The organism is Echinicola salinicaeni, from assembly GCF_014280965.1.
Classification (GTDB): Bacteria; Bacteroidota; Bacteroidia; order Cytophagales; family Cyclobacteriaceae; genus Echinicola; species Echinicola salinicaeni.
On sequence record NZ_JACODZ010000002.1, the window covers coordinates 519043 to 576713 of the forward strand.

General features: G+C 38.7%; 51 protein-coding genes (2 of these 51 only partly in view). 21 read left to right on the forward strand and 30 right to left on the reverse strand.

Annotated elements, in window-relative coordinates; translation table 11 throughout:
• From H7U17_RS05350 to H7U17_RS05365, 4 genes are all read left to right on the forward strand, one after another.
• On the forward strand, window positions 1-128 hold the 3' end of the coding sequence (locus H7U17_RS05350) for an NAD(P)/FAD-dependent oxidoreductase (RefSeq protein ID WP_186755616.1). The gene continues 1093 nt to the left of window position 1, outside the view; only the last 128 of its 1221 coding nucleotides appear in the window; its start codon lies beyond the left edge, outside the window; its stop codon occupies window positions 126-128.
• 215 nt (window positions 129-343) lie between these two features.
• A complete protein-coding gene (locus tag H7U17_RS05355; RefSeq protein WP_186755617.1) occupies window positions 344-1828 on the forward strand; it encodes an MBOAT family O-acyltransferase in 1485 nt (494 codons plus the stop codon).
• A gap of 37 nt (window positions 1829-1865) precedes the next feature.
• A complete protein-coding gene (locus H7U17_RS05360; protein ID WP_186755618.1) occupies window positions 1866-2753 on the forward strand; it encodes a hypothetical protein in 888 nt (295 codons plus the stop codon).
• A 1-nt stretch (window position 2754) separates the two neighbouring features.
• Window positions 2755-3813 carry an alginate O-acetyltransferase AlgX-related protein gene (locus H7U17_RS05365; RefSeq protein ID WP_186755619.1) on the forward strand — a complete coding sequence of 353 codons (1059 nt, stop codon included), beginning with the start codon at window positions 2755-2757 and terminating at the stop codon, window positions 3811-3813.
• Between the two features lie 223 nt (window positions 3814-4036).
• Here H7U17_RS05365 and H7U17_RS05370 read toward each other — a convergent pair whose 3' ends face one another.
• Complete coding sequence (locus tag H7U17_RS05370) at window positions 4037-5560, reverse strand: sulfatase-like hydrolase/transferase (protein WP_222439140.1); 1524 nt, start codon at window positions 5558-5560, stop codon at window positions 4037-4039.
• Between the two features lie 1158 nt (window positions 5561-6718).
• Between H7U17_RS05370 and H7U17_RS05375 the strand changes: the two genes are divergently transcribed.
• Window positions 6719-8821, forward strand: a complete 2103-nt coding sequence (locus H7U17_RS05375) for an amino acid carrier protein (RefSeq protein ID WP_186755621.1) — start codon at window positions 6719-6721, stop codon at window positions 8819-8821.
• Between the two features lie 96 nt (window positions 8822-8917).
• Here the strand turns inward: H7U17_RS05375 and H7U17_RS05380 are convergent, their stop codons facing one another.
• Complete coding sequence (locus H7U17_RS05380) at window positions 8918-9955, reverse strand: NAD(P)-dependent alcohol dehydrogenase (protein WP_186755622.1); 1038 nt, start codon at window positions 9953-9955, stop codon at window positions 8918-8920.
• A gap of 367 nt (window positions 9956-10322) precedes the next feature.
• On the opposite strand from H7U17_RS05380, the gene H7U17_RS05385 reads away from it, so the two are divergent.
• The 4 genes from H7U17_RS05385 to H7U17_RS05400 are packed head-to-tail and all read left to right on the forward strand — an operon-like array spanning window position 10323 to window position 16667.
• The gene (locus tag H7U17_RS05385) at window positions 10323-11063 is read left to right on the forward strand and encodes a hypothetical protein (protein WP_186755623.1); all 741 of its coding nucleotides are present in this window, start codon (window positions 10323-10325) and stop codon (window positions 11061-11063) included.
• Window positions 11060-13819, forward strand: a complete 2760-nt coding sequence (locus H7U17_RS05390) for a TonB-dependent receptor (protein ID WP_186755624.1) — start codon at window positions 11060-11062, stop codon at window positions 13817-13819. The genes H7U17_RS05385 and H7U17_RS05390 overlap by 4 nt, the downstream gene beginning before the upstream one ends.
• A 7-nt stretch (window positions 13820-13826) precedes the next feature.
• The gene (locus H7U17_RS05395) at window positions 13827-15014 is read left to right on the forward strand and encodes a DUF4249 domain-containing protein (protein WP_186755625.1); all 1188 of its coding nucleotides are present in this window, start codon (window positions 13827-13829) and stop codon (window positions 15012-15014) included.
• A 48-nt stretch (window positions 15015-15062) separates the two neighbouring features.
• The gene (locus H7U17_RS05400) at window positions 15063-16667 is read left to right on the forward strand and encodes a hypothetical protein (protein ID WP_186755626.1); all 1605 of its coding nucleotides are present in this window, start codon (window positions 15063-15065) and stop codon (window positions 16665-16667) included.
• 230 nt (window positions 16668-16897) lie between these two features.
• On the opposite strand, the gene H7U17_RS05405 is transcribed toward H7U17_RS05400, so the two are convergent.
• On the reverse strand, window positions 16898-18964 hold the full coding sequence (locus H7U17_RS05405) for a glycoside hydrolase family 20 zincin-like fold domain-containing protein (protein WP_186755627.1): 2067 nt from the start codon (window positions 18962-18964) through the stop codon (window positions 16898-16900).
• Window positions 18965-19242: 278 nt separating this feature from the next.
• Between H7U17_RS05405 and H7U17_RS05410 the strand changes: the two genes are divergently transcribed.
• Entirely contained in the window at window positions 19243-20148 is a 906-nt protein-coding gene (locus H7U17_RS05410) for a pirin family protein (RefSeq protein WP_186755628.1), read from the forward strand.
• 119 nt (window positions 20149-20267) lie between these two features.
• Here the strand turns inward: H7U17_RS05410 and H7U17_RS05415 are convergent, their stop codons facing one another.
• On the reverse strand, window positions 20268-21461 hold the full coding sequence (locus H7U17_RS05415; protein ID WP_222439141.1) for a winged helix-turn-helix domain-containing protein: 1194 nt from the start codon (window positions 21459-21461) through the stop codon (window positions 20268-20270).
• A 441-nt stretch (window positions 21462-21902) separates the two neighbouring features.
• Here H7U17_RS05415 and H7U17_RS05420 point away from each other — a divergent pair, with 441 nt between their 5' ends.
• Window positions 21903-23453: an alpha-L-arabinofuranosidase C-terminal domain-containing protein gene (locus tag H7U17_RS05420; protein ID WP_186755629.1), complete on the forward strand. Its 1551-nt coding sequence runs from the start codon at window positions 21903-21905 to the stop codon at window positions 23451-23453.
• A gap of 349 nt (window positions 23454-23802) precedes the next feature.
• Here H7U17_RS05420 and H7U17_RS05425 read toward each other — a convergent pair whose 3' ends face one another.
• The 3 genes from H7U17_RS05425 to H7U17_RS05435 all read right to left on the reverse strand — a co-directional run bounded on the left by H7U17_RS05425 (window position 23803) and on the right by H7U17_RS05435 (window position 26444).
• Entirely contained in the window at window positions 23803-24510 is a 708-nt protein-coding gene (locus tag H7U17_RS05425) for a DoxX family protein (protein ID WP_317172690.1), read from the reverse strand.
• 118 nt (window positions 24511-24628) lie between these two features.
• Entirely contained in the window at window positions 24629-25225 is a 597-nt protein-coding gene (locus H7U17_RS05430; protein WP_186755631.1) for an MCP four helix bundle domain-containing protein, read from the reverse strand.
• 331 nt (window positions 25226-25556) lie between these two features.
• Entirely contained in the window at window positions 25557-26444 is an 888-nt protein-coding gene (locus H7U17_RS05435) for a hypothetical protein (protein ID WP_186755632.1), read from the reverse strand.
• Window positions 26445-26915: 471 nt separating this feature from the next.
• On the opposite strand from H7U17_RS05435, the gene H7U17_RS05440 reads away from it, so the two are divergent.
• The 4 genes from H7U17_RS05440 to H7U17_RS05455 all read left to right on the forward strand — a co-directional run bounded on the left by H7U17_RS05440 (window position 26916) and on the right by H7U17_RS05455 (window position 30561).
• Window positions 26916-27599 carry a hypothetical protein gene (locus H7U17_RS05440; protein WP_186755633.1) on the forward strand — a complete coding sequence of 228 codons (684 nt, stop codon included), beginning with the start codon at window positions 26916-26918 and terminating at the stop codon, window positions 27597-27599.
• On the forward strand, window positions 27583-28161 hold the full coding sequence (locus tag H7U17_RS05445) for an RNA polymerase sigma factor (RefSeq protein ID WP_317172691.1): 579 nt from the start codon (window positions 27583-27585) through the stop codon (window positions 28159-28161). Before H7U17_RS05440 ends, H7U17_RS05445 begins: the two co-directional genes overlap by 17 nt.
• On the forward strand, window positions 28158-29531 hold the full coding sequence (locus H7U17_RS05450) for an outer membrane beta-barrel protein (protein WP_186755634.1): 1374 nt from the start codon (window positions 28158-28160) through the stop codon (window positions 29529-29531). Before H7U17_RS05445 ends, H7U17_RS05450 begins: the two co-directional genes overlap by 4 nt.
• Window positions 29532-29652: 121 nt before the next feature.
• A complete protein-coding gene (locus tag H7U17_RS05455; protein ID WP_186755635.1) occupies window positions 29653-30561 on the forward strand; it encodes a DUF4382 domain-containing protein in 909 nt (302 codons plus the stop codon).
• Between the two features lie 655 nt (window positions 30562-31216).
• Here H7U17_RS05455 and H7U17_RS05460 read toward each other — a convergent pair.
• The 3 genes from H7U17_RS05460 to H7U17_RS05470 all read right to left on the reverse strand — a co-directional run bounded on the left by H7U17_RS05460 (window position 31217) and on the right by H7U17_RS05470 (window position 34482).
• A complete protein-coding gene (locus H7U17_RS05460; protein ID WP_186755636.1) occupies window positions 31217-31456 on the reverse strand; it encodes a hypothetical protein in 240 nt (79 codons plus the stop codon).
• A gap of 517 nt (window positions 31457-31973) precedes the next feature.
• Window positions 31974-33056 (reverse strand): hypothetical protein, encoded by a 1083-nt coding sequence (locus tag H7U17_RS05465; RefSeq protein WP_186755637.1) that lies wholly within the window; start codon window positions 33054-33056, stop codon window positions 31974-31976.
• A 637-nt stretch (window positions 33057-33693) separates the two neighbouring features.
• The gene (locus tag H7U17_RS05470) at window positions 33694-34482 is read right to left on the reverse strand and encodes an AraC family transcriptional regulator (protein ID WP_186755638.1); all 789 of its coding nucleotides are present in this window, start codon (window positions 34480-34482) and stop codon (window positions 33694-33696) included.
• 69 nt (window positions 34483-34551) lie between these two features.
• On the opposite strand from H7U17_RS05470, the gene H7U17_RS05475 reads away from it, so the two are divergent.
• Entirely contained in the window at window positions 34552-35307 is a 756-nt protein-coding gene (locus tag H7U17_RS05475; RefSeq protein ID WP_186755639.1) for a class I SAM-dependent methyltransferase, read from the forward strand.
• 202 nt (window positions 35308-35509) lie between these two features.
• Here H7U17_RS05475 and H7U17_RS05480 read toward each other — a convergent pair whose 3' ends face one another.
• The 14 genes from H7U17_RS05480 to H7U17_RS05545 form a co-directional block, all read right to left on the reverse strand.
• Complete coding sequence (locus H7U17_RS05480; RefSeq protein WP_186755640.1) at window positions 35510-35722, reverse strand: hypothetical protein; 213 nt, start codon at window positions 35720-35722, stop codon at window positions 35510-35512.
• 231 nt (window positions 35723-35953) lie between these two features.
• Entirely contained in the window at window positions 35954-36169 is a 216-nt protein-coding gene (locus tag H7U17_RS20610) for a DUF5615 family PIN-like protein (RefSeq protein ID WP_230981277.1), read from the reverse strand.
• On the reverse strand, window positions 36166-36390 hold the full coding sequence (locus H7U17_RS05490) for a DUF433 domain-containing protein (protein WP_317172696.1): 225 nt from the start codon (window positions 36388-36390) through the stop codon (window positions 36166-36168). The genes H7U17_RS20610 and H7U17_RS05490 overlap by 4 nt, the downstream gene beginning before the upstream one ends.
• 347 nt (window positions 36391-36737) lie before the next feature.
• A complete protein-coding gene (locus H7U17_RS05495) occupies window positions 36738-37118 on the reverse strand; it encodes a PH domain-containing protein (protein WP_186755641.1) in 381 nt (126 codons plus the stop codon).
• A gap of 358 nt (window positions 37119-37476) precedes the next feature.
• On the reverse strand, window positions 37477-39147 hold the full coding sequence (locus H7U17_RS05500) for a tetratricopeptide repeat protein (protein ID WP_186755642.1): 1671 nt from the start codon (window positions 39145-39147) through the stop codon (window positions 37477-37479).
• Between the two features lie 384 nt (window positions 39148-39531).
• Entirely contained in the window at window positions 39532-40518 is a 987-nt protein-coding gene (locus H7U17_RS05505) for a HupE/UreJ family protein (RefSeq protein WP_186755643.1), read from the reverse strand.
• The gene (locus H7U17_RS05510) at window positions 40515-41375 is read right to left on the reverse strand and encodes a peptidyl-prolyl cis-trans isomerase (RefSeq protein WP_186755644.1); all 861 of its coding nucleotides are present in this window, start codon (window positions 41373-41375) and stop codon (window positions 40515-40517) included. Before H7U17_RS05510 ends, H7U17_RS05505 begins: the two co-directional genes overlap by 4 nt.
• Before the next feature lie 9 nt (window positions 41376-41384).
• Window positions 41385-43250, reverse strand: coding sequence for a DUF3604 domain-containing protein (locus H7U17_RS05515; RefSeq protein WP_186755645.1), 1866 nt, complete (start codon window positions 43248-43250; stop codon window positions 41385-41387).
• A gap of 600 nt (window positions 43251-43850) precedes the next feature.
• A complete protein-coding gene (locus H7U17_RS05520) occupies window positions 43851-44471 on the reverse strand; it encodes a hypothetical protein (protein ID WP_186755646.1) in 621 nt (206 codons plus the stop codon).
• Between the two features lie 80 nt (window positions 44472-44551).
• Window positions 44552-45133, reverse strand: coding sequence for a Crp/Fnr family transcriptional regulator (locus H7U17_RS05525; protein WP_186755647.1), 582 nt, complete (start codon window positions 45131-45133; stop codon window positions 44552-44554).
• Between the two features lie 214 nt (window positions 45134-45347).
• A complete protein-coding gene (locus H7U17_RS05530; protein ID WP_186755648.1) occupies window positions 45348-45986 on the reverse strand; it encodes an outer membrane beta-barrel protein in 639 nt (212 codons plus the stop codon).
• 701 nt (window positions 45987-46687) lie between these two features.
• On the reverse strand, window positions 46688-47041 hold the full coding sequence (locus H7U17_RS05535; RefSeq protein ID WP_186755649.1) for a hypothetical protein: 354 nt from the start codon (window positions 47039-47041) through the stop codon (window positions 46688-46690).
• 118 nt (window positions 47042-47159) lie between these two features.
• A complete protein-coding gene (locus H7U17_RS05540) occupies window positions 47160-47351 on the reverse strand; it encodes a hypothetical protein (RefSeq protein ID WP_186755650.1) in 192 nt (63 codons plus the stop codon).
• On the reverse strand, window positions 47341-47916 hold the full coding sequence (locus tag H7U17_RS05545) for a zeta toxin family protein (protein ID WP_186755651.1): 576 nt from the start codon (window positions 47914-47916) through the stop codon (window positions 47341-47343). The genes H7U17_RS05540 and H7U17_RS05545 overlap by 11 nt, the downstream gene beginning before the upstream one ends.
• Before the next feature lie 924 nt (window positions 47917-48840).
• Here H7U17_RS05545 and H7U17_RS05550 point away from each other — a divergent pair.
• Together H7U17_RS05550 and H7U17_RS05555 are read left to right on the forward strand one after the other, a co-directional pair.
• Window positions 48841-49146 carry a nucleotidyltransferase family protein gene (locus H7U17_RS05550; RefSeq protein WP_186755652.1) on the forward strand — a complete coding sequence of 102 codons (306 nt, stop codon included), beginning with the start codon at window positions 48841-48843 and terminating at the stop codon, window positions 49144-49146.
• Window positions 49136-49459 (forward strand): HepT-like ribonuclease domain-containing protein, encoded by a 324-nt coding sequence (locus tag H7U17_RS05555; RefSeq protein WP_222439142.1) that lies wholly within the window; start codon window positions 49136-49138, stop codon window positions 49457-49459. Before H7U17_RS05550 ends, H7U17_RS05555 begins: the two co-directional genes overlap by 11 nt.
• Window positions 49460-49841: 382 nt before the next feature.
• Here the strand turns inward: H7U17_RS05555 and H7U17_RS20710 are convergent, their stop codons facing one another.
• The 5 genes from H7U17_RS20710 to H7U17_RS05575 form a co-directional block, all read right to left on the reverse strand.
• Window positions 49842-49970, reverse strand: coding sequence for a hypothetical protein (locus H7U17_RS20710; protein WP_262891697.1), 129 nt, complete (start codon window positions 49968-49970; stop codon window positions 49842-49844).
• Window positions 49971-50060: 90 nt separating this feature from the next.
• Window positions 50061-50474 carry a hypothetical protein gene (locus tag H7U17_RS05560; protein WP_186755653.1) on the reverse strand — a complete coding sequence of 138 codons (414 nt, stop codon included), beginning with the start codon at window positions 50472-50474 and terminating at the stop codon, window positions 50061-50063.
• 491 nt (window positions 50475-50965) lie between these two features.
• Window positions 50966-51538: an AAA family ATPase gene (locus H7U17_RS05565; protein ID WP_186755654.1), complete on the reverse strand. Its 573-nt coding sequence runs from the start codon at window positions 51536-51538 to the stop codon at window positions 50966-50968.
• Window positions 51539-51652: 114 nt separating this feature from the next.
• Entirely contained in the window at window positions 51653-52306 is a 654-nt protein-coding gene (locus tag H7U17_RS05570; protein ID WP_186755655.1) for a hypothetical protein, read from the reverse strand.
• Between the two features lie 312 nt (window positions 52307-52618).
• Window positions 52619-53059 carry a hypothetical protein gene (locus H7U17_RS05575; protein WP_186755656.1) on the reverse strand — a complete coding sequence of 147 codons (441 nt, stop codon included), beginning with the start codon at window positions 53057-53059 and terminating at the stop codon, window positions 52619-52621.
• 118 nt (window positions 53060-53177) lie between these two features.
• On the opposite strand from H7U17_RS05575, the gene H7U17_RS05580 reads away from it, so the two are divergent.
• Window positions 53178-53855, forward strand: a complete 678-nt coding sequence (locus H7U17_RS05580) for an SOS response-associated peptidase (protein WP_186755657.1) — start codon at window positions 53178-53180, stop codon at window positions 53853-53855.
• Between the two features lie 16 nt (window positions 53856-53871).
• Here H7U17_RS05580 and H7U17_RS05585 read toward each other — a convergent pair whose 3' ends face one another.
• Window positions 53872-54687, reverse strand: coding sequence for an XRE family transcriptional regulator (locus H7U17_RS05585; protein ID WP_186755658.1), 816 nt, complete (start codon window positions 54685-54687; stop codon window positions 53872-53874).
• A gap of 70 nt (window positions 54688-54757) precedes the next feature.
• Between H7U17_RS05585 and dinB the strand changes: the two genes are divergently transcribed.
• Together dinB and H7U17_RS05595 are read left to right on the forward strand one after the other, a co-directional pair.
• The gene (dinB, locus tag H7U17_RS05590; RefSeq protein WP_186755659.1) at window positions 54758-55912 is read left to right on the forward strand and encodes a DNA polymerase IV; all 1155 of its coding nucleotides are present in this window, start codon (window positions 54758-54760) and stop codon (window positions 55910-55912) included.
• Between the two features lie 2 nt (window positions 55913-55914).
• Window positions 55915-57671, forward strand: partial view of a DNA polymerase III subunit alpha gene (locus H7U17_RS05595; RefSeq protein WP_186755660.1) — the 5' portion only. It continues 1168 nt past the right edge of the window; only the first 1757 of its 2925 coding nucleotides appear in the window; the start codon lies at window positions 55915-55917; the stop codon falls past the right edge of the window.

The following is a 57671-nucleotide window of genomic DNA, read 5'->3' on the forward strand; positions in this document are numbered from 1 at the left end:
CCAACCACCTATTTAAACCCAGACAGTTTGCCATTATGATTCCAAATATATTCAATGACCTTGGTAAGGTGGCTTTAGAAAAATATTTTATTTGGAAAAATAAACATGGTTATGCACACCTGCCCTGAGTAGGGAGAAGATAAAGTTGTTAACTTTTTTGCTTAAGTCAGCCCAGGAAGTTCCCAAGCCCATACTTCCTGGGCTTTTTTGGGATAGATAGCAGGACTGCAACGGCAATTTTTTCATTAATGCTCAATCCCCTGAATTTTCTTCTTTTAATAATACGCCTATTTAATTAATTTAAATTTTCTTTCAATGTTTCAACAATAAGCGAGTTCCTAAGATGCTTTTTAATTCAATTGAATTTTTAATATTTCTTCCCGTTGTATTTGTACTTTATTGGTCGATTTTTAAGGAAAACTTAAGGGCTCAGAATGCTTTCTTACTTTTTGCCAGTTATCTTTTTTATGGTTGGTGGGATTGGCGCTTTTTGGGGCTTATAGCTGCCAGTTCCCTTGTGGATTATTATTGTGGATTAAAATTGGGCAAGGAATGGGGGGCAGAGGCTGACAAGGAAGGGAGGTCTTCTTTTGCATCTTGGTTTTCCGGAAGAAAAAAATACCTGAGTATCAGTCTTGCTTTTAACTTGGGCTTATTGGGATTTTTTAAGTATTTCAATTTCTTTATTGGTTCGGCAAGTGAGTTGATCACTAGTTTGGGATTTCAGTCCAATGATTATTCCCTTAAACTTATTTTACCTATTGGGATAAGCTTTTATACTTTTCAGACCATGAGTTATACCTTGGACATTTATAAGAGGAAGATAAAACCTACCAAAGACATGATTGCCTTTTTTGCCTATGTGAGCTTCTTCCCACAGTTAGTGGCCGGTCCAATAGAGCGCGCAAAGCACTTGTTACCTCAGTTTATGCAGAAAAGATCATTTGATTATAACAAGGCAATGGATGGGATGCGGCAGATCCTTTGGGGATTGTTTAAGAAAATGGTTATTGCGGATAATTGTGCTGTGTTTGTTGATCAGGTATATGCAAATCCAGGGGAGCAACCGGCAAGTAATTTAGCTTTGGCTGCGGTGTTTTTTAGTTTTCAGATTTATGGTGATTTTTCAGGATATTCAGATATTGCGATTGGGCTGGGAAGGCTTTTGGGATTTGACCTTATGAAGAACTTTGCCTACCCCTATTTTTCAAGGGATATTGCAGAGTTTTGGAGAAGATGGCATATATCCCTTTCCAGCTGGTTCAGGGACTATGTTTATATTCCCTTAGGTGGAAATCATGGCGGTAAGGCCAGTACTATGCGCAATGTGTTTATTGTATTTTTGGTTTCAGGCTTATGGCATGGGGCCAACTGGACTTTTGTGTTTTGGGGTGGTTTAAACGCCCTGCTATTTTTGCCTTTGATGCTCAATAATAAGCACCGACATCATATGGGAATTGTGGCCAAGGGTCAAACATTTCCAAAGCTGGTGGATTTGGGTTTGATGTTAACCAATTTTATTTTAGTAACCTTGACTTGGGTGATTTTTCGTTCTGATTCTGTATCAGAAGCTTGGGTATATATTAGTGGACTTTGGTCCCTTGATGTTTTTGCTTGGCCACTAATGGATATTAGGGTTTATTTGTTTTCCGTTTTGATTGTTTGCTTTATTTTATTGGAGTGGATAGGCAGGGAAGATGATTTTGCCATCCAAAAAATGGGTTTAAGATGGCCCTCTGTTTTACGTTATGGCTTTTATTATGGTATTGTGATGATGATATTTTTGTTTGCCACCAAGGAACAGGAGTTCATTTATTTCCAGTTTTGATATGCGGATTTTCTTAATGAAAACCTTTTTGTTTTCCATGACAATCTCATTAAGCTTTATATTCATATGGGCGATTGAGGATGGTAATGCAGACCCTTTTGCCATGCGCTTTACCACTGGAAAGAAAAGCGCATTGATTCTGGGGAATTCAAGGGCTGCGCAGGGATTGATTCCGGAATTCATAGAACAAGAAGTTAAAGGTTCAGGATCTTTTGATCTGTACAATTACAGCTTTGGTATAGGCTATTCGGCTTATGGTCCTGTTTATTTAAATAGCATCATGGATAAGTTGGATCAAGCCTCAAAAGAAGGACTTTTTATTGTGACGGTAGATCCATGGGCTTTGGTAGAAGGAGGGGAGCGTCCCAACGATCCCAGCTTTTTCCCTGAATTGGATTCACCATTGGCCAATTTGGAAAATCAAAACTTCAAACCCCATTTGTCATATATGATAAATTGGTTTTCGTCGTCCTATTATGAAATTATCCATCGGCATTTTAGACCTGCCAATGAACGCTTACATCGGGAAAATGGATGGTTGGAACTGGTATTGCCCATGGACTCAGCTACTGTAAATTATAGGATACAGCAAAAGGTAAGGGATTTTGAAAATGGCTATAAAAACCTCCAGCTTTCACAAACGCGCTTGGAGTACTTGGAAAAGACCATAAAGGTATTAAAGAGCCATGGGAAGGTGGTTTTAGTTTATCTGCCCGCTCATCCCGAAATAATGAAGTATGATCAGCTCGTTCTTCCTGACTTCCAAATAATGATGGAGCGCTTAAGTGAAAAATATACAATACCTTTTAAGGATTATAGTGAACAGGCTGGGAAATTCACCTATACTGACGGAATTCATCTTTACCAGGCTTCAGGGAGAAGGCTATCAAAAGACTTAGGCAAATGGATTGATAAGCAATTTTAATATGAAAATATTTTTTAAGAAAATAGGACTTTTTATGCTTCCTATCTTATTATTTGTAACTGTGGATGTATTCGTACTGCCCCATACATTTTGGACATATAGGTTTTGGGAAGGAATTTCCTACCACAAGGATTTATTGATCTATGGTAAGTTCTATCAAAATCAATCACTGGAAATGTGGGAGAGAGGGGATTTGAGTGATGGTGTAGACTCAGCGATATACTCAATGAATAGATGGGTAACAGATGAGTATGGGTTTAGAAATGATACATTTATAAAAACACCCGATGTTATTTTATTGGGAGATTCTTTTGTGGTCGGTACTGGTTTGGATCAAAGTCAAATACTGTCAAGTCAATTGTCAAGCTTATTTATGGATGAGCTCAATGTGTATAATATGGCACCGGCACCATTAAGAACCTTTGATATTATGTTAAAAAAGGGGTTGATAGAAAAACCTGATTTTTTGGTTTATGAGTTTGTTGAAGAAATGTTTCCGGAACCTTTTGTTCCTTATACTTCAGAAAAATATGATCATATTAAGGTGCCTGTAAGTACTTGGATTAATAGATCTAAACTAAATTTGGCTTGGGATAAGCTAAGTAGGATGCATTGGGCCTATTATTTAATGAACCAACTGTTAAATAAAAAAATCAAATATGAAAGGTTAGGGGATGTGTATTTTTATAAAGGATCCAATTACCAACCTTCTAATCGAAGAGGTAGAATGTATATCCTAAATAGTATAAAGGGATATCAGGATTATTGTGTTCAGAATGGGATTGAATTGATTGTTATGCCTTTGCCACTCAAAGAAACAATTTATTTTGAAGGTCTTGGCAGACCAGAATTGCTCCATAACCTTAAGACAATCCATGCCGGATTGGATTGTCTCGGAATTAATAATGTGAATGTTTTTGAAGAAATGTTAGTGAGAGGAGAGGAATATTATCTAAAACAAGATACTCACTGGAATGAAAAAGGGGTGGGCTTAGCGGCTCGTCTATTAAGAAATGAGCTGGAACATATAAATGGCCACGAATTTAATTCTGAACAGTGAAAGATGGTTCTATTAATCTTGAACCTCGGTATTAAAACTTTTATATCAAACGAAAACATTGAGCGAGGATTGATCATTTACTCAGTACTGATTTTGTAAATGTTTAAATATAAGCAACTTAGTAAAAAAAATAAAATGGAACCCTGAGATGGACCTCAAGATTCCATTTAATTCAAAACTTTTAGATTCAGTTAAGAAGGTATTATTTGCTAGTGTGAAAAAATTAAAAGCCCAAGCCTATATCTGTGTTGGGAAACTTTTTCATAGAAGCAAGATGCCTCTTATAAAAGGCCAAAGAAGCAGGCATGCCCCATTCAAAGTAGCGGTGGCCTTCACTGGCCATTTCTTTAGGGTCTACATTTAAGTTAAATACCCAAGGAGCGGTGCCGACCTTTGATAGTGTTGAAGCATCAATATTTCTTCTTGTTTCCGTGACGTCAAATACTTGGAAGTGTACCTTATAATCTTTCCATCTTAGCGCACAAAAGTCAGTGGAATTCCATAAAAATACAACTTGACGATGGGAACGGCCGTTTTCTGAAAGTAAATAGGATGTTTGATCAATACCATCAAAATATAAGTTTTCAGGTAATTTATCCATTACGCCACCTAAACGTAAAGAAACCATATATAGGTCAGAGAGGTCCATGAGTTCATTGGTCTCTTGTCCAGGTTCAATCATTCCTTTCCAATAGGCAATTCCAGGTACCCTTACACCACCTTCCCAAGTTGTTCCTTTTCCACCGCGCCAAGGGTGATACCCAGAGTCAGGGAATACATCTTCATTTGCGCCATTGTCAGAGGTGAAAAAGACCAAGGTGTTTTCTAACAGACCTTTGTCTTCAAGTACTTGCATGATTTCTCCCACAATATCATCCATTTCAACAATGGCATCTTTGACAGGCATGGCAGCGGGGCTTTTTCCTATATAATCCTCACCACAATAAGTGTCGTTATGAATGGCAGTAAATGAGTGAATCAGAAAAAAGGGATTTTCAGTATTTTCATTGATGAATTTGATCGACTCATCCTTTAATTTTTCGTCTATTTGACGAACATCACTAAGGTTGTTTATCTCAAAACCAACTTCTCTTGGTCCTCCTTTTTTTCCCATGATCAGACCTTCTGGTTGAAGTTGAAAGGCCATGTCATGAAGCTCTTGATTATTAATCATATCCGAATACTGTCTTTCCACTAAAAACTGCGTATAGTCAGACTGTACTGCAGGAAGTCCATAGAAATAATCAAAACCTACTTCGTGAGGCAACATGTTTTCTCCTTCACCTACATGCCATTTACCTATTAGTGCAGATTTATAACCCGCTGAAGCAAGTAATTCTGCCTGTGTGACTTCTATATCCCATGGGTTAGTGGTTACCTTATCTCCGCTCAGTAGTGGGCGGGTAAGCCCGCTTCTAATCGGTTGTCTTCCAGTTACCATCATGGCTCTAGATGAGGTACAGGTTGGTGTAGAATAGAAGGAGGTAAAACGCTTTCCCTCTCGTGCTAAGCGATCCACATTCGGGGTAGGTGCTCCTACGGCCACACCTCCGCCATTTACACCTATATCTCCCCAACCGAGATCATCCACTAAAAAGATGAGGATATTGGGCTTTTGATCCATTTTTGATTCCAGATCTTGTAGTTTTTGATTGGCGATTTTTTCCTGTTCGGGACGTGGGATGATAGGCTCCAGATTTTCTTTTATAACTACCGCTTCATCAAAGACACTTATTTTTTGTGCCATAAGTGAACTGCATATGGATAGCAGTAGGAGAATAATAATGAAATGCTTCATTGTAGTGGTATTTACAGGATTAAAAGTTTTTAGTATTGTTAAGTCAGTAAGTCATAAATAATCATATTGGTAAATTCATGACCATTGCTTGCTAAGCCGATAGCAAATGATTTAAATTGATATTTGAATGTTTATGTTTAATAATTGAAAAACATAAACTGTTTATTTTTATTTAGATAAATATCATAGTCTTTATCTAAATAAATTAATAAAAAGTTATGGTATATGCCTTAAAGCACTTTCTTTTTTTGACTAATTTTATTAAAAACATCCTGGTTTGTAGCGTAATCAATATCCAAATGTCCTTTAATCATATGTTACATTCTAATATATTGATATTATTATTTTCCTTTTACTATAATATTGATAAAATGATTGCCAAGGTGAAATGCTGATATTTAGAGTGTTTTTCGATTACCACTAATTTTAAATCAAAATCAATGGTTGTTTAGCAAAAATCACCTTGTTTAAATAAAATTTGGAACCCTTTTTGCTCCAAAACGCTTAATACAGTTGGAAAATATGTTTCATAAAATAGAGAACAAGTGATCAACCAAAAGACTTTCAATACAGGAAAATCTAAAAAGGCTGAACTAACAACTCAATATGGAGCGACTATGAAAGAAAAGTTGTTCCAATTTAAAGATGGATTTAGGATCCATCTTAGCCCTCATTATTTACATTTTAAAATGATTCCCCTTCCACCGCCTTATTTATATTTTTAAGTATCTAGGGGAAATCTCTTTATTTTATTCCCTACAGGGAACGAGTTAATATGCCAATTTTAAATTAAGATTGGTCATCAAAAATCTCCTCTCAGTAAATGGAAAGTTAGGCCATCTGTTAAAAACCATTGTAAGATTTTGTCCTTCACAAGGATGAATTTTAAATTATTGAAATTCTTTCCAAGGCAGTTTTTTTTAATTGTCTTTAATCTATTAAACTGATTAGATCATAAGGGCTACTTGAATCATTAACTAGTAAAGCTTTTGATGGTTTAAATGCCAAATCTTTAAAATTGCTGTTGCCCTATTTCTGATTGATTTATTGTATATCGATGGGTGATTAAAATAGTATCATCCTGAAAATAACTCAAAAATATATTCCATGTATAAATATTTATTGCTTTGTCTCTTAATTTTCAACCTGACGGATCTGTATTCCCAGGATCTTCAAGTCACAACAGAAACTGGAAATCCCTCATCTCTGATCAATGACGGTTATATCCAAGCAAAGGTAAATGGAGGACATCCCCCTTATACCTATCGATGGAGTAACCCCTCAAGTCCCCAAGATGCGTCCAAAGCCACCGGTTTGGTAGAGGGCATCCAATATACCTTAGAGGTAGAAGATAGTCAGGGGCAGATAGTGAAAACAAAAGCTAAAGTTCCTTCAAAATCCGTTACGGAACATTTTAATGGCGCTTTTACCCCATTGGTGGAAGGTTTGACCAATGTGCTCTTTTGGGATCCATTTGAAGCCATTGGTGTTTATGATCCCAAGTCTTATGCCGACAGTAAGTTTGTGGAAATTCCTGGTTGGAAAGCCGGAGTTAAAGATAAATTCTTGCTAGAAGAATGGTTGGTAGAAGACAATCTGCATGTTAATAAGGGAGATGAGATTGCAATTATAAAATCCGAGAAGTCTGGTAGTCAAAAGGTATTGGCTGCTGCCAATGGCCAACTTCGTCATGATGTGGCTGAAGGAGAGGTGATATATGATTCAGAAGATAAGGATGACCTGATAGAAAGAGGTGCTCATATCTTTGGATCAATCAAATATGACAATCCAGTAGTAATTACTCATCCAAATGGCACTCCGCAAGAACACCCTATTCCCTTTATTGTAATTTGGTTGGTGATAGGAGCTACCTTTTTTACCATTAAGATGGGCTTTGTCAATATCCGAGGGTTTCGTCATGCAATAGGATTGGCTACAGGGAAGTATGATGAGGCGGATGCTCCAGGAAAAATCACCCATTTTCAAGCCTTTGCCACAGCTACTTCTGCCACGGTAGGCTTGGGAAATATAGCCGGTGTAGCCATAGCGATTTCCCTAGGCGGGGCAGGAGCCACCTTTTGGATTATCCTTGCAGGTTTTTTGGGTATGTCTTCCAAATTTGTTGAATGTACCCTCGGCTTAAAATACCGTACCATTGCCAAGAATGGTAATATTTTTGGTGGGCCGATGAATTATTTGCGTTATGGTTTAGAGAAAAGGAACCTTAAAGGTTTAGGTAAATTTCTAGCAGCTTTCTTTGCTATCGTCTGTGTAGGCTTCTCCTTGGGAGGAGGCAATATGTTTCAGGCCAACCAATCCTTTGAAATATTATCCAGCCAATTTCCAGTGCTTGAGGGAACCGGGTTCTGGGTAGGCTTGGTACTGGCAGTATTAGTGGGTGTGGTGATCATTGGTGGAATAGACAGTATTGCCAAGGTCACGGAGAAGATAGTACCTTTCATGGCAGGGCTTTATATTTTTGGTGCTCTTGTGGTGATTGCAGTCAATATTGGAAATATTGGTCAGGCATTTTCTGCTATATGGGATGGGGCTTTGAATCCATCAGCCTTGAAAGGAGGCGTGATAGGTGTACTCGTTATTGGCTTTCAACGTGGTGTGTTTTCAAATGAAGCAGGAGTGGGCTCCGCAGCCATTGCCCATAGTGCTGTCAAAACCAATCATCCATCTTCAGAAGGCTTTGTTGGGCTACTTGAGCCATTTGTAGATACCATTGTGGTTTGTACATTGACCGCTTTGGTCATCATTTTTACTGGAAAACATGAGGTGGAAGGAATTGGAGGGGTAGCTTTGACTTCTCAGGCTTTTGGTAGTGTGATCTCTTGGTTCCCATATTTACTGTCTGTGGCGGTATTCTTATTTGCCTTTTCATCAATGGTATCTTGGTCCTATTATGGTTTGAGAGCTTGGACTTATTTGTTTGGAAAAGGCAAGAGGTCTGAACTGTCCTATAAATTGGTCTTTGTGATTTTTGTGGTAGTTGGTGCATCTGTTAGTTTGGGTGCTGTCTTGGACTTTTCGGATATGATGATCCTCTCCATGTCCTTCCCTAATATTATAGGACTATATATCATGAGTGGTGAGGTGAGAAAGGATATGCAGGACTACCTTAAAAAGCTTAAAAAAGGGGAATTGTTCTCCAATCAAAAAGCCGCTAAAGAAAAAGAAGAAAGTGTTGAAGAGTTAGCGTAAAGCAGGCTTTACAAGAAAGAATGTTTAATTAGGTTAAATTCTACTGAATAGTGGCAAAACCCATTTTTCAGTAGAATTTTACTTTTTCATTCAAGTTCAGAAGTCCTTCATATCGATTACAAAACGGTATTTCACATCCCCTTTTATTACCCTGTCCCAAGCTTGGTTGATATCTTCCATTTTTATCATTTCTATATCTGAAACAATATCATGCTCAGCACAAAAATCCAGCATTTCTTGGGTTTCCTTTAGTCCACCAATCAACGAACCAGCAATATTTTTCCTACCGAAAATAATTCCCATGGTATGTAAGTCCACAGGTGTAGCCCCCAATACCACCATTGTTTTTCCGACTTTAAGCAAGGGGATATAGGGGTTTAGATCATGCTTTACAGGAACAGTATTTAAGAGAAAGTCAAAACTTCCTGCATGTGCTTTCATTTGCTCCTCATCTTTGGATAGGAGAACTTCATTGGCACCTAAATGCATGGCATCTTTACCTTTTTCTGGTGAGGTGGTGATCATCACAACATGTGCTCCTAGTGCTGCGGCGAATTTAACGCCCATATGTCCAAGGCCTCCGAGTCCTATGATCCCTACTTTTTGGCCTTTGCCCACTTTCCAATGCATTAAAGGAGAATATGTTGTAATCCCAGCACATAATAGGGGAGCTACGGCTTTCGTATCTAGTTTTTCTGATACTTTAAGTACAAAAGCCTCTGTGACTACAATTTGTGTGGAATACCCTCCATGGGTAACGCCTCCCATAATAGGGTCTGGACTTCCATAGGTCATTACCATTCCATTCTCACAGAATTGCTCAAGGTGATCTTTACAGGAAGGACATTCACCGCAAGAATCGACCAAGCAGCCCACACCGACCAAATCACCCTGCTTGAATTTGGTGACCGATGGACCAACTTCTATTACATGACCGATGATCTCATGCCCAGGAACGATGGGGTATTGGCTCATTCCCCAGTCATTATGGGCTGTATGGATATCACTGTGGCATACTCCACAGTAGTCAATTTTTATTTTTACATCCATAGGACCAATTTCACGACGGTCAAAATCGTAGGGTTTTAAGTCCTCTGATGGGCTGTAGGCGGCATATCCTTTTGTATTGCTCATGATGCTGTTTTGTTATTGCGGGTGGAAAATTGAACCTATTCAATTTACAAAATACCCTGCGGAAAATTTGTAATTAATTGATAAATAAATGATTAAAAGTTTTTACTTGGCTTGGGATAGAAAAGGAAGTCCAATTAAAGACTCAAGAATAGACCATTTAGGCCTATCACCTAGCTATAGCTAATTGATATTTACCGTCTATATCAATCTGGCCAAGTGAATTTTTTATAATTTGAAGAGACTATCCACTACACTCTTTTAACTGCCCCGTAAACTGAAAAATTACCAACCATATATATAATTCATCTTTTTTATTAATAGATTCATTTTTATTTTGCTTTCTATTATTTAGTATCTCGGTTTACTTATGAAACGTTTTTACCTTTTCGCCTTTTTATTGTTTTGTTTGACATTATCCCGGTCCGTTTATTCTCAGCATAATGATACTATACCCCAAGAATTAATAGCTGCCTATAAAAAGGTGATTCCCTATCCACAGGAGGTGTTTTCGGGAGGGCAATATGATATTAGCAAGGCTTTCCATATAGAGGGAACTGCATTTTTGGCATCCTCAGAGTTTAAAGAAAGTTGTATTACCATTAATGGAATTTCCTTTGACGATATCCTATTAAATTATGATATACAAAAGGACCAATTGGTTACTTTTCACCCTAATAATTTTCAGCGTATAATCATAAATTCCCAAAAGGTAAATTCTTTTACCCTAGCTGACGGTAGACATTTTATCAAGACTTCTGAAAATAAGGACTATTATTTTGATCAAAATGGATATTATGAAGTGCTTTTGGAGGGAGATATATCCGTATTGGCCAAACACCTAAAGGTAGATGAATTAAAGAAAGAATTGAGCAGCGATGAAACCAAGAATTTCTATTTTATTCACATGAAGCATTTTTTTATCCAGTCCAATGGGGACTTCTTTCGTATCAACAAAAAAAGAGATTTGGCAAAGACACTGGGGATTCCTAAAAAACAGATTAATAAAACCCTGAAGAAAATGCAGATAAAATATAATAAGCAAACAGCGGAAAGCTTGGTAGCCATTGTCGAGGATTACTTGTCCCATGAACCTAAAACTAAGCAATGAGAATCAAACTGTTAATTTTTTGTTTTTCCATGTGCTGCTCCATTGCTGCTAGGGAGGTTTATGCTCAAGAAACAGATGAGGAGAAGATTTCTGGTTTGTTCCCTGGGATAAGCTTTAGCCGTTTTGTCAATGCCATAGAAAAGGAAAACCATTATCAGTTTTTCTTCAAAAACGAGGATATAGCTGATATTAAAGTGAACATCAGTGCCAATGAAAATGAACTCAAGGATATCTTGGATCTTATTTTTGAAAATACAGGTCTCCATTATACTATAGACAAGCAAAAAAGAGTGTTTATACACCGCTCAAAGGTGTTTTATACGGAAGTTTCAAAGGATTTTTTCGAAAAAAAAAGCCTTCAGGATGAAAATCAAATCCAAAATGACGAAAGCTACTTGGATAGGGCCTATATCAAAAATAAATTATGGCGGATAGGTGAGGAGAATTTCGTGGAAAATGACGAATTGGCCTTATTGAAGGGAACCGTTTATGGATTAAAATCCGGTGAACCTGTCAATGGAGCCGTTATTTATGAAAAGAACAACTATACCAAGTCAGTCACCGATAAAAATGGACATTTTAGTATTTTACTGCCCAGAGGCCACCATACCCTGTTTATTCAGCACTTGGGGCAGTTCCAGGAACAAAGGCAAATTGAACTTTTGGGAAATGGGAATCTTCATCTGCAAATCGATGAAAGTATTGTTTCCTTAGATGAGGTAATTGTAAGTTCCGACAGACTTTCTAATATCAACCGATCAGAAATGGGTGTGGAGGTGATGTCTGTGGAATCAATGAAAAAGCTCCCTTCTACAATGGGGGAAGTGGATGTTATCAAAAGTATTTTGACCTTACCTGGGGTGAAAACGGTGGGAGAGTCAAGTGTAGGTTTCAATGTAAGGGGAGGAGCTGCTGATCAAAACCTCATTTTGCTCAATCACAGTACCATTTATAATCCTTCACATTTCTTTGGCTTCTTTTCTTCTTTCAATGCGGATATGGTGGATAATGTTGAATTGCACAAGGCTGGCATGCCTGCCAATTTGGGAGGACGACTTTCCTCTGTACTGGATATTCAGAGCAAGTATGGTAATATGGAAAAGCTACAGGGAAAAGGTGGAATTGGGCTTTTGACCAGCAGGCTGACCTTAGATGGGCCCATAGGAAAAAATTCAAGCTTTTTAGTAAGTGGGAGAACCACTTATAGCAATTGGTTATTGGATTTGGTTAATGACAAGTCAGATTTAAATGCAGCAGGAGCTTCATTTTATGATTTTAATATTAATTTGAAACACCATATAGACAACAAAAATATCTTGAAATTGTCTTCTTATTGGAGCCAGGATGATTTTAATTTTGATGCCGATACCTTATTTAACTATAATAATCGGAATGTTAATATCAACTGGACTCATTATTTCAATAAAAGACTGGAAAGTGAGGTGATTCTTGGGATTGACCACTATAGGTTTGGTATCTCTGGAAGGGAAGACAGCCTAAATGCATTTGATTTTGATTTTGATATCTCCCAATACAATATTAAAGCCCTTTTTAATTATGATTATAATGATCAACACAACCTGAATTTTGGTTTGGAAAATATCTATTACCAGCTCAATCCAGGTAATAGGCAAAAAGTAGGAACAACTTCCATTATTATCCCCAAATGGGTCAATAGGGAAACAGCCTCGGAAACAGCCCTGTTTATCAATGACCTTTTCGAAATCAGCGATGAACTAAGCCTAAATTATGGGCTCAGGTATGTCTTATATAATTTTTTGGGACCTAATGAATTATATGAATATGCCCCTAATCTGGCAAAAAATGAGTCTACCATTATTGGAGAACAAATATTTGGAAAAAATGAAATAATTGAAACATATCATGCTCCGGAAGTCCGGCTTTCGGCCAGGTATATTTTGGATAATTTCACTTCCGTAAAAGCTGGTTACCATAGCACAAGACAATATATACATCTACTGACCAATACTTCTTCCGTAAGCCCAACAGATACTTGGAAACTCAGTGATCCTTTTATTCGCCCTCAACAGGGTAATCAGGTATCTATTGGCTTTTATAAAAACCTTGATCAAGGAATGTTGGAAACCTCCATAGAAGTCTATCATAGGAGTATGAAAAATCTTTTGGATTACAGAAGTGGGGCAGAGATCTTGCTCAATAATGAAATTGAACAAGATGTGCTTAATACGAAGGGGCGTGCTTATGGTGCCGAACTGATGATCAAAAAGCCTGAAGGAAGACTCAGTGGTTGGCTGAGCTATACCTTTTCCCGTTCCCTTTTGCAGACCTCTTCCACCGAACTTGCCGAAAAGGTCAATGAGGGAAAATGGTACCCCAGTAATTTCGACCAACCGCATGATATCATGTTGGTAGCCAATTATGAATTCAATAAGCGGGCCAATATCGCCATGAATGCCAATTATAGTACAGGCAGGCCCATTACTCTTCCTGTGGCAAAATTCAATTATAATGGTTCAGAACAAGTCTATTATTCGGATAGAAACGCCTACCGTATACCTGATTACTTCCGAATTGACCTGGCCTTAAATCTAGAAGGAAGCCATAAGATCAAAAAATTGGCCCATGCTTCTTGGTCTTTGGGCGTATATAATGTTTTGGGACGGAATAATCCTTATTCTGTCTATTATACACCATTTAACGGGATTTTAAATGGCTACCAGTTGTCCATTTTTGCTGCGCCTATCCCATATATTACCTATAATTTTAGATTCTGAATGGAGCATGAAAGATAGTTGTATCAAGTATATTATTTGTTTGATGCCCTTGATTTGGTGGGGCTGCCGAGAGGTTTATGATCCTGAAATTGAACAGGAAGATCTTGAAATCCTTGTGGTGGAAGGTCATATTGAAGTAGATGGTGGTGTTTCGGAAATCAAATTGAGCTATACTTCACCAGTTTCCTCTGAGGAAACCGTCTTTAATCCAATTCCTTCAGCAGCGGTATATATAGAATACCAAAGCCAAAGCGGAGAAATTATTCGGCTCCCTATGCAAAGTGATTTTGCAGGTACTTATTTATTAGAGACCCAATTAAACCCTGAGGCGGACTACAGGCTCAGCATCGATATCCCAGAGAAGGGAAGCTATTTGAGCGATTGGACCAAGGCTCGAATCACCCCTCCAATAGATGAGCTGGGATTTATCCAAAAGGAAAATAGCGATGTTGAAATTTATCTGAATACTCAGGGGGATGAAACAGCCCAATATTTCATTTGGAATTTTGAGGAAACTTGGATTTTCAATACGCCCATTATCAGCTTTTTGAAATATGTTAAATTAAGTGCTAATAAAGACACCATTTTGTACAGGACGCAGAATGAGATGACTAATGAGTGTTTCCTTTCTGATAAATCAAAAAATGTAATTATCGGATCGTCTGGTCAATTTGAAAACCAGCTTATCCACCAAAAGAAAATCCAACAAATCCCCAACGGCTCGGAAAAATTGGGTAGGCGTTATTCCGTTTTGGTCCAGCAAAGGGCCATCTCTAAGGAGGCGTATAATTTCTATGAAATTCTTAGAAAAAATGCAGATGATATTGGTGGTATATTCAGCCCTTTACCCTCTATTTTGGGCAGTAATGTGTATCATGCTTCCAATCCTGATATTAAGGCCATTGGGTTCATTACGGTAGGAACTTCCGTGGAAAAACGAATTTATATTGGTCGGGATGAAGTTTTCAACTGGTTCGTTGATATTCCCTACTATGCCGGATGTGAATTTTCAACGGATACAGTGCCCATGCAATTTGTAAGTGAAGCTTTTGATAATAATTACAGAGTGCCTGTAAATCCCATTATGGATGAAAATGACCCCAGACGTATTCTAGGCTATATTGGTGCCAGTACTAAATGTACTGATTGTACGCTAAGAGGAAGAAAGGAAAAACCTGACTTTTGGGAATACTAACCGATGATGAGCATGAGAATTTTTGTTTTTTTATTCTTTTTATGCTGTATGAAGTTTTGCTTTGTATCTGCTAGGCAATTTATTGATCCTTCTGAATTTTTGGAAGCTGTATATGTCCATAAAAGCAAAAGCATAGCGGTAGCTGGAGAAGACATTCCTTTCTTGGTGGATATCAGGTGGCAGAATAATCCTACTTTTTCTAAAATGGCATATGCAGACTTGATAAATCGCCAAGGAAAAAGGGTTGCGGGTGCCATCATCCCTTTACAGGAAGGGAAAGCAGCCGCTTACCTAAGCATACCTTCGACAATTCCTTCAGATCACTATCTCTTTAGGGTATACACCAGACTGGCGAGTAGTATGGAGGATGAACAGAATTATCATCATAGTTTGATTACGGTCATTCATCCTCATATTCCACCAATCGGCAAAAAACAAAGTTCTAATGCCTGGGAAGCATCACAAGTCAAGAATGCAGTCCAATTTTCACTGCACAAAGAAGTTTTGGCATTGGGTGAAATGGCCGAGCTTACAATAACAGCTCCTCCAGGAAAAAACTTGACCATTTCGATAAGTAGAAAGAATCCATTTCTGGGGGATATGAAGGCGATAATTCCTGCTAGAGAAACCAAATTTTCCAGTAAAGAGGAGTTAATTCCCGAAATACAGGGCCATATTATAAAAGGTACTTTATCAGAAACTGCCATAGATTCCTCTAGGGTTTATTTTCTCTCTGCACATGGGGAAAAATCCAATTTGTTTTTAGGCAGACCCAATAAAAATGGGGAAGTGTTTTTTGAATTGGGAGCACTGAAAGAGTATGACTTTTTACTCTTACAAACTGAACAGGACAATGTACCATTTGGCATGAGCATAGAGCAGCCCTTTGCTCCAGTTCCCTCCGGTGACATCTTGAAATTTCCCGCTTTGCAATTGGACGAAAAAGACTTGGGTCTTTTGAATGACTTGGTGATATCCCATGCGGCAACAGCTTATTATTTAAAACCAGAGCAACAGTCTATAAAGGCCATTAGTACAAAATTTGATGTAGACAAGTCTTATGTATTGGATGAATATGTCAGGTTTGAGGATCTGGCCACTACATTGAAAGAATATGTTCCCACAGTTATGGTTAGGACAAATGATGATAAATACCATTTTAAGTTAACCAACTTTCCCGAAGACCGTATGTTCAAAGACAATCCATTGATGCTCATTGATGGCATGCCCGTATTTGATAGTGATGCTTTCGGTAGACATGGTGCAGATAGCATAGAAAGCATTGGGGTCGTCAATAGAAAATTTTATCTATTGGATAATATTTTTGAAGGATTGATCAATATTAAATCCTATAGCAACGATTTTGGAGGCTTTCCTATTCCTGAAAGTGCCCTTTACCTTGAGTACCCCAGCATTCAGCAGCCAGTAAATTGGCATTTTAATACTTCCGTTGATGAAGAGAGGGGGGCTTTGCCTGATTTTAGGACGATACTATTCTGGGAAGAAAATATTAGAATGGATAAAGATGGTGAAGTGAAAGTCAACTTTATCACATCCCAAAGTCCTGGGGAATATGAAGTGAAAGTGAGCAGCATCTCAGATGATGGAAAACAAAGCTGGTCTAAATTGGATTTTAAGGTGTTAAGAGAATAAATGAAAATATGGTTACACCGTGCCGGAAGCACCAATCAGGATGTTGGAGAAATAAAGCTGCTTTACATATAAGTTTGGATTGAGGTTAAGAGTTAGATCAACTTGCGGTTAATATATTATTATAGATGTTTTTCTCTTAGAGTAAGCAATTTATAGTGAGAAAAAAATAATAGGGCTAGTATTGGATTCTATATACTAGCCCTGTTGTTTTAAATGAATTTCGGAGTGATCTATTGTTTTAGATGTTCCGAAAGTTTTTCCAGAAACAATATCTCGGCATAGAACTGCCAGTCAAAATTAGTGGACTGGTTGGCCAAGTGCACATGATGGTCTTGATCCAAAATATAATTATCAGGTTTATTGAGTACCCTTGTTTTACCATATACTGTTTCCAATTCGTTTCTCATACTTTTAAACTCATCCGCTAATGCCACCAAATCTCTTTTGGCAGCCTCACGCTCTTCATCGGTTTTGGCCAAATCGTAATTTCTGAGCAGTATTAATGAATTGGTAGAAAAATGTACCAGATTATTTACCTGTTCATACACCTCCAAGGTGTAGTGATTCCGTAAGGTCTTTGATTTGAGGGTCTCTATTTTGTTTTTGAGCTTGGAAGTAATTATTACCGCTTTTTCGGCTTCTTGTAACCTTTCATGATTGGCTTTGGTCCAAGTTCCTGGATTATCTGTATCAGGTAAGGCAATCACTCCAGTTTCTTTTGGATTATTGGACCGCATAAGGTAATTACGCTTGTTTCCTTGAAGCAAAGCATTTTTCCAAAATGACACTGGCCCTTCCAGTGAATCGATAAAGGCAAAGGATTCATCTGCCAAAGCATTGGCAAAAGCCCTTCTTCGATACAGGGATTTCATTTCGGCAATGCTGGTTTTATCTCCTGCCCAAGAATATTCCGCAAATGCCAAAATTCCTCTATTATACAGTTCAAAATGAGGAGAATCATCATCCCAAAGCGTCAGTAATAACCTCCCGAGATTGTTCTTAATGGAGGATAGCGCAAAGGATCTAATTGGGCCAATATTACTTTCATTCTGAGGCATAAGTACCCATCGGGTCTGGCCAGCAGTAGCTCCCATTACTTGAAGTCCATTATCTGTAAACCATTGCATGGCTTTCTTATTGCCATATAATTCAGGATTCATATAGCTCCACCTCATATAAATACAGTTCTTTGGAAATTGTTCCAAAAAGGCCTCCAGTTTAGGACTGTTTACAGCCCATAAGGAATCGGTTTCTTCTTTACTGTACTTTGCATTGTGAGTAGGACCATATACTCCCGCATTTTTGAGCGGCATATCATCCCAAAATATGGGGATCCTATCGTGTTCTTCTGCAAATTGAGTTACTTTGTTAAGCCAGATAAGTTGAAGCTCCAAGGCCGATTTTCCACTGTTTCTCCCGTTGGTATGAACTTCATCTCCGCCGATATGCAGGTATTTACCATGTGGCGTTGCTTTTAGGGCATCTTCATAGAGATCAAACTGCACATCATAGGTTTTTTCATCGAGCGGATTAAATGCCCAATCACTTTTTGGATCATCTCTTAAGTCTTTATATTCATCATGCTTCAGGATAAATGAGGCATGTCCCAGTCCTTGGATCAGTGGGCTGATTTCGATATGTCTTTCATTGGCATAATCACTTAATTTTTTCCACTCTTCAATAGAAAGTGCATCTGATGAGGCAATAACAGGCTGCTGCTCATACTTTAACTTATCTTCAAATTCTACAATAATACCGTTGACCTTATAATGCGCTAGCTTGTCAATAAGTGCATAATAGTATTCTAGCGTTTCTCTATGGTGTTTGATATCTAAATGGATCGACCTATAGGCTAACTCAGGATAATCGGTTATGGTACATTCAGGAAGGTTTGCTTCTTGTTCTGCAGCGTCCATACAAAGTTGTTGGAGACTTTCAAAAGCATAAAGTAAACCAGCTTCGTCTTGGGCTTGGATACTGACCTGATCTTTGTCTATACTCATTTTATATCCTCCCGAAACCAGCCCCATGGAGCTATCTATTTTAAAAACAATAGCGGCATCGGCTTCGGTTGTAGCTTCTGTAAGTGATGTCGATAAGGAAGATTTTGGTAGCTTTTCCTGACCCAAACTATAATAGCTGCTAATATCACTGCTATTTAGGGAACTGCCCCCCGATATCTCAAACTCTTGTGGGGTAGGGAGTAGCTTAAAATCACCGATGGTTTGGTGCTTTTCTTGGCAAGAATAAAGCGTGACAATTAATATTGTCAGAAGCTTTAAATACGACTTTTTCATATAGTTATACTAAAAAGGTTAAGTGGAATAAAAATAAGGCTTTTTACTAATATGAAAAAATGATTAGTAAATTTTCTCTAAGTGAAAAGTATTGTTTTGAAAAATGATTCTAGTTTGTGAAAAGTAAATGAAAGTTTTTTAGCTACCGTATTATTGTGATATGCAATGTTTAAAAACGGAATTTGATAATGAAGGATGGTAATAGTTAAATTAATCACTTATTCAAATTTGCTTATATTACTTTAGCTAATATCTTTCGTGAATTTAAATTTGTTAAGATGCAATCTAATGTTGGGCTTATTTTAGAAGAAAAAGCGGCCAATATCGGTAATTTTATGGTTGGAAGACTTCTTCCATTCAGACAGAAGAGAGCAGTAGGTCCTTTTGTCTTTATAGACCATATGGGACCAGCTTGTTTGAAAGAACACCAGAACCTGGATGTACCGCCACATCCTCATATTGGACTTTCTACCTTGACGTATCTATTTGATGGGGCAATTTTTCATCAGGATAGTCTTGGAAATGCCATAGAAATTAAACCTGGTGAGGTCAATTGGATGACAGCAGGAAAAGGGATGGTGCACTCAGAAAGAACACCGGAGTATTTAAGAAGGGGGGACAAATACCTTCATGGTTTTCAGATCTGGATTGGCTTGCCAAAACATTTGGAACAGATGGATCCCTCATTTTTTCATATTAGTAAGGAGGATATCCCCACTTGGGAAGAAGATGGTGTTTTCTACAAATTGATTGCTGGTGAAATAAAAGATAAAAAGTCCCCTGTTCCGGTACACAGTCCCCTTTATTTTATTGAGATAAAAACAAAAACGCCACAAAAGATAAATATCGGCGAGCAATTATTTGGTGAGGTAGGTATGTATGTTTTGGAGGGCACCGTAAAAATTGAGCATAATAATTATGGTGACAGGCAATTGCTAATTGCTAAAAATGCCTCTTTATGTGAGTTTGAAACCAATGGTGAAACTACCTTATACCTCTTTGGAGGAGAACCTTTTGAAGAGGAACGATTTATGTTTTGGAATTTTGTCAATTCTGACAAAAGCATTTTGCAAAAGGCCAAAGAAAACTGGAAAGTCCAAAATCTAGCAGCTTTCCCTAAGATCCCCAATGATGATAAGGAATATGTTCCACTTCCAGAAAATGTTTTCAGAAAGAAAGGATAAGTGGATTTGGTCAAAACCTGAATGGAAAAGGTTATCCCTAAGGAATTAGTTGTTTCAGCCTATGCAGGCTAGTTGCTTTGCTGTGTTCCGCTCAGTATTCCCACTGACTTTATACTGAATTATTTAATCCCATCATTTAATACTCGTTTTATGGTGGGGGTAAATTTTGAAGGACTTACTTTTGTTAGCTTCAATGATTCACAGCCGTTAAAACTTGCGAATTGTCTTATTGATTCTGCAAGGGGCTCTAACCATGATTCAAAGGGGATATTGGAGTTTTCAATATGCAGGTGTATGATCTCAAATTGCTTTGCTTTTCTATGTGCCTTGCAGTCTACTCTACCTATAAAGGTGTCTCCAAATAAGATGGGCAAGCAAAAATAGCCGTATTGTCTCTTTTCTTTTGGGACATAGCATTCAAGGCGAAAATCAAAATCAAAAAGTTGTTTAATCCGATCACGGTGAATAATAGAATTATCAAAAGGTGAAAGCAAATGGATTTTCGGTTCATTTTGATTCCGGGTTTTATCGAGTAAACCGCTTTGTATAAACACAGGGGGAATGCCTTCAATATCAATTTTTTGTATGGATCCATCCTCTAACATGGATGTCAACACGTCATTGACCTTATTTCTTAAGATAGTCCCTTTCTTAAGGTGTGTGATTTGTTTAACACTTGTAAAGCCATAGGCGTGCAAATAGGTTTTAACCAAGTATTCAGCGAATTCCATCTGCTTGGGTACGGTCAAATCAATGCCTTCGGGAAGTACATTTTCGGTAAGGTCAAAAGTTTTTTGCATTCCATTTCGCTCACAAATCATCAGGTCACCTTGCATAAATAGCCTTTCGAGTGCCACTTTTGTTGGTTTCCAACTCCACCAACTTCCTGCTTTTTTACTTTGGCTTTCAAAGTCCCTTGCTTTTTTGGGACCCTCCGCACGAATGGTATCCATGACATATTGCATGACTTTTGGCTCAGCCTTATAGTAATGTGATTTATCCCCTTTAACAGCTAACATTTGAGGTAAAGTAAAACGATAATCCCTCATCGGAAGATAGGAGGCAGCATGAAACCAATATTCAAATACCTTACGTTCTTTTACCAGTTCATCCAAATGCCTGGTTTCATAATCGGGAATTCTTGTATAAAGTGTGTGATGATGGGCCCGTTCTATGACGGATAAGGTATCTATCTGTATATATCCAAGCTGTTCCAAGGTATTCAACACTGCATGTTTACCTTTTCCGAATGGCCAACTTTGAAGTAAACCCTGGCTTTCTAGAGTGATTCCTTGTAATTCTTCTATGGTCAAAATACTATTGGTTGTTCTTTACTCTTTATTTGAAAAGGGGAATATAGCCTTTACTGATGAATTTTCTATGTCTAATTATTATGCGCAGCTGTTTGTCGAATTTTGACAGATCGTCTTGATATCATCGTGGTTTTTATCGTACCACTTTATTCCTCGAAAATACGACCCTTCAGGCAGAAAGAAGGTCCTTAGTCAGATGAGGTATATCTAAGAAGTTTTTCTGTCTGTAGTTTTAAATATAGGAATTTGATAACCTTATTGAAACCATTATTAACCCTTATCAAAATATTTTGGTAGGTACTTACTGGCCAAAGTTATGAATGAGAATTATTGAAGTTTTTATTGCTTTCAGAAAGAGAAAAAGCATTAATTTCAAGCTTGATTGAAGCAAGCTGAGCTTGCAATTAGATTTATACCCTTTAACCCTAACGATTTATTTTAATGCTAAAGTATATATGGTCAGCCCTGCTCCTCTTGGGCAGCTGGAAGGTCAATGCCCAATCTTCAGGCTATAAAATCACGATCGACCTCACAGAACAGCGTACAGAAATTTCCCCCATGCTCTATGGGCATTTTATCGAATACCTTGGAAGATGCATAGATGGGGGCATTTATGAGGAAAATTCGGAATTGGCAGATGCTAGGAGTTTCAGAATGGATGTATTGGAAAAGGTGCAGGGGCTCGACATCCCATTGCTTCGCTTTCCTGGAGGTACAGTCATTAAAACTTATCACTGGGAGGATGGAATAGGTCCCAAAGATCAAAGGCCTAAACGTCCAAACCTTATTTGGGGTGGGGTCAATGACAATCATTTCGGAACAGCTGAATTTATTGAATATTGTAAGGAAATAGGTGCAGCACCTTTTTTGGTCGTAAATATGTCCACTGCAACGGCGGAAGAAGCTGCCAACTGGGTGGAATACTGTAATGGGACCGAAGACACCTATTGGGCCAACCTCCGAAGGGAGCATGGTTATGAAGAACCTTTTAATGTCAAATACTGGGGTATCGGAAATGAGGAATATGCTGAACCCGATGCAGGCCTACACCAGGATGTGGATTTTTATATAAAAGATGCTTGGCAATTTGTTAAATTGATGAAACTTCAGGACCCTTCACTGAAGATGACCCTAGTGGGTACTTCACATGACCTGCATTGGAGTAAAAGGGTGCTGGAAGAAATGGGACCTGTATGCGATTTTCTATCAATTCACCTTTATGCTATTCCGGCTGATACCAGCTATCAAACATTGATCAAAAGTGTGGAAACTTTTGAGAATGATTTTGATAAAATGCGACCATTGCTCGCTGAGACACCACAAGTGGTAAAGGACTTTTCTCCTTGGTACAGGTTTCCTCCCCGGGAAGAACCAGTAAAATTAGCGGTTGATGAATGGGGGATATGGGACCTCAATTCAGGGGCTGGAAAAGGTGATTATCAAATGGAATATACTTACCACTGGGGTCATGCTATGGCAGTAGGAAAGTTCATCAACCTTTTTATGGAAAATGCGGACATCATAGGCTTGGCCACCTGGGCCCAGACCGTGAATGTACTTGCTCCCATCATGACCAATGAAAAAGGGGCTTTCTTACAGACCATTTACACACCACTGAAGGCCTATCGCCAATATGTATTGCCTCAGCACTTAGCCATTAAACGAGAAGGGGAGTCCTTGTTTGGTGAAGTACAAAGTATAGATGCCACTGCTAGCATTTCCCAAGATGGAAAGGAAATTGTATTGGCCGTTCTGAATCTTGATCCGTCAGAAGAGCAAGGTCTTGAGTTGGACTTTGCGGGTGGGGGAGCAGCGATGGAATGGCTAGAGCATATTATTTATTCGGCCCCTTCCTTGGATGCCGTTAATGATTTTAATCAACAAGTTGTGGAGGAGGAAAAAGTGATGATGAAAAAGAACATTAGGGATGGACTTAATCTACAATTGAAGCCTGCCAGTATAAATTTCATTAGGTTGAAGGTAAGGGATTAAAGAAAGGGGATAATGAGGGCATGGAAATTACAATGTTAGGAGTTTCCATGCCTAATGCTGGCTATAGAAGGGTTCCATGTGGATTTTGCACGTCCCCCTTAAGGTTTGTGGGAATATGCGATCTGTGTATATTTTATCCCTTTAAATATTTTAATATGTATATCCGCAATTTTACCAGTAATGATCAAAAGCGAATCGAAACAACTCTTTTGATTAAAGTATCAGCTGTTTCGGTTTTCAGACTTCAGTCTTTCGACCAATTGAGCAAAGGATTTATGGTTACTGGCATCATAGCGGATAATCAGATATTTTAATTTCCTATCTCCGGTCTTCTATCTATTGCTTAAAATTAGTTTTTGGATCTTTCAAATTCCTCTAGGCATTCATCCAATGAACCTCCTTCAAGATGAATGCATTCGCAAAATCTAATCCCAGCAATTTCATTTTCGCTGTTGATAAATTGAGCTTTACAATCAGACAAAGAGTTTCTTGGCATAACATCATGGCCAAATCGAGCAAAAGCAATGGTAAGCCCTACGGTAACAATCACTCCTGTGAAAAATGCAAAGGGGAATTGATTACTGTATTTTGCTGGCTTTTTAAAAACGGTATTATCAGCTTGATTTTTAATAGGCAATAGGTATTTCAGCCTATCATAGTTCCAGGCCAGAAGGTATAAATTGGCAAGAACCATTAAGGGGGACGTTACAAAGGATCCTTCAAAACGAACCGCAAAAGAGAGAATCCAAATATTGACTATAATGGGGAAATACAATAATGCCCCCAAAGTCACTGTACGGGGTATTAAAAGTAAAATGGCAGCAATGAATTGAACGATACCAATAAAAGTATAATAATAACCAGTATGGTACAGAGCTTCGAGATAGGCCCCCATTGGATGAATGGAAGAAAGACCACTGGCAAATCTTTCCCCCATGATCTTTACCATTCCAGCCACTATAAAGGCATAAGCTAGGCTCAATCGGCAGAAAATAGAGAATAGCCAATACCATCTATTTCCTTTTACTTTTAAATAGAGTTCGTCGAATTTACTCAAATTGTTCAATTCTAAAATTAGCCTTAATTATCAGTATATCCATACACTTCAAAAAAAGCGAAGTTATTTGCCAATACTAACGTAAATATTAACAACCCAAAATGTTGATTTCTTTGGTTTAGTTTTTCGCGCTCTCCTTTGGCTTATAAAAAATAATTACCTGTATAAGGATGGACAATAAAATCAATAATATGATTTCACCTTGTGTAAAGAAGTTGATGGTGTTTTGTGCCTTATCACTAATATATACTTGTCTTCTGCTTTCTTCAAGTTGGATTTTGGATAGATCGTGTAAGCGTTGATTTATCCTATCTATGGTTTCTAGTAATTGATTATGATCAGCTTGGTGACTATTGTTCTCGATCTGTTTGAGTGTGGCAATTTCTTCCTTTAGTTGCTCAAATAGAAAAGCTTCTTTTTCAGTCAATTTGGTCATATTATACTGTTGAATATAATTGTCCAATTCTTCGTTGACAAAAGAAGACTGTTTAGTGAAGAAGCTGCTATCAGATGAGATAATGGCCATTTCTTTTTGGTGAATTAATTGTGACATTTCAAATAAAAGGTCACTTGCAACGATTCGGTCTTCATAGATGGTTTTTACAGAATTGCTCATACTATGAAAATTGTCCCTGTCGATAAGGTTGGTTGTCAAAACAATGATAAAGACCAAAAGGATGCTAGCGCTCCATTTTATTTTATTAAAAATCGTCATATTAATTAATTTACAGTGAGCAAATAAATTCCGATGTTCCCTGCCTACTTACTAACACAATTCTTTACCTGTAGTTTTACATATTTCAAAATAGCCACCTAATGGATGGCTATGGAAGGATACCTTACAGGACTATAATGGAAAGATATAACAATTTTTTGGAATTGGAATCGATGCGTGAAAGATGGACCGACCCATCTTAATTCAAATAAGCATTTTTAGGAAGGTAAGTAATGAGACAAGTAGATTATAGGCTTACGGTGTCTATCTTCAATCTTCATGATCCCACTTCAAACTTCGCCTTCAAACTTCTTTGGTGACCTGTCCTTATTTATTCCCCAGCTTGCACAAAGAGTTTTTCAATATCATCTAGATTGGTATCTACCCATGTAAAATATGTCAATGCTGTATTGGGATTAAGTTGATTGGCTGTTAATATGTCCAAGATGTTAACTTTTTCTATGTTTGAATCGGCAAAATCATCATAATTGGAATCTAAATGCACCTCATAAAAATCTTTTGCCCATTCGTGGTGGCCCTGTCTTTTATTCATGAATTCACTTATGAAAGATGCTTGTGAGGTACTTTGAATGTCCAATTTTTTTGCTTTGAAAAAGTTAGGGATGCGTTTTGAATTTCTGTGATAATATTCGATGTCGCGGGTTTGTATTGGTTTGAGAGGTTCATTGCTGAAAATATCGGCCAATTTCAATTTTTTTGATTCCAGCGAAAAGACCATTTCTGCATTCTTAGCACCTGCTACCGCTAAGGTCCAGTCATTCATCATGACAGATTCAGTGATGACATATACTTCACGAAATGAATAATATGTCTGGGTCAGTTTAATAATTAATGCTTGCTCAATAGCCTTCCAGTTTTGAATTTTAATAGCTTCTGGATGGGCCCCTTGAAAATAACAGCTCCCTTGGTCTTCAAATGCTAATATCTTATTGTTCCCTTGATGGCTATCAGATAAATCAGTAGTGACGCCTTCACTAATAATCCAATCCGCGGGATTTAGCTTTTTTTCATATTCAATTTTACAAGATTCTTCATCAACAAGACCATCCCTGAAAATATTCCCCAATATAATGATCTCACCCTTCTTGATTTGAAAAAAATCACCCGGATAAAAAGCTTCGTTGATAGGTTGAGAGGGGATAAAACCATTCGTTTTTTGATATAATCCTCTGTAAAATTTTCTAAAAATACTGTCCATGATTAGTTTTTGGTTTAGTCCAGCTTTTGATGGCTTTTATTTTAGCAATCATTAAAGCTATAAAACTCCCGATTCCCAACAAATACCACAGTTAAGGTATTTTTATCAATCGCTTGACTTCTTAAATGGGAATCCTAAAACGTCATACACAAGTTACTGGCCACTGGATAACCGATCCTGAGTTTCTTGAGCCTGACTTGCAGTCAGTGAGTACTGTCGAAGGTTCGAAGCACCGAAGCAGAGTTACCCATTTTCTCAGCAAACTCCCACCCCCCTTGCTCTCGCGTCTCCTATCTCCTCTACCTACTTAGTACCTCTCACTTCATACTTCAATAAGGGATTTACTGGAAAGAAATGGCATATTTGTGTTTTAGGATAGATATTTAAACCAAAATCTTAATTGCCTTTTCCAACCCTTTATAAATTGACTTCGTCTTCCACTTACTTTGGATAAGTTAAATTCGAATTAGTATGATAAAAAAACATATAGGTTATAGCAAATTATTTATCCTTTTGGGCAGTTTGTTGATGGTGTTTTCCTGTAAGCAAATAGAGGAGGATCCTGGCCAAATAACCGTAAGCTTGGCTTTGTCAGCTTCCAGTGAGGAAAGCCTTAAAATCTCCCAAGGTAAATTTTTTATCAGTGAGCTTTTCATAGAATCCCAGACTGAAAGTGGCAAGCGTACCGAATTGAACAGATTGGTGGAAAAGGAAATAGACCTGAAAAACGGTAGTTTGAAAGAACTTATCCAGTTTCAGCTGCCTCCTGCGGTCTATAACGATATAAACATCATGATGAAGCTGGGCAATGATAATGGCCAGTCGGCAATATATCTCAAGGGGGAAAGAAGAGGCCTCGGACTGACCCAGTTGCCATTTGTTTTTGATAATAGTAGCACTGAATGGATTGATATAGAGGCAAAGGCTGTTTCAGGAAATCAGGCTGTGGTCAAGCGTGGCGGGAAAAATCTCATTACGCTGGAAGTTAAACCCCAGATTTGGTTCCAACCAATAGGCTTGGGACAATGGCTTGCCGGGGAGTTAAGACCTTTTGAAGGGAAGGAAACCTTATGGATAAGTCCGGAGGAAAACCCCGAAATGTTTCAGATCATCAACGGGCGTATCAAGCAATCTTTCAGTGCCAAATTCGAATAATATTTTGGAGGAATCAGTAAGGGAAAACGAAAAAGCACTGGTTAAGGGCTGCATAAAAGGAAACCGTAAGGTGCAAGAGCAGCTATACCGTACTTATGCCTCTAAAATGTACCCCATATGCCTCAGCTATGCCAATAGGAAAGAGGAAGGCATGGATATTCTTCAGGAGGGGTTCATCAAAGTATTCAGGCAAATAAAACATTTTCAGTTTCAAGGTTCATTGGAGGGCTGGATAAGGAGGATCATCGTACATACGGCCATTGACCACTTTAGAAAATACAAAAATGAACGAGATGCCATGGCTCCAGAATTCATTGAAGTGGTGGATGAAGGGAGTGGTGGAGCAGTGGAAAACATGGCTTTGGAAGATCTTATGACTTGTCTGTACCGCCTGCCAGAAGGGGCCAGAATGGTATTTAACCTGTATGCTGTAGAGGGGTATAACCATAGGGAAATAGCAGAAATGCTGGGTATTAGCGAAGGTACATCAAAGTCTCAGTACAGCAGGGCAAAAAGCTTAATGAAAATGTGGTTGTCAAATTCTGAAGAGCTTCAGCGATGAATGGGGATTGGATAGATAATATCAAAGCTATCTTCCAAAATAGCCAGGTAGCACCTCCAAAAGAGGTATGGGACAATATTGACCAAAGCTTGGACCTGGATGCCTCATGGGAAGCCATAGAGCAAGAACTGGATATTGATAATGTTTGGGAAGGAATAGACCAAAGCCTAAACAATGACTTGAGACAAAAATGGTATGATGATGGAGCCAAAGCCAGCTTGGTGATGGCGATATTGTTATGGTTGGGAAGTATGGGGCTGCCTATGCTACCATTTTCTACCGAAAGGTCTCTGGCTGATGGGAAGGAAAATGGTATTGGCCAAAAAGAAATAGTTGAAAGCCCTAAGGCGACACAGAAGTCATTACCTAGGCAGGAGGCTGTAGTAGAAGCGTATGCTAAAGTAGAGAATAACGCTGCAACAAATGGTGAGACAGTCGGTCATTCCAAACGGAAAAGGCAGGAGGCCTTGAAAGATCAAAGTCCAATATCCAGCCACAAAAGGGAAGGTATCCCTTTGAGGAATCCTGCTGGAGAAAAAGAAATACCTTTATTTGAAGCAAAAAGAAAAGGAGGACATCCCAAATCTGGCCAGTCTAACCAGCAGGAAAGCTTGATAAAGTCGCAATATACCGCTAGAATTTGGCCTTCTTCAGACCTCGATATTGGAAGTATTGCTTTGCAAGCAGGTATAAGCCCTGTGTCGGTTATTAATAGCGAAAAGGTAAACAATGCTAATGCTTCCAATAAGCAGTCCTCTTGGTTTTATGGCGCCGGGGTTTCTTGGAATGCGTCCTGGATTAACGACCCACGGTACAGAAGAGCTAAAGAAAATATCGGGTTTGATAAAGTATTGCCGAGTTCTTCAGTCTCCATCCAACTTCAGGGTGGTTACCGATTGCCCAATCACTGGAGCCTTTATGGCGGGGTAGAATTATTGGGAAAGGCAACCAGAAATTTTGGGGAGTATAATAATGGAGATTTTATAAAAGGAAACACTGCAATCAGCTATTATGGCACCTACCTGACCATACGGAGGACCTATAAAGGATTAGTGCTGGATAAGCAATTAGAAAAAGCACTCTTTTTTGGCCCCTATTTAAATAGGATCACTTCTGTAAGGCAGTCCAACCAACTTTATGGAGAGGACTTCTTTAGGGATGAATACCTTACCGAGAATTATAAACCGTTGGATTGGGGCGGAATTATAGGATATGAGGTATTATATACCCTGCAAAAATATCAACTGGGATTAAAATTGAGCTACCGCGTAGGTTTAAACAATATATACCAGGGAAATGTACAGGTGCCTGATTATCTCAGAAGAACTACGGTTTCAGGTTTGCAAATGCACCTATTCCTCCGAAGGTAATGGATGAGGAAAATGGTTTACCGAAAAGAGCTGTTGATAGCGATAAATCTCACAGATTTTTTCTTTCATTCCAACCCTTTTATCCATTGCATCGTCTACTGCACAACTAAACTATATAACTATGAAAAAATCACTGAAATTATTTACACTTTTGTTTGCGGTTGTTTTTGGCCTAGCTGCCTGCAGTCAAGATGATGATATGGACGGGGAGGGGACAGTAAGTCTTAGCATTACAGATGCACCTATTGATGAAGCTGGTGTTTCTGCTGTTTTTGTCACCATTACTGGGATAGAATACCAAATGTCAGGGGGAAGCTGGGAGGCTTTTGAGGAATTTGAAGGTCCTGTAACGATTAACCTATTGGATCTTCAAAATGGAGCAAGCGAATTATTAGGGGATTTTAATGCTGGAGCTGGCACATATACAGGCCTGCGTTTTTTATTGGATGCAGCGGTACAGAACCAAAATGAAATTAGCAATCCAGGCTGTTATATTACTTTCGAAGAAGCAGAGGATCAGCCATTATTTGTGCCAAGCGGGGGGCAAAGCGGTTATAAGGCAATTGGCGATTTTACCGTACCGGTAAATGGAACAGTAGGAATTACGGCTGATTTTGATTTAAGAAAATCAGTGACCAAAGCCGGAGCATCGGGCAAGTACCTGCTTAATCCTACCATAAGGGTCATTGTTAATGATCAGGCAGGAGAGATCCAAGGTCAAATTGAAAATAGGGTAGAGGGTGCTACCTATATAGTTTATGCTTATGAAGCAGGGACTTATACAGAGGAAGAAGCAGCAGCACCAGCAGAAGGAGAAAACCGTTTTCCAAATGCAGTGACCAGTACATCCGTTGATGCCGAGGGCAACTATGTATTGGCATTCTTGGCGCCTACAGAATATGAAATAGTAGTAGTAGAAGTGACCGCAGAAGGTGAAAATGTGGTCAAAGAGCAAGAATCAGGTGTCAAAGTGAGTAGCAATACCAGTTTGGAGTTGAACTTCTCCTTGGATTTAGGATTGTTGGATTAATGAGCTTTAACCTATGGCAGCTACTAATAGCTGCTATAGGTTTTGACTGTTTTTATGGGATAAGAGCTGTTTTTTTTGGGCTTTTATAGATGGATTTTTCCAATACTTTTGTAGGTAAGTTTTTTTATATTTTGTTGATTTATTATGGCCAGTTTTTATTGCTTTCGCTTTGTAAGTGGGGGTGTTACTATAAATAAACCCAAGAATTTATTTTTTATAGGTACTTTCCTGGAAGATTTTGAGCTTTTTAAATCCCCTGATGATGGGCTGATGTATGTGATCTTTGATAAAAAAAAGAAGCTTTATTACAAAATATTAAAAGACGGTCATCATGAGGGGCAGTTGATTGATAATGTTGAGAATTTAATTAGGGATTTTTTGATTCTTTAGAGCTCTTGGTATTTGAATTGCTTTTTTAAGCTTTAGTATGCAATAACCTATATCGGGGATTGAAAAGGTGATTCTTTTTTGCAGGAGATATGGCTTGAAGATAAAATAGATACCTGATATTAACCTCCCATGACTATTGCCTCAAAGTGCCTAGGTTAAATGCTCCTCTATAGAAAAACTTAGCCAAGCTGATGTCTTTCCATAATTAAGACTAAGCTAATTTAACCTTCAGAAAAAAGGCCAGCAATTTACTGGCCTTTTTAAACTACCGGACTTTTGTGGGTTCGAGAGGTTTTATTGCTATGCCGTGATGCTGTTTTCCTGCTTGCACAGCTAATTTTTGGTTTGCCTTATAATATTTGTTATTGGCCCAGTTTTTTAATAAAAAGGCCTCTTCCGGACTTAAGATGGATAAGGCCTTTTGGTATTCCTTTTTCCATAGGGTGGAATCGAAACTCACCTTATCCAAAATCAATTTGTAATACTCTAAATAAGATGTTTTCATGATCAAAATAAATTTATGGTTAAACAATTCAAACGGCCTGATTTTTCAATTATCAGGTGGAGAATGCAGTAAATTGGCCAACCAATAAAAATAATTATTCATAGACTATTACCAATAAAAGGATAATACATTCAGTAATATAGAACGAAAGTGTGCTCATTGGGTTCCATTTTTATGGGTTTTTTAAGGCTTTATTTAGCATGATGTTTAAGAGTTAGGGCTTTGGGATTAATAGAAGGTCAAATGCAAAAGCCAAATCCCCATTTAGTTTTTATCATTTCGTTTTGTCATATCCGCTCGATTCCAATTATCTTCCCCTTTAGAATATACAGGATGAATTGAAGCAGTTCCAAGACTTTAGCCCAGCGGTTTTTTGGAGTCATTAATTAGCACTAGCCACATGATTTAAGACCAATGCCTTATCTCATATATCTGGCTACAAAAACAGGAATTTAAATTTTCTAGTCTAATAGATAGGACTTACAGGCTCATTTAGAGAAGAATATATTCCTTGTCATTACTTTTTGATGATTTTGAAGCTTTCTGATTTGTTTGCCCAGTTCACCCTTAAAATTATTAAGCCATTGGGCAAATCACTGATTAAAGGACTTATATCAGCCTCATAAAAATCTATACCTCCTTTCAAGGTATACTTAAACATATTATGGTTGCTTGTTATTGTTAAATGAATGGGACCGTCCTTATAGTTTTTCCGATCAATGAGTTTGATTTTTAGCTGATTGCCCGTACTAGGGTTGGGGTAAAAACGCCAAGATCTATGAGTAAGGTCAAAGTCTCCCAATCTAATTGAAAAAGTTTGGCTGTATTCAAAGTTACCATCTAGGTCCACTTGTTTGATTCTGTAATATATGAGACCGTCTAAATTGGAGATTTGATTGTCTTCATATTTGTATTCGGTAAGCTCACTACTCCAGCCAAGGGCGGCTATATTAGCGATCGTGGTGAAGTTTTCAATCCCGTTTATTGATCTTTCCAATTCAAAATGACTGGTTTCCCATTCTTTCAGCGTGGACCAATTTAGGATGACTTTTTTACTCTCAGTGTCGCTTGCAGCACTAATATTATGCCATGCTACGGGTAAAACTATTAATGGGGTATTAACAACGAATCCGTCGAGGTTGGCGTAACATTGGGCATTGCTGCCCTCCTGTGTAGGACACTCTGAATTACCTGAATTGGTATACCAACGCATAAATATGTTCCTGAACTCAATCCTGTCCCCCCAATTCAACGTGAAGTCGTTAATATACTGCGGCACACCCTTGATTACATTTTGGCCTGGAAATAAGCATAGCACGACACTTTCTGAAAAGGTCCCATTGATATAAATATCATAGGAAAAATGAAGGGAATAGGCATTGGTAGAACTTCCTCCATAAGTCACGAAAATTTGTCCATCTACTTCGGTTCCATGGTCAAATTCCGCATCAGGATCAAAAGGTGCTCCATTTGTATCATAGAAGTCAATTGATTGTATATTAAGGTTGTTTTGATTACAGTTCTGGGCAAACACCTCCCCCGGATTCACTAAATAAGCGAATTGAAGGATAAAATATAAGGACAAAATGGATCTTTTCATTTCCTTAAGATATAATAACTTGATATCAGGTATAGTATGGACAGAAAACTGATCATTTTATTACGCTTACACTTATGAGTAATATAAGGATACAAGGACGGTAATGGAGCTATCCCCGTCATTCGCTAACTTGGTTCTTTTCGTTGAATGAATTCTAAAAACATTTATCAGAAAATGCCAGTTGTACACTTTCTTTGTCAATTCATTATGCTAATATAACTTAAAAAGATGGTACATCTTAAAAAAGCCTACAGAATCCCATTGCCTCGTAAGCAGTATTAGCCCTTGATGTTTAGCGTAGGAATATTTAGTTCGCTCCCTTCAGGGGCATGGGGATTTGTCTTGGCTAACCCCTTTGTGGTAAGTAGCTAAAACTAATATACTTCTCCACCCTCCTTCCTGCCTCATACCAAATACTTCGTATTTCCTCAGCAACCTCCGTGCCCTCTGCAGTAGATATTTCCCTGTTGTCCTGTCAGCTAACCTACAGACGTCCTAAGGTAGAGTCTCCGACTCAGTTACTATGATCTCCAATGCCCTTTTCGATTGGCGGGATTAACCCACCTTTCGCTCCATCCGAGAATTCCGCGCCCTTTGTGGTTGATATTCTTCCCACTTCGTACCTTGTACCTCGTACTTATTTTGCCAAGTAATTGGCTGGTGTTTTTCCAAAGTGTTTTTTAAAGGCGACAATAAATGAACTGACATTTTCATAACCTAAATTATATGCAATTTCTTTTACACTTTTTTCTTCTCCTAATAATTTGATAGCTTCCATGAGTTTTAAGCGCATTTTCCAATCTCCAAAACTCATACCTAGTTCTTTATGAAATAATCTTGAAAGTGTTCTGGTGCTGACGGATGCTAGGCTGGCATAATAATCTATCGTATGCTTACTGGACCAATTATTCATTAGCGTATCTAATACTAACTTAATTCTATTATCCTGACTTGTTGGTAGAAAAGTTGTACTCGATTGCAAAGTAGAAAGTTCGTCAATTAAAACTTCGATTATTCTGTTTTGCCTTTGAGTAAACATAATGGGGTTTGAAAAAGAGATTATTTTCTCTAAGATACTTTTTAAAAATGCTGAAGTTTCGAAAGCGAAACTATTCACAGGTAAACCCTTGAGTTTTGACTCATCTATAAATGCTGTAATGACCTTTACATTATTGGGGAAATAAACTTGATGTTCTTCATTACTGGCAATCCAAACACTCTGTAAAGAATTAACTACCCAAATATTTTTTTTCGTGACCACCTTCATAATACCGGTATCACAAGATATGATTTGAGCTCTTGGATGCGCGTGAGAATTGGTACATTTAGCATTTTGAATTTCTTCCGAATAGGTAGTTACAGGTCTTGATGCATTTACTTCAAAACCATGATCAATTTTAATGTTTGTCTTATAATCGATATTCATTGTCCAAATATAGTAATTAGGACTTTGTGGGAAGTGCTGAAATTTGATGAAAATAATAAACATTAAACTATGGACGCTAAAAAGCATAACACAAACATTGTAAATCAATTTTCAAAACAAGCCAGTGCTTACACCTCTATTACTTCACATAGTGATTCCCTGGATAAACTAATTGCAATATCATCGGCTTCCAGAAGCGATAAAGTTTTGGATATTGCATGTGGATCGGGCATTGTAGCATGCGAATTTGCAAAATACACCAGCCATGTTACAGGGATTGACATGACTCAAAGAATGCTTGAAGAAGCAAAGAAATTACAGGCAAAGCGTAGTCTTACGAATGTGACTTGGCAAATTGGAGATGTAGAAAGCTTACCCTATGAGGACGATAGCTTTTCAATTGTAATTTCTAGATTCGGTTTTCATCATTTCATAGATCCTTTTAAAGTTTTGTCTGAGATGAAAAGGGTTTGTAAACCTGGAGGGAAGGTTTTAGTTGTTGATGTTTCTTTACCAGATTCCAAAATTAAAAACTACAATGAAATGGAAAAGAACAGGGATAATTCTCATGTTGCAGCACTTTCATTAACTGAATTTTCAAATCTTTTCGAAAGGCTAGGCTTTAAAAGTTTAAATACAGATTTCTATTCTATGCAGATTGGACTTAAAGAGCAACTTAAAGCATCTTATCCAAATGATGCCAATGCTTTAGAAAGTATGATCATTGCAGATCTAGGAGTAAATGATCTGGGGATAAACGTCACCAAGCTTGATGATGAATATTTTTTACATTACCCCATTCATATTTTCTCGTTGGAAAATTAAATTATCTGTATATCCGCTATTCTTCCAGTAAGTTTTACCCTTCAAAACATTATCTGAAAAATGGCACCTATTTCACAGAAATAATTCTTGCTGGTCCAGATTTGCAATCTGGACCTTTAAATACAAGGCATTTGCAATGCCCAAAAAGAAATAAAATGGTTCGCCCCAGCCTTAGTACTAAATTATTTAAATCTACTCTAGGTCAATATACCATTTGAAATGGCCAAAATACAAGTCTAGCAATGTTCTGACAGTAATCTACTTTGACAAGCGCACTTCCTACTTCTACCTTCCAATCTACACTTTCATATCTTTGGTCTCCATATAGCATCAAAAAGCTCAGAAATGAATTGAAACTTGGATGAGTGGTATACTCCACCCAGTTGGAGGTACGAGCGGGGATTGCTAAAATCATTCCCTAAGGTCTAAAATCTAGGGAAGGGTTAACCATTTTTACCATTATAATTATTTTATATACTATAGTTTTGGACTATTTACGACAATAACACACTGAAATTTTTTCTGTCTTATTGTATTTGCGTCAATAACCGTTAGGGTTCTATCGAATGATATTGCGTTTTTAAAAATGAGATCTTCAAGAATCTTGGCTGTTTCTAAAGGTTCACAGGCTGAACTCTTATGAAAATTACCCAGCTTCAGGCTTATATCCATGTTTAAATATTAGCTCACCGTAGTCACTGTCATAAGTAATTATAGTCCTGTTTTCATCGATTGCAATATCGATGACCTGTTTGTCAGTGATACTTGGATCATCGATACCTATTGCCTTGATATCAAATCCAGCAGATTTAAGATAGGTAATAATAGAGAAAGGAACGTTTTCGTTAGCTAAAAACTTCAAAAGTGGTTTGATTTGGAATTCGTATACAAAAGTCCATCTTTTAAACAATCCTGGATATAGGAGAAAACAGCCTGTAAGGATTCCCGATTCAATCTTGGGTAATTCTCAAGAATTTGTTGTTCGGTCCAACCTTGTGCAAGTAGTCCAATGATATGTTCAATAGATAAACGAGCTCCTTTAACTGTAGGTTCCCCCAATAGTACGGATTCGTTAGCTACTATGTGTTTTTTCTATTCCATACTTAAAAATGCAAAACTTTTTATTATGTGGTTCAGACCCTTGATCTTTATCCACCAAGCTGAGACATACAGCATCCATTTAGCTTTTCCGGTTGTCCCCTTAACTGAGCTGCGGGACGATTAAAATTGAGTCTCTGACTCTCTACTCCATAGTTATTTAAATCAATTCAGGCTTTATTTTTCCAGTTAGTCAGCCAATTTAGATCGTTTCACTCTTCTCTAGTATTCTTACTTTTTCCTTCTCCATAGCTTCAAGAATTGGGATGGATCTATGGCTACAGCAAACTGGACCGGCATATTGTTTGGCCAAATTCGAATTCATAAATTCATTAGCCCAAAACATGCTGGGCCAATACCTTTTGTACATCGTAAACATTGACCGATTTGTTGATTTTTTTTGAGATGGAGGGAGCCTGTTCACTAGATATCCAAATTTTCAATTCAGCATCCAAATCAAAGGTTCCTGATGTTTCAATACTAAACCGACTAATACTTTTATAAGTAATAGACAAATATTCCACTTTTTTTCCTGTCAAACCTTGTTTGTCCACTATGATTAAACGTTTACTGGTAAATATGAAGGTGTCTCTGATCAACTTAAAGCCTATTTCTATTTCTTCATTATTTACTAAAAGCTGCCCATAATCCTTGTTTAATTTTTCCTGATCTACGGCTCCGGCATTACCTAGCAATGATGAAAATAATCCCATTTGATTCTAATTAAAAATTGATAATAAAAATTCCTTAAACCTAATGATAACTTCTGTCCTGCACAATACCCCACATAGGGTATTTTTACTCATCACCCTAAAGCAAAAAAGTGTCGGCTTTGAGGAGGTCTTCTAAGATATTGTTATGAGTAATGGAATTACAAATAACAGAGATAGGAAAGTGGAATCACAGACTATACCTATTCTAGGGTGAACCTTCTTTTACAGCCTGTGCTGAATTCTTTCCTAAACCTCATAGTAGACCCTAAAGGTTTTGGACCTTGTGCGCGGGAGGGTAGTTGCGCTCCCCCCTATGCGGGAAAGGCTGTGGCTTTATGGGCCTTGGTCGACTATTCGACTAGATATTGTTTTTCTTTTTTAGGTATTCTTTGGCAATAGCAACTTCCGGTCTATCAGAATTAAGCCCCAGTTTCATTAATTGAAAATAGTAGGAAGCAGCGAGCTTTTCATTACCTGAATTCTTAGCTGCAGTTGCGGCACCATAAACTCCATTGAACCTGTTGGGATGTTGTTTTAAATCATATTCGTATGCAGCCAATGCCTCTTTTGGTTGGTTGGTTTGTAAGAGCATATCACCAAGCAATTCCCCTGCAGGTATTACCTCGCCAGGAGTTACCGGATGCTTATTTGTGTTATATTCCATTTCAGCAGCTTCCCTCATCAATTCGATCGCCATGATTTGATCATCTTCAGCAAGAGCTATCCATGCTTTGATGGTTTTGATCTGAATATTGACCTGATTGGCTTGATAATTATCCTCAGCATTCATCAGTTTCTTTCGGTTGGCAACCAGTTTTTCCATTTCTTTTTTTGAGTCTGTAATATGGCCCAATCTGACTGAACCCATCGCTCTTGCATAGATAAGTATTGATTCTTGCCAAGGCATTAAACTCCAGCTTAACTCCAGTTTTGGCTTTTTCAAAGTAGCAGCGGCTTCCCAATTCCTACTTTCCAATGCGATTCGTGCTGGAATTGCAGCAGCAGAATAAGCGACTTTGAAATTGATCGGAAATACTTTTTTAAAGGTCTTTAGGTATTCGTATTGTTCATTAGCTTTGTTCAAATCGCCTTTTTGTAAGTAGGCATATACCAGATAGTCCATTCCATGTAGTTCTTCATCCCAGTGAGCTAGAGGGGCTATACTTTTTGAATAACACCGTGCTGAGGCTGTTGAATTGATGTTTGAACTAATGGACTCATCCCAAAGACCAAGACGAGTGAAGATATGTGATGGCATGTGCTGGGCATGTGCAGATGCAGGGGCAATTTGGGCATATAGTCGGGCAGTTGGTAGGGCCAATTCGGCTAGCCCCGGATAGTCATAATTGTGAATGATATAATGTGCGATCCCTGGATGATTAGGTTGATTTGGATATATTGACTCTAGTATTTCTCCTGATTTTCTTTGGACGGCATATGTCTTGTCCGATGGATCAGCAGTGGCACGCAGTGCAAGCGCGTAAAAAATTGCAGCTTCTTCATCTTTCGTATAGGTTTTATAAACTTTGTACATTTCTCTTTCAAATCGCTGCACTCGTTCTTGATGAGTAATGTTTTTCCAGTTATCATAGAAAGCACTAAGGGCCTTGATATACGCATTTTCGCGTTCGTTGGTGGAAATAGATTTGGCTAGCTTTAGCACTTTAGTACCCTTTTCCAGGTACGCTGTTCCGGATTGGAGCCATAGTGAATGATAATTACTCATTGCCACTCCCCAATATGCCATGGCACATTTCGGATCGATGTCTAATACTTTTACAAATGCTTTCTCAGCTTCGGTATATTCAAAAGAATGTAAGAGCGAAATAGCTAAATCAAAAGTTGATCTAGCATCTACGTTACATGACAGTGCAAAACTAACCTCACCAAACTCACCACTTCCGCAAAGTGTGATTTCACCTCTTAAAAGTCCAAGGTCGCTAGGCTCAGGTGGCTGAGGCTTTTTACCTTGACATCCGACCAAAAAGGCCATTATTAATATGGTTAAAAGTCTGATAGCATTTTTCATAATGAAGTTATTTGTTCTTTTAACCAATGAGAGCTAACATTGTCGTGAATGGGCAGTTGTGGATAGGTTTGTCAACTTATATCCACTATCAATAAATTTACCTAAAAAACACCAGATATAGAATAAGTATTTAGCTTTCTTAGGGAACGGTTCTATTTCATTTTTGGAATCATTCTCAAACAATCTAATCAAGTCCCCATTCCCAACAAAAACTCCACCTAAGGTGTTTTTATCCATCCCCTAAAACAAAAAGCGTCGGCTTAGGTAAGGATTTTAAAAGCATATCTTTTACTGGAATTCCAAACACCCTAAATAATGAGATGAAGCAACTTACTCCACCTAATCTTAGATTTCTGGGAAATAATAAAGTCCAATTATGGATATTTAAAATGCCAAAACCCTTTCTATTAGCCAAAAAGCCGCTACTGCCCCGATGGAATAAGGAGCAAGCTTGGAGACCTGTTTTCTATTTGGGACAATGGATTTGACCAATTTTAGTACGATGAGCATGATGATTACAAAAAGAATTTGGCCCACTTCAACACCAATATTGAAAGTGGCCAAGGCTAGAGGAATTTCGTTTTGGGGTAGGCCTATATCTTTAAGCGCTCCTGCAAAACCAAATCCGTGCAAGAGACCAAAACTAAAAGCTACCAACCATGGCTTCTGACTGGTAAGAGAAGGGATTCCCTGTTGCACTTTTAGGATTTCCAAGGCTAAAAAAACTATGCTCAAAGCAATCACTGCTTCCACTGGGGGACTGGGCAAATTGGCAATTCCCAGAGCTGAAAAACTGAGTGTGATACTATGGGCCAAGGTAAACGATGTGATGGTTTTTAAAAGTTTCTTAAAACCTATAGTGATCATAATCAGTGCCAGGACAAATAAAAGGTGATCGAACCCAAACAGTATATGCTCAATACCTAAGCTCGTATAAGTTTTAGCCACCATCCATTTACTTGAGCTTTGGGGTACAGTTGCGATATTATGGGTAGGTTGCAGCAAAAAACTATAACGCTGTCCATTTAGCAAACGAATATCAGTCAGGACATCTATTCCAGTGGTATTGAGTTGATGGATGGAAATCTGCGTATTTGATAAACTCTGCTCAGCAGTAAGCTTATAGGTATACAACACATAAGCTTCTAAAATTCGCGGAGGAACGGTTTCACTTAGCTTGAAACCTTCTTCAAACTGGGGTTGAATATCCAATACCCTCTCAACAGTTCTGGGTACTTTCCAAAGGACAGTGTAGGACTTAGGCGATTGCTCCTTGATCAGTAGGTAGGCAGGACGTATTTCGTGTGCCCTAACAGAATGCATACTGATAAAAAACAGGATTAATATAGTTATTTTAATTACAGGCTTCATCTCTCCACATAGCTTTTTTTAATTCGCTCAGGCATATGCTTTGAGGTGATGATCACAGGGTATTTTTCCAATAAATCCCGGTAAACCTGTTCCTGAGTCTTCAGTTCGGTCTGGTACTCATATTCTTTTTCAACATAAGGCTTTATCTTTTCAAAATCTGCCCACCTTCCCGTATCTTTTTTTGAAACAAAAACCAGATGTTGACCAAATCCAGATTCTACAGGACCAGTCCATCTATTGATCGGCAAAGTATCCAATGTGGAAGCAAAATCACCTCCAAAAGCTTTGTTAATATCTGCTTCAGTGCGGTCTTCCCACTTGTTGGGAAGAGATAATTTAAGCTGTAGGGATTTTGGAATACCTTGGCCATCGTTCATTTCCTGCATGGTCCATTCCATTTCTTCTTGGAGGTTACTTTCATTATTGGTGAACAGCACCTGATGAAATGAATAACTGTCAGGAAACTGAAACAAGCTTTTGTTTTTATCATAAAAAGCCCTCAGTTCTCCCTCATCAGGTGGATTGATCATGGCATTTAAATCATTTGACACGGCCTCCATCTTTTGTGAAAGACGTCTCTTTACGATGATATCATTATGATCCAAATTTAAAGCAAGCGCTTCTTTGTAAAACACTTCCTGTCTAAGATACTGATCGATAAATGCCTTTATTTCCTGTTCATTTGGATCTCTTTTCCATTGGTTTTTCCATAGACCAAGCAAATAATCGTACTCTGCATCATCGATTACTATAACATTACCAGATTGGTCATCTGTTTTATTCAGGTAATAGTATCCAAAAATCATGAAGCCCAACAACAAAAAATGCACTAGGGGTTCCTTTATAAATTTTTTCATACGAAGCTTTTAGTTCTTTGGTTCTATCCAAATCGGACTTGCCCATGCACGTTCTTGAATTACTCTTTTGGTATCTTCTGGATAATGGACATCTGGATTTCTTATTTCATCCCATAAACTATACCGGGCTGTTGGCAATTGTATTACCCTCACGTAATAATAAGCATTTTGATTCGGATCAAAGTCTGGATCTTTCCATACCGCCATTAGTTCAGGGGCACCTTTCTCTTTATTGAATTCTCCTGTCTCCATGTTCACTGGAGCATCTATGGGCGTAACAGTACCATCAGCTTTTAAACGGTTCTCCGAAGCAGTCACATTATAGACTTCATCCTTCATTTCACCATTCTCTACCCACCCTTTGATGATCTGTATACGGTCCAGGTTTGGTGCTATAGGATCTTTAATTGCCCAGACCAGAAACTCCGGTGCCTCCGTGCCCTCATAATTTTGTCCCATGGGTACCCCCTTGGAATACCCGTCTTTTATCATTTCCTCATAAGAATCATAGGTGTTTTTATAGCCATTACCTGCAAAAAAGCGAACTTTGATCCTAGGGCCAGAGGTGGCAAAAGACTCCCGGTTGTGCATGCCATCCCATATGGCTTCTCGGGTATTGGATGTTGCCCAAACACCCGTCAAGCCTCCTGGATTCATGTCCCTATTGTACATTTCCCCGTCTTGCTCATTTCTTGACCGGTCTAATGCCGTTTGGTCTGCCATACCGTGATGCCCCACATAATTGAACTCTTCTACATTGGACATAGCGCCATTATGACTATCAGTCCCCCCTACAAAGCCATATTTGAAAGGGTTAATTCCTAAATCCTCATAATACTTGATCCCCCTGTTTAACCCATAACGGATAAAGTTATGCTTTTCGAATATTCTACCGTAATATTCTTGGAGTGAAACGGCATTTTCAAAATCTGCAAATTCATCATTTGGCCAAAAATCAGGTACAACCTCAGAGTTTCCTTTGGTTTGCATCATTTCCAGATTTCTCTCAAAATGTTGACGTGTCTTTGCATAAGTTTCATCTATTGGTTTATTGTTCATGGCCACCTCTGGAAAAAGCATTCCCTTACTTTCGTTGGGATTATGTGGATTGCAAAACACCTTTACGCCATTGGCTTCCTGAGTTTTCATCCAATCCCATAATTCTTGAGGTGAAGGCCCTTCATTGGCCGAAAATGGCATATCAGGCAAATTGGTATCCCTAAAGAATACGTTCCTGTGTAAGTTGGCTGTATTGGGGGCCGAACTCCACTCATATGCATGGATGGTCGTAAACTTCCCCGGGGTGTAGTGCTTTTCGGTAGCCTCAATATTCACCTGCCACTGCGATTTTACGGCTTCATATCCCTGCCAAAAATCAGGATGGGCATCTCCTCCTGCCAATGCATCAAGGACATACTTTTTGTAAACAGTCAATGCCGTTTTTAGATCAGGAGCATTACGCATGGCCTTTGCTGCTTCACTGTCATAACCAGGAGTTCCTTCGTTCATTAAGGTATAGGCTTCGCCTAGAAACTCAGCATGGTCTGTCACTGCTGCCCAGTCCAGAGGCCTATTTATTCTATGAGGCTTTCCATTCACAATAACTTCTTCACCTTGTGCAAATCGATAAGCATCATCTGGCGTCAGGCGCGTACCCGCTATAAAGGCATCCATTGACGCAGCCGTATGCAAATGCTGTTCCCCAAAATAGGCCTCCTTAAGTGGGTTTTCAACAATATCGTAAACTGATCCATTGTGATTGTATGCTACTTTTTCTGTTTCCTGATTACTATTGTTCTCTGAACTCTCCCCTTTTTGCTTCTGATTACAAGCAATTACCATCAGGAATAAAGCTATCATTCCAATATTTTTCATGCTTTTGTTTTTTTAAGTGCTAGATTAACCTTTGAAAACAATTGAGGCCGTCTTGCTTAGTGAATATTTATCTGATGGTCTAGTAAGGCATACCACCAAATGCATTGAACACTCTTCCTCTGATAAACGTTAGTAATGGTTTGTTTATCGGATTTTAAAAGTCCGTAATACGGCCAACTTTAAAGATGTTTAATAATAGTTATTTATTTAAACATCAATGTCTTAAGTTATTAAAAATAACTAAAACATCATTGATAAGTTATGGGAAACTATAATAGTTTATTTAATTAATATAGCTATCCAACTATCCTCCCGGTCTAGGTGTATGAGGTGGCCTCTCCACCAATTTGGTCGTGTCCTGAAATAGGTTTACAATTTAATTGAAAATTGTAAACCTATAATCTGACAAAATGAAGGATTTGGAAAGGTTTTCCGAAAATGCATGTAGATAAATTGTAAGCGAAGTTCTCTCCGGTTTCGTGTCTAAAGAACAGGCAAGAAATTTTTATGGTATCAGGAGCAAATCCGATATATTGGAATGGATGAGGATTTTTTCTGGTCTGCTCAGAAATGCCCCCAGTTGGGCCTAGTCAAAAACAATTAAAAATTGAACCCGAAATGCAGCCCTGGTTCCCCAATAAAAAACTTGGACCATTTGTCATCCAATTGCTTAAAGGAATCCGGCATTTCAGTATGATATGGCCGATGGGTAATAGCAATGGACGGCTCAATGAAAAACCGATCTTTAAAAAGTTTTAAATGATAGCCCAACCTATAGGTATTGAATACTTGAAATCCATCATCAATTTTCCTTCCTGTTTCATTGATGAATGATTGCCATGCATTCATAATGTGTATGCCCGAATAGAGTCCTTTCCACCAATAATGCTGATAAGCTAAAGCAAAACCATATTCTCTAATATATCCAGGAAATTTTTCTTCAGGAGCTTCATATGAAGGCCCATAAGGAATTCCCAATGGCCATGCATATTTCCACGTTTTTAACTCTAGAGAGACCACATCCTTGCCTGTGATTCTATAACCCAAATTTAACTGCACGAAATCTGGCCTGTTTGTAGAACTTAAATTGCCCAAGATAAAAAATGTACTTCCAATAAAACACTTTTTATAAGTGCTGTCTTGCTTAGCATATTGAGCGTTGATTGGAAATGAATATGATAAAAACAATACAATACCCATTAATAAAATCTTCATTTGCATATCTTTTTCTGGTTAGATGATATTGCAAAATTAGATGGGGGATAGGGCTAAAATCGTTCACTTAAGTTAATAAAGATGTCTTAAACCTTGTTGCTTTTATGAATTCTCGCTCTCAGTCTACTCAACGATTGGGGCTTAATCCCCAAAAAACTTGCTAATTGATATTGGGGCACTCGCTGCAATAAATCTGGGCGGTTTTCTAATAGATTTAAATAGCGCTGTTCAGGCGAAGAGACCTTAAAGGCATCAAAATCGACTTGATGTTTGGCCAAGAGCTCTTCTGATAATACCCTGCAGAGTGTTTCAAACTTTGGGAAGCTCTGGAAGATCTCCAGTTCCATATCAGGATCTGAAACGATAAGGATACAATCCTCTACACAGGAAATATAGTATTCAGAGGGTTCCTTGCTCAGGACACAGAGAGGAGTTATTCCCTCCATTTCCGTATAAAAAGCAGTTGTTTTTTCTTCTCCTTCCACATTATAAAAAGTGCGAATGCAACCTTGCAACACAAAGTAGCCATTTTTTGACCTTTGTCCCTCTTTTAACAAAACCGTACCTTTTTTAAAGGAGTGAAAAATGTTTAAATCTATTAATGCCTTTTTTTCATCCTCTGAAAGGGTAATGTATTTTGATAGGAAGTCAAATAGTAGGTCCTGCATTGTACTTTTTTAAATTATTACCAATTGCTAAAATATGTATATTCTGAAGTCGAATATAACCATTTTGCTAGGTTGTTATGCTTTTACTGTGGCCTTGTATAAAAAATATATCGAGTAACCATATCATCCTTTTGCTTACGGACAACTGTACATCTCCCAGATTTCTATACCCCATCTAAAACTTCCATGCTCCCAATTCCTTTCAAATACTCTTCTATAGATTTAATTTCCATGTAGCTTTGAGTACTGCACCCAAATTTCTATGATAACCCTTTTCTTCAGCAAAGAATTGCTTTCCAAATACAGAAGTAAAACTGTGTTGATAGTTAACCTGAAACCTTAAAAGTAGAACGTCAAAAATATAGTACCCAACTTGGAATTCGCCAAGTGCTCCTATGTCGAAATGCCTAACAAAGCCCGTAATTTCATTTATATCCGATTCCATAGAATTAGGGATATTGGTTATTGGAACTTCCGCAAATGCTTTTAGTAACCTTGAAGGGATGACTCCCACATTTCCATTGATAAAGAATCGGGATAGCTTATCATATACACCAACTTTAAGTGGGATTGAAAGATAATTAAAGTTATAGGAAATTTGTACTCCATTAGCACTGTTGATTTTGAAACCTCTCTGTTCGTAGTTAGCATCAATCCCATATAAAATATGATTAGGAGCCTGGTATTCATAGGATATACCAAATTTCTTCCCTATTTTTCCATCGGTATTCCTAAAAGACTTACTCGAAAGATTACTAAAAACTAATCCTCCATCTAAGCCTATAAAATGGTTTTGGGAGAATGCATTAAATGGAATAAATAATAGTAAAAAATAAAAGAGATATTTTTCCATAATCAGAATTATTAAATATTAGCCTATAGCAGGTGGAACAATATAAAGTTTGAAATCTAGTTATCCATATATGAACATCTAAGTATAGCTGATTAGCGAAGGTGTAGACTCCATTTAATCCATAATTTTTGTCCAAATTTCTTTATTGGGCCTCCTTTCAAAGCTTTTTATATTTACGGGATCAAGTAATAATTCCACCATCTTCTAGTAAAGCTTTATCCTAGATTCACCTTCCCTAGGTGTAGATTGCATCTACACATTAATATTCCATATCGAAATAATATCCTGCAGCTCAATAGATCATTTGCAATGGCCATATTACAAGTCCAATAATCTTATACCAGTAAACCACTTTGGCAAGCGCACTTCCCGTTTCCTACTTCGTACTTCTAACTTCCAATCTCCTTGCCCTGTTGTCCTGTCAGCTGAGCTGCAGGACATCCTAAGGTTGAGTCTCCGACTCAGGTACTTTTATCTATTTCCATCTTCCCTAGGTGTAGATTGTATCTACACCTTAATATCAATAATTACCAAATAAGATCCCTCACGTCAATAGGCCATTTGCAATGGCCAAAAACAAGTACAATAATTGCTTAGTGGTAATCCACTACGATAAGCCCACCTAGGGTGTCTTTACCTATCCCCTAAAACAAAAAAGCCTCGGATTGAAATTCTCATTTACCTTCTCAACAGTAATCCTTTTAATTGGAGAAATTTACAAGGAGTAGTATTGCCACAGATGTTGTTATTCCTATTATCGAGAAGATTAGAACCTGGGGCTTATGTATCTGGCTTTGAATTCCAATTTTTTTTGTCATCAATCCGAATATTAAAACCCCAATTGAACAAGACATCAATGTTATTGCAGCTGTTAACATGGAGAAGTTTATGAGAATTGAAGTTCCAATAATCACGAATAATAAATTTCCAGCGTAACCCCTAAAGCGGATGCTATCTGATAATTCAGTATCGTTTGATTGGTTCACAGCTAGGAACGTAAACCCAACCGTTCCCCCGATAATTAGTAATACAGCCGTTATTGGATGTTCGAGCATCTTTTTGGGGTGTATTTATTACAGTGGTATGGTATAAACGGATTACGAAAGGAGCAGGGAAATTCACTTTTCATTTACCATAAAGCTTATTGGTAGAAAGATATTTGATATTAATTACCTAACCCGCATTACGCTTATACAATGTTGTAGGTAGTATTTCATTTGGATCTACTGCTTCAATTTTTCCATTTCTGTTTACAATCATTGGACTTTTCTTTTGTTTTTTGAATTCGACAAGCCTTTTGTAAGTCTCTTCAAGTCCCTTAACTATTCTGTCCCTTTCCTCTTTTAACTGTTCTTTATTGTCCATTATATTTTTCTTTTAGTTCACTCCATTTTTTAAAATTATTGACGGTCTCTTCACCCAGAGCTCCTTCTGCTATAATTTCATAATTATCACCCGAATTATTTACAAACAGCCAGTTATCAACCCTAGGGAGAAAAAGATTGAAAAAATTGTTCAACCCACTGGTATATCTTCTTCTTATTACTTCCTCAGGAATAAAGTGGCCACCTTCTTTCACTCTTGTCTCCACTCTGGAAATTGCCAATTCTTCAGAATCCAGCCAAAAAAACAAACAAGTTACTTGATATCCCAACTGCTTGGCTTTTTCAATAAATTTAACGTAACTCCTAGTAGAAAGTGTGGTTTCGAATGCAAAACTTTCACCGGCTGCTAAAAGATTCTTAATCCTTATTAACATTAATCTGCCAGCTTCTATTCCTGCTTTCTCCGGTTGGAAGGGAGATAATCCTCTCGCAATTTCATCTGCATTTACAAACTCTTTGCAGTCCAGGATTTCTGGCAAAATTGTATAAGAGGCTGTTGTTTTTCCAGCTCCATTACATCCTGCTATGACGTATAATTTTTTCATCTAAAGCAAATATACGATTAACTATGGATTTGGGATAGCTTACAAGTGCAGCATCTCTTCACTTTTGGTATTGTTCATTTTTGGCTTAATCCAAATACGAACTAACCTAGCCTAAAGGTAGGCAGGAAAGATCAAGATGCAAATAACCTTCCGCCCACAAGGCCAAACGCCGGCCCGGATTTGCATCGGCCACCGCGCCCTACTTCATAGTGTTTGCAATATTATGAATATTATTTGCTTCGAACTTTTTTCCACTTCAAGCATCTCTGTTGTCCCGTCAGTTGAACTGCAGGACGATGAAAATTGAGTCTCTGACTCAGCTATTTTTATTCATTGATTGTCCAGCCAGCTTGCAGATAAGTCTCTCGGTCTTCTCACATCGGACATCCGACTTCCGACACCGGACATCCCGCACCCCCTGGCCCACGGCATTGCGAGGAGCCCTGCGACGCGGCAATCCCGTGTTTATCCTACGTCATTGCGACGACTGTAAGGAGGAAGCAATCTCCCCTCTAATATACGTTACTTCCGACTTCGTACCTTGTACGCTGTTGTCCTGTCAGCTGAGCTGCAGGACATCCTAAGGTTGAGTCTCCGATTCAGGTACTTTTATCTATTTCCATCTTCCCTAGGTGTAGATTGCATCTACACCTTACTGTTAATTATTACCAAATAACATCCCTCACGTCAATAGGCCATTTGCAATGGCCAAAAACAAGTACAATAATTGCTTAGTGGTAATCCACTACGATAAGCCCACCTAGGGTGTCTTTACCCATCCCCTAAAACAAAAAGTCCCGGCTTTGACGAGGTCTTCATGGACAAAGTTTTCATTACTGGAATTACCAATCCCCGCTTCTTACATCCAAAACTCAGCATTCAGTTAAAACTTTATTTCTTATATTTGAGTATAACTTTTACAATATGGTTGATATTATAAAAAATAATAAACAAGCTTTGACTGCTTTATGCCAAAATTATGGAGTCAAAACCATGCATATTTTTGGATCTGCCTCAACTGATCAATTTAATGAATCTAGTGATATTGATATATTGGTTTCTTTCAAAGAGATGTCCATTGAACAGTACACGGACAATTATTTTAATTTACATGAGGATTTGGAGAAACTATTTTCCCGTAAGGTTGACCTAATTACAGAAAGGTCTTTAAGCAATCCTTTTTTTATTGAGGGTGTGGAAAAAACCAAGCAGCTATTTTATGCAGCATAATATCAAAAAGTATCTTTTGGATATTGCTACATCTATTGAAACGATCAATGACTTTCTTGGGGATGAAAGGGATTTTAAGGAATATGAATCCAACAAACTTTTGCGAAGGGCAGTGGAAAGGGAATTGGAAATAATAGGAGAGACAACGAATCGTCTTCTTAAAATTAAGCCAGATATTGAAATTAATGAAGCTAGAAGAATTGTTAACCTTAGGAATTGGGTAATCCATGCATATGATAATGTTGATAATATTATTATTTGGGGCAGGCATTGTATCCAAAGATCTTCCCATACTTTATCGACAAGTAAATAAACTGCTCAATAGTTGATTTATTATAGTCCTTATGAGGGTAGCATTATAACCTAAGGTTTTTACCCATCCCCGTAAACAAAAAGCCCCCTGTTGTCCTGTCAGCTGAGCTGCAGGACATCCTAAGGTTGAGTCTCCGACTCAGGTACTTTTATCTATTTCCATCTTCCCTAGGTGTAGATTGCATCTACACCTTAATATCAATAATTACCAAATAAGATCCCTCATGTAAATAGGCCATTTGCAATGGCCAAAAACAAGTACAATAATTGCTTAGTGGTAATCCTCTACTATAAGCCCACCTAGAGTATCTTTACCCATCCCCTAAAACAAAAAGCCTTGGCTTAGATGAGGTCTTTATTGAAACAGTTATAATTTACAGGAATTACAAATTCCCAGAATAGTAGGGTGGAGAGGCTGACTCCACCCAGTCGGGGGAACTATCGGGTGAGGTAATCCCTCTATTATTTTGATAAAACTTTACAGAGCCAATTGTCCCATTGTTCTTTTTCATTATTAGGGGGCTTGACTTATCTTGGACCCTACAAAAGGTTGACCCCAATAAAAAACAAAAAAGATAAATAAAAAACTTTTTCATAACACTCTATTCTATTCGTTTATAAATGAAAGAATTGTATATCCCCAATGCCTGGAGATCCAACCGGAGTTTGTTGTTCTTGTCAAAAAACTCATATCTGTAACGGATAGTTAATAAATATCCATTCTCCCTATAGATCCCCTCATAAAGCAATGAATCATCAATCCAATATTTCTTAGTAAAATAAGTTTGTTTTTCATAATCACACTCCCTTAATACACTATCAACAAGATATTCGGAATACGCAACAGGATTAACAACTGGCTCCATATTTGGCCAATTCCCCATTTCAATAATTTCCCATTTACCCAAGATAGCCTTTGCGGGATCGGGTTCCACATCTACTTTTTGACAGCTAGAAGTAATCAATGCCCAGCCGATCAAAAATGTGAGTAAGAAAATAGCTTTTAGATTTTTCATGACTTGTATATTTTGAACTAATCCTATTTCCTAAAAGTCAATAATTGAGACAGCTCTTTTGTAAAAAAAGAAATCATCAAAAATGCAGAGCTTAATTACAATACTAGACGTAAAATCTTCTAAGAATGCTACAATACAAAAGCAGTGGGGTATTTTTCACCAAACCCCCACAAAAAAAAGCCCTCCAATCGAAGGGCTTCCATTATTTATTGAATAGGGTTTAAACAACTTATCACAATTTCTCAGCTTCTCTAATTTAAGAACTTTGAATGTTTAAATCCTCTAGAGGCTATCTGCTTTAAAAGAACTATTGGCCCATAAGAAAAGCTTTCCCCATAATTATCCCTATCCCAGGACCACTCGTTCAACACTGCATTTAGATTCACCTGCCAAACATAGGTCTGACTCTCCTTAATGGTTTACCCTCTTTGGCAGGCTTGGCTGTTCCAGCCGTCAGAATGCTTAGTTATTGTGCGTTCGTATTTTTATGTTCAATTCTGTTTTTTTTCTATAAATTCCAAAACAAAATCAGCTCTTTCACTTACAGGTTTCTTTGGTATTTCGGCAATGTCATATCCGTAACTTTTGTATGTCTTGCACATTTGTTCAAATGTCAAAAGCGCTTCTTTCCAATCTTGTTTTCGCTCGTTATTGGTTTCATAAATCTCTTGCCAAGGCGGAAGCATAAATATACTCTTATTATATCTCCAATTTTCCGCATAAGACTTCATTCGTTCCGTTATTTCCGATTCAATTAATTCTGCATAACAAATTGTATCTAAAAATCCGCGGTCAAAAAAAATCGGTTTTTCTTTATTCGTGTTTTTGTCAATTTCTTCAAAACTGATTATCGAACGGTCAAACATCATTTCTTTATACAAGTTTTTGTTTTCCCAAGGCAAAGCTTTTCCATTGTCTTTTTGTTGTTCTCTTATTAATTCACGAGCGATTTCAGGAACAATTTCATAATTTCTACTTTTTAGTTCCTCCAATAAAGTTGTTTTTCCTACTCCTGGACCTCCTGTTATGACATAGAAATTATTGTTTTCCTTTAGTTTAATCATTGTCGATATCGGTTCGTTTTATATGGCGCCTAACGGGGTTCAGCTTGGAAACGGCGGGCATTAGAAGCCGTTCTCCTCCAGCTTAATCCTAACTTCTTAAATATACTAAACTTTCTATTTGCGTGGGACCGTCCGCTGTATCCAAGGTGATGTTAGCCAACGCTTTATTTCTTCAGTTTTGTCCTTAAAGTCAATTTTGATCGGTTTTTTATATTGATAATCTTCTATCTGGATATTAATCCTATTGTTGCTTTGTTCCCAACCCTTTATTTGTGCCTTTGGTAAACTTGTCAGAGCCTGTTTATCAATTAAAATCTCAACAGGATAGGCGTATGCTTCTCCACCAAAGTTTTCACTTTTCCCCAGTAAAACCATTGATTGTTCTGTCAGAACCAAGTCAACTTTGTCAAAATCATAAATAGTCTTTCGAATGTTTGGGAGAAAGGAATTCTTTTGGTCGAATAGGTCAAAACCTTTTATGTAAACGCTTATATTTTCTAATACTTCTATTTTTTTACCTTTTAATTCCTTAAATGCTTCTCCACCTGCATTATATGGTTTAAATAAATTCCCATAAATGAAAAGTTTCATCGCTAAAAATCCCATGGTTAAAATTAAGGGACCAACTATTGCCACGCCAATATTTTCTTTACTTCCTTGATAAATTAAAACTGCGACTATAATCAGATATCCTATGTTTAGCGGCCAAGTAAAAAAGAATGGAGGTTTGATCTTTTTTATAAATTGGAAAAATGTTTCTTGTCTCACTATGTGGTTTTTTTAAGTGTTGGCTAACTCGTTTATCTATAAACCAAAGGTTTAAAAAGCCCCGTCATTTGTCGGCTTGGTGCACCTTTGGTGAGTTTTATTTTGAAAATATCAACTGGACATACCCCTCAAAACTAAGAAGAGTATAGTTACAAAGAAATACCCCACATAGGATATTTCTACCTATCCCCCTAAAACATAAAAGCATGCATCAATGAAAGTTTGAGCATTTTTTCTTTTTTAAACGCTTCTGTGAGAGATACTTTTAATAAACAGCATCCAATACTAAATAAAGAAGATATACAAGTTGGATTATTCTATATGAATATAAACCTGATGGAAAACTTGTTCAAACTCCAACTGAAATTGTTTATTAGGTATATGCCTCAGGAATAAGGGCAATAAAAATGGGCAAGTTCCTAAATGATTGACCTCTACAGTCTTTTCATAATTGGAAATGCTGGAATACACAAAGAAGTAGTCCTCTTCCCATTCATATAACCCACCATAATAGCTGATCTTTGAATCGATATCCGTCCATGCCAATTCAACATCAGTGCCTATCAAACACTTATTGATTACGTTGAATGCTTTAAGATTAGGGGGATGGGTTCCCAGACTATAACTATCCAATAGTATAGCCAAGCGATAGATTTCTTCCAATTGACCTTGGTCAGGTTCTGCCTCTGCGAATGTCCTGAAATTATGGCACAGGTTGATAAAGTGGGTATGATCGGAGTCAATGGGAATCATATTAGTTGAATTGAATGACAGGCCTTTACTAAATATATAAAAGGATTTCCCTATGCTTATTGTACTAGGTGATTTTTATATAAATACTTATCTTTAATAGGACCATCATTTTTATGCTATGTGCTATCATGTTTCCCTCAATAAGGATATCAAGTCGGTAGAAAAGGATTTTGATAAGAAGGTTGCGGAACCGGATCTTTTTCAAAGTGGCTATCACCTCAACGGGTTTGCCCAGCCTTATCTTCCTGTGCTCAGTACCCATGATAAGAATGCCATCCATATGTACCGGTGGAAACTGTTCCCCCATTGGGTGAAGGATGAATCTTCCTGGAGGGCCAATACCCTTAATGCCAAAGGAGAGGAACTGTTTGAAAAGGGTTCTTATAAAGCCTATTGGAAGAACAGGTGCTTGGTGATCTGCAATGGCTTCTTTGAACCTCACCATCCAGACGGACAGAAGAAGGCACAGTCATATTATATCCGGCCTAAAGAAGGGGAGTACTTTACCTTAGGTGCGATCTATTCTGTATGGCATGATATTCCGACCTTTAGCATAATCACCGTACCGGCCAACCCATTACTGGAGGAAATCCATAATGAGAAAAAAAGGATGCCACTGGTGCTGGATGGTGATCAGGCGGAAGCTTGGTTGATAGAGGATCTCAATAAGGATGAAATGACTGACCTTATGGTCCCTTATCCAAATGAAAGTAAAATGGAGGGATATCGGGTTATGGACGGTGTGACCAATTCCAGGTTGGATACCAATGTACCTGAAGTCCTTCAACCAATATAATCAACATGGCACCCTTTTATTTTTTATCGTTTGCCAACTGATTTAGGGTTGCTTTAATTTCCCTGACATCCCTGCCCACCTGGTCCAAAGCGCTCAGCGGCTCAGGGATGTTTTCGGTAAAGTAGCTGTGGAACTTCCAGATCTCCAACACATCCATTACGGCTACCTCATAGGGATCATAAATTGTGTTCAGTGATTCCAAAAGCAGGCTTCGGTTTTCCTTGATGTGGTTAGTGACCAGCTTGAAGCTGATCCCTTCCTCTTTGGTCACCACGATACAGGGCATTTTTTCCTTGATGCTGCTCCAGTCCTGTACAAACTCCCCAATTACATATGCCCCTTCTGGTACGGGCAGCATGGAATCCCCTTCGGTAGGGAACATGCGGTATTTCCTGTTGGGGTCCAGCTGTGGCAGGTTGAATACGGGAAGCTGGCTGATAAAGCCCGGATCACTATATCCTGCCAAATAGCCAGCCTTTGCCTTTATGGGCACCAGTTCCACATTTTCCATATTGTCGGGATTTACGGTGGTGGCCAATATCCTGATGCTTCCACCTTTCAAATAGACATCGTTGCCTGCTTCCAGGTCCCTGATCCCCAGTTCGGATAGCTGCGACAGGTCCACCTTGATCAGGGTGTCTATGCTCATCTTAAAAAAGTCCGCAAACATCACCATGTCCGCCATGGCCGGGGTCTTCACGGAGCCGTTTTCATGGGCATTTAATTTGGGACGGGAAATGTCCAACTTTTCGGCCAGCTCTATCTGGGTCATTCTCTTGCGTTTACGCAGGAATTTGATGTTGGAAGACCAAAAAAAGCTTTGATTTGCCATGTTGTTTTGTTATTATTTATGACACAATAATGATATAATTATTATCAAAACTACTAAATCGTTCGGACAAATGAAAAGGAATGTGGTGCATTTTGATCTGGACACCTTCTTTGTCAGCGTCGCCCGGCTGACAAACAGTGCCCTTAATAATAAGCCAGTGATCATCGGCGGCAGCTCCGACCGTGGAGTGGTGGCCTCCTGCAGCTATGAAGCCCGCAAGTTTGGGGTGCACAGTGCCATGCCCATGAAGCTGGCCCGTAGGTTATGCCCCTCTGCCGTCTACCTGCAAGGGGATATGGACAGCTATAGTTACCATAGCCGTGTGGTGACCGATATCATTAGAGAAGAGGTGCCCGTAATGGAAAAGGCCTCCATCGATGAATTCTACCTGGACTTGACAGGGATGGACCGCTTCTTTGGTTGCAGTAAGTTCACGGCAGAACTGAAAAAGAAGATCCTCCATGAGTCAGGCTTGCCCATCAGCTATGCCCTGGCCTCCAATAAACTGGTGAGCAAGGTGGCCACCGAGGATGCCAAGCCCAATGGACAGATGGAAATCCCCTTTGGGTATGAGAAGGGCTATCTGGCTCCCCTGGCCATTGAGCGGATGCCGGGGATCGGGCTGAAGACCTCTTCCTTATTGCGCAGGATGGGGGTGGAGACCATCAAGCTGCTTTCTGAAATCCCCGAGCCCATGATGCAAAACCTGTTGGGGAAAAACGGTATCAGCCTTTCGCGCAAGGCCAATGGTAAGGACGATACCCCGGTCATTCCCTATACCGAACAAAAAAGTATCGGCAAGGAAGAGACCTTTGAAAATGATACGATCAATATGGACTTTCTGAACGGTGAACTGGTACGGCTGACCGAAAGGGTGGCCTTCAGCCTGCGGAGCCAGCGAAGGCTATGTGGCTGTATTACGGTGAAGCTGCGCTATGCCAATTTCGATACGGTAAGCAGGCAGGCCATATTGCCCTATACTTCCAATGACGATGTCTTGCTGAACAAGGCCAAGGAGCTCTTTGCCAAGCTCTATGATAGAAGGATGCTGGTCAGGCTGATAGGGGTGAAGGTCAGCCATCTGGTAGGAGGTTTCCAACAGATCAACCTATTCGAGGATACCGAGGAGTATGTGCGCCTTTATCAGGCCATGGATGCCATCAGGGGAAAGTATGGCTCACAGGCCGTAAGCAGGGCAGTGGGCATGAACACAGGAAGGAGGTAGGCATGTATCTGAACTGTAAGACGTATTTCAGCTACCGGTATGGGACCATCGGTACCCAGGAACTGGTGGACATGGCCAAGGCCAAAAAGGTGAAAGCACTGGCGCTGACCAATATCAATAGCACGGCAGATGCCTGGGACTTTGTGGAGTTTTGCCGGAAAGCCCAGATCAAGCCCATAGTGGGGGCAGAGATCAGGAATGGCCAGGAGATGTTGTATATCCTGCTGGCCAAGAATGATGCTGGGCTGATGCATATTAACCGTTTTATAAGCCTGCACCTGATGGAAAAGCAGGACTTTCCAAGGATGCCAGCTTTAAAAGAAGTATGGGTGATCTATACCTTTGGTTCTAGACAGGTGGACGAATTGGGAGAGAACGAACTGATGGGGATCCGGATGTCCCAATTGATCAAACTCTATAAACAGGCACCCGAAAAGCATCCTGAAAAGTGGGTGGTATGGCAACCGGTCACTTTCCAGAACAGGACCTATTATAACCTGCACAAAATCCTGCGGGCCATAGACCTGAATACCCTGCTCACCAAGCTTGGTCCTGATGATCTGGCAGGAGAGGACGAATATTTTACCAATAAGCTGGAGCTCTGGAATGCCTATGCCGAATATCCCTTTATCCTCAAGCAGACCCTAAAGGTCATGGACAGTTGCGCTATAAGCATGGAATTGTATTCGGATAAGAACAAAAAGTATTTTAGCTCCTCCAAAGAGGACGACCGTATCCTTTTGGAAAAACTGGCCCTCGAAGGGATGAAAGTGCGATATGGAGAAGGAAATACCTTAGCACTGGAAAGGGTAAAGAAAGAATTGCGGATCATCCATGAGCTGAACTTCAATGCCTACTTTCTGATCGTCCTGGATGTGGTGCGATACGCCCAGAGCAGGGGCTTCTTCTATGTGGGCAGGGGATCGGGTGCCAATTCCATTGTGGCCTATTGCCTGAAGATCACCGATGTGGACCCTATCAAGTTGGACCTGTATTTTGAGCGGTTTTTGAACCCCCATCGTACCTCACCGCCTGACTTTGATATGGACTTCAGCTGGCAGGACCGGGATGAGGTGATCGATTATATCTTTAAGCGCTATGGCAGGGAACATGTGGCCCTACTGGGGATGTACTCTACCTTTCAGGGCAGGGCCATTATCAGGGAGCTAGGCAAGGTCTTTGGCCTGCCCAAACCGGAAATAGACCAACTGGTACGCCATAGGAAAGATGCCTGTCCACCGGAGGATAAGATCCAGCGGGCCATTCTAAGGTATGGGGCAATGATGCAGGACTTTCCCAATTATCAAAGTATCCATCCGGGAGGGATGCTGATCAGTGAAGCGCCCATATACCAGTATACGGCCATGGAACGGCCTCCCAAGGGCTTTAATACCGCGCAGGTGGATATGTTCCTGGCAGAAAAGATCGGTCTGTTCAAACTGGATATCCTAAGTCAAAGGGGGCTGGCCCATATCAAGGATACGGTAGGCCTGATCAAGGAAAACAGGGGAGTAGAAGTGGATATCCGCAAGGTGGAGGAATTCTTCAATGACCCTAAAGTCGCCGACCAGATCAGGAGGGCAGACACCATCGGCTGCTTTTATATCGAAAGCCCTGCCATGCGCCAGCTGCTCACTAAACTAAGATGTGATGATTACCTGACCTTGGTGGCGGCCAGCTCCATTATCCGGCCGGGGGTGTCCCAGTCAGGTATGATGAAACAGTATATCGAGCGGTTTCATCATCCAGACAATATTCC

Excerpts from the sequence above, each read along its gene's own strand:
- H7U17_RS05535 (WP_186755649.1), bottom strand. The coding sequence starts at position 47,041 with ATGCTCGAACATCCAATAACGGCTGTATTACTAATTATCGGGGGAACG.
- H7U17_RS05465 (WP_186755637.1), bottom strand. The coding sequence starts at position 33,056 with ATGAAAAGATCCATTTTGTCCTTATATTTTATCCTTCAATTCGCTTAT.
- H7U17_RS05510 (WP_186755644.1), bottom strand. The coding sequence starts at position 41,375 with ATGAAAAAATTTATAAAGGAACCCCTAGTGCATTTTTTGTTGTTGGGC.
- H7U17_RS05360 (WP_186755618.1), top strand. The coding sequence starts at position 1,866 with ATGACAATCTCATTAAGCTTTATATTCATATGGGCGATTGAGGATGGT.
- H7U17_RS05470 (WP_186755638.1), bottom strand. The coding sequence starts at position 34,482 with ATGAATATCGATTATAAGACAAACATTAAAATTGATCATGGTTTTGAA.
- H7U17_RS05375 (WP_186755621.1), top strand. The coding sequence starts at position 6,719 with ATGTATAAATATTTATTGCTTTGTCTCTTAATTTTCAACCTGACGGAT.
- H7U17_RS05390 (WP_186755624.1), top strand. The coding sequence starts at position 11,060 with ATGAGAATCAAACTGTTAATTTTTTGTTTTTCCATGTGCTGCTCCATT.
- H7U17_RS05460 (WP_186755636.1), bottom strand. The coding sequence starts at position 31,456 with ATGAAAACATCTTATTTAGAGTATTACAAATTGATTTTGGATAAGGTG.
- H7U17_RS05505 (WP_186755643.1), bottom strand. The coding sequence starts at position 40,518 with ATGAAGCCTGTAATTAAAATAACTATATTAATCCTGTTTTTTATCAGT.
- H7U17_RS05365 (WP_186755619.1), top strand. The coding sequence starts at position 2,755 with ATGAAAATATTTTTTAAGAAAATAGGACTTTTTATGCTTCCTATCTTA.
- H7U17_RS05440 (WP_186755633.1), top strand. The coding sequence starts at position 26,916 with ATGATAAAAAAACATATAGGTTATAGCAAATTATTTATCCTTTTGGGC.
- H7U17_RS05525 (WP_186755647.1), bottom strand. The coding sequence starts at position 45,133 with ATGCAGGACCTACTATTTGACTTCCTATCAAAATACATTACCCTTTCA.
- dinB (WP_186755659.1), top strand. The coding sequence starts at position 54,758 with ATGAAAAGGAATGTGGTGCATTTTGATCTGGACACCTTCTTTGTCAGC.
- H7U17_RS05540 (WP_186755650.1), bottom strand. The coding sequence starts at position 47,351 with ATGGACAATAAAGAACAGTTAAAAGAGGAAAGGGACAGAATAGTTAAG.
- H7U17_RS05500 (WP_186755642.1), bottom strand. The coding sequence starts at position 39,147 with ATGAAAAATGCTATCAGACTTTTAACCATATTAATAATGGCCTTTTTG.
- H7U17_RS05380 (WP_186755622.1), bottom strand. The coding sequence starts at position 9,955 with ATGAGCAATACAAAAGGATATGCCGCCTACAGCCCATCAGAGGACTTA.
- H7U17_RS05355 (WP_186755617.1), top strand. The coding sequence starts at position 344 with ATGCTTTTTAATTCAATTGAATTTTTAATATTTCTTCCCGTTGTATTT.
- H7U17_RS05565 (WP_186755654.1), bottom strand. The coding sequence starts at position 51,538 with ATGATTAAACTAAAGGAAAACAATAATTTCTATGTCATAACAGGAGGT.
- H7U17_RS05395 (WP_186755625.1), top strand. The coding sequence starts at position 13,827 with ATGAAAGATAGTTGTATCAAGTATATTATTTGTTTGATGCCCTTGATT.
- H7U17_RS05575 (WP_186755656.1), bottom strand. The coding sequence starts at position 53,059 with ATGATTCCCATTGACTCCGATCATACCCACTTTATCAACCTGTGCCAT.
- H7U17_RS05385 (WP_186755623.1), top strand. The coding sequence starts at position 10,323 with ATGAAACGTTTTTACCTTTTCGCCTTTTTATTGTTTTGTTTGACATTA.
- H7U17_RS05480 (WP_186755640.1), bottom strand. The coding sequence starts at position 35,722 with ATGATTTTAGCAATCCCCGCTCGTACCTCCAACTGGGTGGAGTATACC.
- H7U17_RS05420 (WP_186755629.1), top strand. The coding sequence starts at position 21,903 with ATGCTAAAGTATATATGGTCAGCCCTGCTCCTCTTGGGCAGCTGGAAG.
- H7U17_RS05495 (WP_186755641.1), bottom strand. The coding sequence starts at position 37,118 with ATGGGATTATTTTCATCATTGCTAGGTAATGCCGGAGCCGTAGATCAG.
- H7U17_RS20710 (WP_262891697.1), bottom strand. The coding sequence starts at position 49,970 with ATGAAAAAGAACAATGGGACAATTGGCTCTGTAAAGTTTTATCAAAAT.
- H7U17_RS05435 (WP_186755632.1), bottom strand. The coding sequence starts at position 26,444 with ATGGACAGTATTTTTAGAAAATTTTACAGAGGATTATATCAAAAAACG.
- H7U17_RS05450 (WP_186755634.1), top strand. The coding sequence starts at position 28,158 with ATGAATGGGGATTGGATAGATAATATCAAAGCTATCTTCCAAAATAGC.
- H7U17_RS05530 (WP_186755648.1), bottom strand. The coding sequence starts at position 45,986 with ATGGAAAAATATCTCTTTTATTTTTTACTATTATTTATTCCATTTAAT.
- H7U17_RS05555 (WP_222439142.1), top strand. The coding sequence starts at position 49,136 with ATGCAGCATAATATCAAAAAGTATCTTTTGGATATTGCTACATCTATT.
- H7U17_RS05585 (WP_186755658.1), bottom strand. The coding sequence starts at position 54,687 with ATGGCAAATCAAAGCTTTTTTTGGTCTTCCAACATCAAATTCCTGCGT.
- H7U17_RS05475 (WP_186755639.1), top strand. The coding sequence starts at position 34,552 with ATGGACGCTAAAAAGCATAACACAAACATTGTAAATCAATTTTCAAAA.
- H7U17_RS05515 (WP_186755645.1), bottom strand. The coding sequence starts at position 43,250 with ATGAAAAATATTGGAATGATAGCTTTATTCCTGATGGTAATTGCTTGT.
- H7U17_RS05455 (WP_186755635.1), top strand. The coding sequence starts at position 29,653 with ATGAAAAAATCACTGAAATTATTTACACTTTTGTTTGCGGTTGTTTTT.
- H7U17_RS05400 (WP_186755626.1), top strand. The coding sequence starts at position 15,063 with ATGAAGTTTTGCTTTGTATCTGCTAGGCAATTTATTGATCCTTCTGAA.
- H7U17_RS05520 (WP_186755646.1), bottom strand. The coding sequence starts at position 44,471 with ATGCAAATGAAGATTTTATTAATGGGTATTGTATTGTTTTTATCATAT.
- H7U17_RS05405 (WP_186755627.1), bottom strand. The coding sequence starts at position 18,964 with ATGAAAAAGTCGTATTTAAAGCTTCTGACAATATTAATTGTCACGCTT.
- H7U17_RS05410 (WP_186755628.1), top strand. The coding sequence starts at position 19,243 with ATGCAATCTAATGTTGGGCTTATTTTAGAAGAAAAAGCGGCCAATATC.
- H7U17_RS05550 (WP_186755652.1), top strand. The coding sequence starts at position 48,841 with ATGGTTGATATTATAAAAAATAATAAACAAGCTTTGACTGCTTTATGC.
- H7U17_RS05580 (WP_186755657.1), top strand. The coding sequence starts at position 53,178 with ATGTGCTATCATGTTTCCCTCAATAAGGATATCAAGTCGGTAGAAAAG.
- H7U17_RS05370 (WP_222439140.1), bottom strand. The coding sequence starts at position 5,560 with ATGGCACAAAAAATAAGTGTCTTTGATGAAGCGGTAGTTATAAAAGAA.
- H7U17_RS05545 (WP_186755651.1), bottom strand. The coding sequence starts at position 47,916 with ATGAAAAAATTATACGTCATAGCAGGATGTAATGGAGCTGGAAAAACA.
- H7U17_RS05560 (WP_186755653.1), bottom strand. The coding sequence starts at position 50,474 with ATGAAAAATCTAAAAGCTATTTTCTTACTCACATTTTTGATCGGCTGG.
- H7U17_RS05430 (WP_186755631.1), bottom strand. The coding sequence starts at position 25,225 with ATGACGATTTTTAATAAAATAAAATGGAGCGCTAGCATCCTTTTGGTC.